We start from the raw sequence: 57,671 nt of genomic DNA, 5'->3' as shown, positions 1-57,671 counted from the left end.
AATATGGAGTGAAACGAAAAAAACAAGTATTTTTATCACCCATCAAATCGACGAAGCTGTTTTTTTAGCTGATCGCGTTTTTGTGTTTGGTGCAAGACCTGGCCATTTAGTAGAAGATATTTCGATTGATTTAGTAAGACCAAGAGAATTGAAGATAAAAAGAGAACCACATTTTCTACAATATGTTGACCGTATTTGGCAGTTAATAGAAAATGAGTCAGCAAAACAAGGATTCGCCTAAGGAGGAGACATTGAGTGAGTAAAACCGAAATGACATCCACCATTCCAGTGAAAAATAAATCGCTAAAAATAAAAACAAAAAAAAGCACCGTCTGGATTAGTGTAACTTCCGTTATTCTATTTTTAATTTCTTGGGAATTGATTTCTTATTATAAGCTTATTAACCCCCTATTTATAAGCTCACCTATTAAAATTGTTGAAGCGGCCACGACACTTTTTGCAGATCCTAGGTATTGGCAGCATCTAGGTGTTAGTGCATATGAATTTTCATTTGGGTTTATACTGGCGATGGCGATAGGGATTCCGATTGGCATATTTGCCGGGTGGAATCGTATTTTCAACAGTATTATTAGTCCATTTGTATCCGCTCTATACGTTACGCCAAAAGTTGCATTATTACCCATAATCATCATTGCTTTTGGGATTGGTGTGGCATCTAAAATCGTCGTCGTATTTTTAATGGCATTTTTTCCTATTGTCATGAGTGCACAAAAGGCCATGTCCACTCTAGATCAAAACTTAATTAAAGCAGCTCGTAGTTTTACCGCATCTGAATTCCAAATATTCAAAACAATTGCTCTCCCCTCCACGGTTCCTTTTCTTCTAAACGGTATTCGCTTAGGGCTAGGACAGGGATTAATCGCAATTGTCGTTGGAGAAATGTATGCATCTACAGCTGGGATTGGTTATCATCTCACACATGCAGGCCAAAATTTAAAAACTGCGGAAATGTTTGTTGGTGTCGTTGTAATCGCTGTTTCTGGTGTCATTCTCACCGGCATTATCGGTTTAATTGAAAAAAGATTTAGCTCATGGAAACCTGAATAATTATCATTAAGCAGCATAAAAAGGTTGAACTTATAGTAATGATAAGATCAACCTTTTGCTATTTATTTTATATGTTTTTCATTTTTGCATGTCAGTTGGGATTTGATATCTTTGATGAGTGGATGATAATTTCATAGCTGGCCTGGCAACGATAAATAATGGTTTATACCATTTTTCCATCTTAGTCATGCGGTATTTTTAAAACCATTTTCCCAAATACCTTTCCTTTATCCATTTTCTCATGGACATTTTCAATATCTTGTAGATCATATACTCCATCAATTACTGGCTTTAACTTATGAGCCTCGTAGAAATCAATCACTGATTTAAATTCAGAAGCACTACCCATTGTTGTCCCTAGAATATGTAATTGCTTAAAAAAGATTCTTGGCATCACAACTTGCTCTACCGGTCCTAATGTCGCACCAAAGGAGACGATTTTACTACCAGGTTTAGCCAAGTAGATGAGATCATTAAAGGTAGATCCACCAATACTATCAATACTTAAATCGGCACCACCTGACAGTGCTTTTAATTCCTTCACCCAATCCTCATTGTGATAGTTTACTCCATCAGTAGCCCCTAGTTCCTTAGCATAAGCAATTTTCTCATCACTGCTTGAGGTAACAAAGACCGTCGCTCCTTTTGCAACAGCAATTTGTAATGCAAAAGTCGCAACACCTCCCCCAATACCCGGAATAATAACGGTATCAGATGGTTTGACCTCTCCTTTTGTGACAACGGCTCGGTATGCTGTAAGTGCGCCTAAAGGAATGGCAGCTGCTTCTTCTAATGTTAAATGGGAAGGTTTTTGTAGCACATTCTCAGCAGGTACTGTCACATACTGTGCATAAGTCCCGTTTGAGGGAACACCAAGTACTGTATGTTTAGCTTGAGGATAGTCAATGTTATCTCCCCAATCAAGCCCTGGATTGATGACAACTTCACTACCTACAGCGATACCTGAAACCCCCTCACCTAATGCTGCAATGACACCTGCCCCATCAGAACCTAAAACAGAAGGTACCGCAATCCCAGGATAAGCACCATATCGGATAAATACATCCCGACGATTAACAGCAGCATAATGTAATCTCACAAGCACTTCACCTTTTTTGGGCTGTGGTGTCTCTACTTCTTCATAATATAATGGAGCAATCATATCTCCTTTTTTCATTTTGTCTTTTAATACAACCGCTTTCATTTTTTCTACCCCTTTCCAAACCTCTCCTGTATGTATAGCAATTATTTTACTTAATTAAACATAATACAAGTATAACAAACCCATCGATTAATTCAAAAATTCTGATTTATTAGAACATCTATAGATTGACTTTATATGCTTGAAACGACAAATGCGAACATATCCAATGAAGATTATCCTCTGATATGTTCGCAGAAAATCACATACATAAACAAACATAATAGCTAAAATCATTGACTTGTTAAGCTTCTATTAGGCTATTATTTTACTTACTTCCAGCATACAACCATTAGTTATTGTTACATTTTAAGCATATTTACGAATGAGCTCTGTAAGTTTCGCTTCCATTTGAGGGATATCATTTACAGACAAATAGACTCTTAATTTCGTCTCATCTGTTTCCATAAGTTCTGAAAGAAAGGAGCCAAAATCTCTTGCTCGACGGTCGACTTCAATGAGTAATTCCACATTACTTTCGTTTTGCTTCATGAAGATTAATTCTATTTCATCCAACCGGCCTCGAAACTCTCCACTAGTAGGAACAAATTCCCACTCTTGAGCAAACGGATATTTATCTCTTAATCTTCTAGGTACTTCCTCGCATACTACTTCTCTTAACCTAAATCCAATATCCTCCATGCTATGTAAAATGGAAGAAGATAATTGATTAGGCTCAACCTTTATAAAGTCTGTGTCGTTAGGATCCATTGCGTTCTTAATATCTCCTGAAGTCTGTAACCAAACTTTTGTTTTTCCGTAAGTCATCGGTGTATCATAAGGTAATTGAAAAGAAAAAGGCACTTCTTTTTCTTCACCTTCTAAAACGGTTATATTTTGTGTAATCAATTGACGACATAGAACTGCTGTTTGTGTGCTTACCCCATTATCATCATTTTCGACATCATATTTACAGCATACTTCTATATATAAATGTTCAATCTGTTGATCTATTTTCCCTCCGGTGATTGCAATGACACCGTCGATTTGTTCGCCTTGCACAAAAGATGCTTTTGCAAGTTTTGTATCCACTTTACAGCCACCTATACCCACACTAGCTAAAACTTTAGAAAAGAAACTCATTCATTTCTTCCTCCTCATCATATTCATCCTCATCTATATTTTACCATGTAGTGATGGATATCAACACATATTTTACTTAGCTTTTACTACTTCCGGCACATATCCTGCTTCACATTTGCCAGGTAATTTGGTAAGGAATGATGAGAAAAAACAGGAGTTTCTCCTCCATTTAAAATAAAATATCTAATGAAGTATCTTTCTGGAACCAACACATCGGTAAAAAGGTGTTATATTATTCAAATGAAAATTGGTAGATGAGCTATTCAATCATACAAATGTTTTAAAATATAGATCTTTCTCATATAACCCCTTGTTTTTTTAATGCTGCTATCTCCCCCTCACCCAAACCTAATTCTTCTTGTAAGAACAAATTTGTATGCTCTCCGAGGATTGGTGGTGGCAGAACCCATCTGATGTTTAATCCAGAAAACCGTAAAGGACTTTTCGTTAATTTCACCTCTCCCATCACTGGATGTGACATTGTTCCAACCGTTTCTCTTGCAATTACTTGCGGATCATTGAAGGCTTGCGTAATACGATTAACTTTTCCAGCAGGAATACCGTATTGGGAAAACTTCTCCAACCAATTGTCTGCTGTATTTGCTAACATTTGTTCAGCTATCCATGGGACTAAGATATCTTTATACTCTAAGCGTTTTTCGTTGGTTTGAAACCTATGATCATTTACCCATTCTGATTTATCTAATAGTGTGCATAATTGACTAAACAAATGGTTATTTCCTACACAAATCATTAGAGGTTGGTCTTTACAATCAAAAACTTGATAGGGAACAACATTATTATGTTGGTTGCCTAATCTTTTAGATTCCATACCAGTATTTAGGTAGCCACTCGCAATATTGGCCATTGAGCTGATTTGCACATCTAGTAAAGATAAGTCGATATGCTGACCCACACCATTATTATCCCTCATCCTTAAAGCGGCTAAGATACCTATAGCGACATATTTAGAGGTAAGAATATCCGCAATTGGAATCCCCACTTTTGTTGGCTCACCATCAGGGTGACCTGTCACATCCATTAATCCACTCATCGCTTGAATAACTGGATCAAAACCTGGTTCTGTTCGCATTGGACCTGTTTGTCCAAAGCCTGTTACAGAACAAAGTATAATCCTATTATTGATTTTTTTTAATTCATCAAAGTCAATACCAAGCTTTTTCAATGTCCCTGTTTTAAAGTTTTCAAGGACGATATCAGCTTTCGCTACTAACTGCTTAAAAATAGTTAATCCTTCATGAGATTTTAAATTAAGAGTAATAGAACGTTTATTCCGATTGGCTGTAAAATAATAGCTGCTGTGACCATTCATAAATGGTCCCCAATCTCGCATGCTATCAGTACCCATAGGTGATTCTATTCTAATTACATCGGCACCTAAATCAGCTAATATCATTGAACCAGCCGGTGCAGCGTAAACTCTTGATAAATCCAATACTCTAATTCCATCCAAGGCTCTATCCACGACTACCTCCCCCCTTCACATCTATTCATTGAAATTTCGGTTTTCTCTTCTCTGTTACCGCTTTTACTCCTTCACGATGATCTTCTAATTCGGTTGTGATTGCCATAAACGAAGAAATCATATCTAATGATGACCTTAGGCTCATTGTTTGATTTTGATAGACAGCTCTTTTAATGAAGCGAATGGCCGTTTGTGGTCCATTTGCTAATTTTTTGGCATAGTTCTCTGTAAAACCTTCCAGCTCATCATCAGCAATTACAAATGTGACCAATCCCATTTCTTTCGCCTCACTAGCCGTCAATACTTTCGCTGTCCAAAGCATATCTAAAGCTTTGTCTATACCAACTATTCTCGGAAGAAAATAAGCAGCACCATCCCCAGGAACTAAGCCGACTTTTGTATAACTTTCAGATAGCTTCGCACCTTCTGCGGCAATGCGGATATCACACATTAATGCCATATCAAGACCTGCCCCAAATGCCGCTCCATTAATTTGTGCAATAACAGGTTGATCAATCTCTTCCAATAATAAAGGAATTCGTTGTACCTTTTTCCATAGAGAATTTTTTCTTGCAAGACCAGTGGTTACACGATCTTCATCAGAGCGATAAAATCCCCTGCCTGCACTCATTTCTTTCATATCCCCACCAGCACAAAAGCCTTTTCCATTTCCTTTAACAATCACAACACGTATATCATTAGAATCTCGCACAGTCTGTAGTGCGTCAATCCATAAATCAAGCATTTCCTCACTAAACGCATTCATTGCATCTGGGCGGTTTAATATAATTTGTGCAATTCCGTCTCTTACCTCAAAATGTAAATCAGACATTCTCTTTACCTCCTTATAAAATGGATTTAACTTCGTGATTATCCACTAATAGTGACCAAATAGTGGCTGGACTGTGTGCTATATATGTGCTTAATTCCCCTTGCCAATAGCGTTCATTTCCAGCTTCATCACGCCACGACCATAACCGTTTTGTTAAATGATGCAGCGTATGTTCATATGTCATCCCAATGGCTCCATGGAGCTGATGAGCGGTCATCGCAATATCCCCTGCAACGGAACTCACCTTTATCTTCGTCAACATGATAAACAACGAATCATTACTACCCTGAAGCATTTCCACTGCATTATTAACAGCAGCTAAGCAAGCAGCGGTTTCTCCTACTAGAAGTGAGATATGTTGCTGCACCGCTTGAAAGCGATATAAATTCCTGCCAAACTGTTTACGCTCACTTGCATAAGACAGGCACTCCTGTACTACTCGTTCACTAATGCCAGCAAGCATCGCCGCTTTAGCCAATGCATACAGTTGCTCTACTATTTTCTTACTCTCACAATCTTCTATTATTTTGATGGCTGAACCTCCAATATGAATGTCATGAAAAATCAAGGAATCACGTGGTTCACCGGCTAAATTCACCTCTTCATGTATCTTGGACTCGTTTACTGGTACGAGGACCATCATCCACTCGTTTTGACATTTGGCGAGGGCAACGATTTCTTTTGCTACCCTTCCCCAAGGTACGTTCAAAGCCTCTCCGCTTATAATATAGTTGCCGTTATGTTTCCTAACTTCCAAAGGGTTTTGTTCATTAAAATAGAAAGATAACGGTTGATCATGATGGATCTTTATCCCGTACTGTGACAGAATCCATTTACTAATTAAAGTTTCAGGTAAAGGTAGAGGAATTGGGTATTGACCAACTAATCTAATAACTGTAAAACCATCTTCATAATCTCCGCCAACTCCCCCATATGCTTCCGGTATATTTACTCCTGTTAGACCCATGTCATTTAGGGATGCCCATAACTCATCATCAAATAACCCCTTTTGTCCCTTTTCAAGTAAGTCCTGTGTAGATTGTTTCTTCAAAAATTTACTGGCCGAATCATAAATATACTCTTTTATTTCACTCATTCTGATACAACCCCTTTGGCAATAATTCCTCGTAAGATTTCCGTTGTTCCCCCTCTTAGAGTGAAACCTGGGCCATGCAAAATAGATTGTGTATACAGCTCACCGATAGGCTTACTATTTAATAAATCAGGGTGTTTAGACAATACTAGCCTCACCGTCTCTGCCACTTTTGTTTCAAAAGTTGTTCCTCTATCTTTAACAAGTGAGGCAATAAATGAAACATCCTTCCCCTCGTCAAGATACTTTGCCACACCAATAGATAAATTTCTAATGCTCCATAGCTCTGGAAGGAGCGAGAGCATTTCTTTTAATCCTTCTCGATCATTTATCCTTTTTAGTTCATCAATTACGCCTGAAAATAATGGGTATGTACTGAGGATTCTCTCTGGTCCGCTTCTTTCATAAGCAAGTTCTGCCATTCCTTGTTTCCAACCATTCCCGACTTGACCGACCACTTGTTCATCTGGAACGAAAACGTTTTCAAAAAATACCTCATTAAAATGATGCTCACCTGTTAAAAAAGTGATTGGGCGAATGGTCACATCATTAACATGTAAATCAACAATTAACTGACTCATACCATCATGGCGATTTTCTTCATCTTCTGGTGATGTACGACATAGCACGACCATATAGTGAGCGATATGAGCACCACTTGACCATATCTTTGAACCAGTGAGTAGCCAGCCACCATCCGTTCGTACTGCTCGGGTTTTGATAGCAGCTAAATCAGAGCCAGCATTCGGTTCACTTAAACCTATAGCAAAGAAGCATTCACCTTTTGTGATTTGCGGTAAAAAAGTCTTTTTTTGATTTTCCGTCCCATATTTAAGAAGCAATGGCCCCGTTTGTCTATCAGCAAACCAATGAGCAGCAACGGGTGCACCTGCTACAAGCAATTCCTCTGTTAAAATATACCTTTCAATGGCGCTCTTTTCACTTCCTCCATATGCCTGCGGCCATGTCAATCCAATCCAACCTTTATCACCTAGCTTTTTCGAAAAAGTAGATGATTCTCCACTTAGCCATGAATCACATGCAGGTGTAAAATGCCCGGATTGTATTTCTTCTCTTAAAAATGCACGGACTTCATTTCTAAATGACTGCTGATCAGATGTCAATTGAACAGTTGGCACTTCTAATTTAACCAATACTTTTCATCCTCTCATTTTATCGGTATTCGATACTATATATCTATATATAATATTTTATTTAAAATATTATAATTTGTCAATTTTAAATATTTAGAATATTTATCGGGTAATTCAGTGTTTTTAACCTAAAAAAGAGCATCTAGGAACTGTCTCCCAAATGCTCTTTTAAATCTAGTTACTATAATGCCGTCTTTGCACCCAAATATTTCGGTTTCCAATAACTTGAAGACATATCTGCAATTGTTACACCTGTGCTTGTTCCAGCATGAATAAATTGATTGTTGCCTAAATAAATACCGGCATGTGATGGTCCTTTTTTATACGTTTCAAAGAAAACAATATCACCTGGTTGTGGCGATGAAACAGATGTAGTCGCTTGCCAAATCGTTTCCACTGTTCGTGGAATGGAAACACCAATTTGATTAAAAACATATTTTAGAAATCCACTACAGTCAAACCCTGAAGATGGTGAATTCCCTCCCCAAGTATAAGGAACACCGATATGTTTTTTCGCTTCTTTTATTAATTGATTTACCTGTGACTGTTGGTTATTACTAGTTTGATTTCCACCAGCCGAGGAGTTAGATGAACTCACTTTTAAAACCTGACCTGGACGGATCACATCCGTTGTTAAGTTATTTATATTTTTTAACTGCGCTACTGATAACTGATGTTTTGAGGCAATTAACCAGAGGCTATCACCTGATTGCACTGTATAAGTTGATTGGTTTGTATTAGGGGTTGAAGGTGCTTCCCCTGAACTCACCTTTAGCTTTAATTTCTGACCTGGATATATCCTATCGGAACTCAGCCCATTGATGTTTTTTAAATCAATGACAGAGATGCCATGTTGTTGTGCAATTTTCCAAAGTGAGTCTCCACTTTTGACAGTATAGGTACTTGTTTGTTCTGTCCCATTAACCTTCAGCTTTTGACCAACAACAATTGTAGAACTCTTTAACTGATTCCATTCCAGCAATTGATTGATGGAAAGATTATATGTATTAGACAATTTCCATAAAGTATCACCTGATTGCACTGTATGTGTTTGCGCCGCTCCAACTTCTGCATATGTTGCCGCAAAAAGAGTAGTAGCCGCTGCTATTGACACGAGTTGTTTTTTCATCACTTTGTACACTCCTAATCTATCATTATCTCATTCATGATAGTGGTCATACGATGAAAAACAAACCGTGAAAAACATGGTTTATATGTAATATAATGACAGTTTAAAAGAAAATACATACTAAACTTCCAATAGCATCCACAATAAACAGTTCTTTATCACTAAAATAAAATGTAACACAAAAGAAAATAGTTGCATTTTATTTGTCCATTTTGTGACACCTATAGAAAAATGGGCCGATGTAATCAACTAATTGTTTTTCTTTCCTCTAGAGGGTCTTTCCTCCTATTCTTAAATGGGAGATACATAAGTACAAATAACAATACTGCTACAGCTTCAAGAACAAAAATGTAATAAGGATAGGGTCCAAAAAAGTCGAGCACAGAACCCGTCGCTGGTTTTCGGGAAAGAAACATATAATTTCCACCCGTAACATAGTTAATAACAGCCGCTATAATTGCAAATATATTAAGTGAAATAAACGCATTTACAACCCCTTTACTTGATGGAGAGTACTTGAAGGTAAATATATAAAGTAGAGCTGTCCATACGATGATCATATGGATAAAGAAAAATTGAAAATAACGAAAATGAGGGTATCCGAAAAACAATTCTGGCGTCAAGATAGCCATGGTCGCTCCCGCAATACCAATATAATAAGTTAATTGAAAGAACAAACGTTTTTGTAAAATAAGTAATAGCAAACAAAGCAGCACACTAATCGAGCATAAGTGAAGAGGCAAAGCAAATGATACATCCCACTTTCCACCTATCCATAACCAATAGTGATAACTTCCTTCTAAAACGAGTAAGAGGAATGAAAATATTACTCTTAACATCGTTTTATGTCCGGCTAACCTTTTTCTCTTGAAATATAAGAAGAAGGATCCTAATAAAAAAAGGACCACCATTACAAGGTGTGAAGTAGAAAATATCTCAAAGGAGTAGTTGCTATGATTTGGCTCAAATAGTTGCATAACATTCCTCCAATCTATGTATCTAATTGTCCCTTATTGTTCTATTACAAAGATTGTAGCAGCAGCAACCATTCACAATGATATGGAGAAGAACAAATCATGCTATAGACAGGTTATTTATTCTTCTCCAATATCATGTCCTTATAGTTAGGTCATGTTAATCTTCACTCACTTTAACCAGTTGTTTACCTAAATTATCCCCCTTAAATAAGCCAATAAATGCATGAGGAGCATTTTCTAAACCTTCCACAATATTTTCCCGATATTGAAGCTTTCCTGAATTAACCCATTCTCCAAGTTGCTTCAATCCTTCTTCGTGATTATCTGCATAATCACCAACAATGAATCCCTTCATTAATGCACTTTTTTGTACCAATAGCCCTTGTATTCTCGGGCCGTGCTCTACTTCTGTCGCATTATAGGAGGAGATTTGTCCACAAAGAATAATCCTTGCTTTGTAATTAATTCTTTTTATTACTTCATCGGAAATTTCTCCACCTACATTATCAAAGTAAATATCGACGCCATCGGGTGTATATTCTTTAACCTTATCCTTTATATTATCAGTTTTATAATTGATGACTTCATCAAAATGTAGCTCATCTTTTAAATATTGGCATTTTTCTTCCGTTCCAGCGATTCCAATCACTTTACAGCCTTTTAATTTTGCTATTTGCCCAACCGTTGAACCAACGGCACCTGCTGCTCCAGAGACCACAACCGTCTCTCCCTCTTTAGGCTCACCTATATCTAATAATCCAAAATAAGCTGTTAACCCTGGCATTCCCACAATACCTAATGCAGTTGATATAGGAGCTATAGAAGGATCTAATTTACGTATTTGATGACTTTTAGCTACATTATAATCAGACCAGCCAAGCCGCCCTTCCACATAGTCACCCTCTTTAAAATTACCATCCTTTGATTCCATTACTTGACCTACAATTCCACCAGATAACACTTCATTTAATGCAAATGGCTCAATATATGATTTTCGCCCACTCATCCTGCCTCTCATATATGGATCAACAGAAAGGTAAATGGTTTGTATTAATACCTCCCCTGCATTTAAACGAGGAACTTCTCCACTCTCTACTAATTCAAAATTTTTATCACTTGGCATTCCGTTTGGTCTTTCGACTAATAGAATACTTCGATTATCCATTTTATCCCTCCATTTTATACTTTCTACTTCTCTATACCCTTATCAATTAAGGTAAAACAAAAGATAGGACGTCTGTGAATTTTCTTCACTCACAGACGTCCACCTTTTATTCTACATCTACTTCTTCAAACTCACCGTCTTTAATTACACCCATTCTGATAAAGTTTTCGATTGCCCCATTTTCTTCAATATGTTTCAAATCATATACTTTTTTATCATCTGGTAAATTAGTTAATCCATCTTCTATATGTTCCCGTATAAGCTTAGCATCATCAACAGATCCCGCTGCTTTCATTGCCTCTACAAATACATACATTGCTAAATAGTGATACCCTGCTTCAGAACCTGGGTCTTTGTCATGCTTTTCACGATACTTATCAATAAAAGCCTTTGTTCCAGAATATTCTGTATATATAAGCGGAACAACACCTATTGCTCCTTCTAATACATCATATGAACCTGTCACATTTTTCATTTCATCCAATTTCGCTTGGTCCATCACGATAAAACCTCCGTCATATCCAAGCTGTCTTGCCTGTGATACGATTTTAGCAGTAGGTTCTGAAGGTCCACCAATGAAGAGGACATCTGGCTCTTCTTTTAATGCATTCGTTAAAAGAGTAAAAAAGTCGGTATCTTTTGAGTAATCAACTGAAGCTTTATGAACCACTTCTCCTCCTGCACTTTCCCAGTATGGAATAATCGCTTCAGCCCAATCTTTTCCATATTGCGTAACAGGTGGAATAGCTGCTAATTTTTTTCCGAAATTATCCATCGCATAATCGGAGAATGGCTCAATATATCCTTCATAGCTCGGCGGTATTCTAACAGTTAATGTATTCCCACGCTCAACAATATCTGGTTCACTCGAATAGGCTGATACGATGAAATTATCCACTTCGTTAAATACTTGTAACGCTGAGATGCCACCGCTATGTGGCGAGAATATAATTGGTGTTTGGTTTTCTTGAACTAAGCGCTTTCCATTTGATGCTGTTTCATTAGGTAAATATTTATCATCCAAGGCAACAACATTCAGTTTGTATTTATCACCATTTACTTCAAAACCTTCTTTATTAATATCCTCTACTGCCATCTTTAAACCATTTAATGTATTTTCACCATAATAAGCAGCAGCACCACTCAATGGACCACTATAACCAATATTGACGACTTTCTCACCATTGCCACCACTTGATTGTGCACAAGCTGAAAGAAAAAAGATAGTGAATACGACTAAAACACTTAACCATTTCCGCTTTTTCATAAAACTCTCCCCCTTAATGATTATTACTTATGCACCAATATAAGCCTTTCTTACCTCTTGGTTTGATAAAAGCTCATCCGCAGTCCCTTGCAATGCAATCTGCCCATTTTCAAACACATAACCTTTCTTCGCAATACTTAACGCTGCAAATGCATTTTGTTCTGCTAAAAGAATGGTTGTTCCTTCTTGATTAATATTTTTAATGCTTTCAAACATTTGTTCAACAATAAGTGGTGCTAGCCCAATGGAAGGTTCATCAAGTAACATTAACTTCGGTTTAGCCATATAAGCTCTGCCGATTGCAAGCATTTGCTGTTGTCCACCACTTAGTAAACCTGCTGCTTCATTTCTTTTCTCGTAAAGAATCGGAAAAAGCTCGAACACATCATTTAATGATTGTTTCAATTGCGCTTTACGCTTACGATGAATATAACCACCCATCATTAGATTTTGTTCTACGTTCATATAAGGAAACAATTTACGGTCTTCGGCACATTGGACAATCCCCATTTGTACAATCTTTTCAGGTGCCGTTTGATGAATAGGTACATCGTTAAAAAGTATCTTGCCTGAAGTTGCTTTTAATAGACCACTAATTGTTTTGAAAGTCGTGCTTTTCCCTGCTCCATTCGCCCCTAATAAAACAACAATCTCGCCTTCCACCACATCAATATTAATATCTTTAATACTTAAATATTTTCCATATTTAGCAGAAACTCCATCTATTTTAAGCACTCACCGTCCCTCCTAAATAGGCTTTGATGACCTCTTCATTTTTTTGAATCTCTGCTGGTGTTCCTTCCGCAATCTTTTCTCCATAGTTTAACACCATAATATGATGCGCCAACCGCATAATCATCGGCATCTTATGCTCAATAAGACAAATCGTTAAGCCTTTATCCGCCATTTTTTGGATTAATTTTGCCATTTCATCTGTTTCATCAGGATTGACCCCAGCTGTTGGTTCATCGAGAAAAACGATCTCAGGATCAGTAGCAAGTGCTAATGCGAAAGCAACACGTTTCTTCTCTTCTTGAGAAATATTTGTTACTAGTTGATCACTTACATGTGATAAGCCAACGAAATCTAAAGATTCCTCTGCTTTGGCGATACATTGTTGTTCTTCTTCTTTTAGTCTTCTCGTCCGAAAGATACTATCAAACAGATTCGATTTCGTTCGCAAGCGATGGCCGACGATTACATTGTCTTTCACCGTCGACATTTCAAATAAGTGTGTACTTTGAAATGTCCTTGCCACACCTAGCTTTGCTATCACATTCGCTGGTTGTCTAGTAATCTCTTCATTTTTATAGATAATCGTTCCTTCGGTCGGTTCGTGCACACCTGTAATCAAGTTAAAGAATGTACTCTTCCCCGCACCATTAGGGCCAATGATGGCGTTGATCTTCCCTTGTTGTACGGAATAATCCACTGACTTCACTGCTACATTTCCACCAAAACGCTTCGTTAAGCCTTTAACCTCCAGCATTTGTCTCCTCCTCCCTGTTTTTGTAAGCAAGAGATTCTTGTTTTTTCCGTTTTCTTTGATACAACTGCATTTGAATAAACCCAACAATTCCTCTAGGAGAAAAGATGATGAGTAATGTCAGTAATGGACCAAATATGAGCATCCGATAATCTTGTAAGAATTGTAGATTTTGCGAAATGATCACGATAAGAAATGTCCCTACAATCGGACCAGCAAATGTACCAATTCCACCAACAATCATATAAGTAAGCAAATCAAATGTGATCGTTGTATAAGCTATTTCTGGACCGATGAAACGGATAAAACCTGCATACATCGCTCCTGCCAAACCAGCAAAAAAAGTTGAAAGTACAAAGGCAAGAAGTTTATTACGTTTAGTTGAAATACCAAGTGATAACGCTAAATCTTCACTATTACGAATAGCGATAAATGTTCTCCCAGTTAGGGAATGCACGATACGATAAATGACAGCCACAACGAGAAGAAAAATGAAAAACGCTAAATAATATTGAGCTGTTGGCGATTGAAAAGTGATTGGACCGATTGCCTCTGGCAAAGGGATACCAATTAGACCTCTTACGCCACCAGTTAGACCTTCCCACTTATCAATCACTAGGTAAATAATATAGCCTACACAAAGGGTGTATATAGCAAAGAAGTGTTCTTTCGTTCTTAAGGCAAACAGCCCGATGATTAACCCAATGAACATCGTTACCAATGGAGCTAACAAAAAGCTTAACCAAAAACCCATCTCAAGTTTAACGGTAAGAATGCCGATAACATACGCCCCAATTGCAAAGAAACCACCATGAGCTAAAGATAAGTAACCTGTATAACCCGCAAGTAAATTCAAGCCATAAACTGCGATGGTCCAAATAAAAGCCAAAGTCATAATATGAAGATAATAAAGATTCGGGATAATGAAAGGGAAAACGATTCCGAGAACGATGAGCAAAGATATAATTACTTTCTTGTTTGTTAGAACATTCATTCTATACGCCTCCTTTAGAGAAAATTCCTTGAGGCTTAATCGATAGAATAAGAATTAATAATACAAAAGCGATGATGTCTTTATAATCTGCAGAAAGATAGGTTGCACCTAAACTTTCCGTGAACCCTAGAATATATCCACCTAATATGGCTCCTGGAATACTGCCCATTCCACCGATGATGATAATGACAAAAGCTTTTAGGATTACCAGATGTCCCATTCCAGGAAAGACGAGGTTAATTGGTGACGTAAGTGAAGCACCAATTGCCGCCAGAGCACCAGCAATAAAAAAAGTGAGGATCGCTACTTTATGTGTGTTGATACCTACTAATTGCGCCCCTTCTCTATTTTGGGCCATTGCAATGATTGTCCTACCCGTAAATGTTTTCTTTAAGAACCAGTAAAGCAAAATCATCACGGCAATTGCTGCGAATACAATGAGTATTCTTTGCAATGTCAGTGTGAGACCAAACACTTCCACCACCTGCCCAAAAGGTGTTGACATTTGGCGATAGTCCGCTCCCCATATAAACTGTGCTAATGCTTCAAGAAAAAGTAAAATACCGATGGCAGCCACTTTATCTTGAATAGGAGGAGAGTGTCTTAAAGGATAGAACACAAGTCTCTCCATTAAGACACTTAATAGTCCGACTACACAAATGGAAACAACCATTGCGAGAATATAGTGTAAACCTGCTTCAGTCATCATAATTAAAGTGATATATCCACCTACCATGTACAGAGCACCGTGAGCGAAATTTGGAATATGGAGAATGCCGTATACTAAAGTGAGCCCTAAAGCTACTAGGGCATAGACACTCCCAATTGTTAATCCATTAAACAATTGTTGCATTAAAAGTTCCATCATTTTCCCCCTTTTTCACGTCAGTAGAAGATTAGACTTTTTGTTGATTCAATTTCGATTCTTCTTCTTCTTTCAGTTTACGCCATAATATTTTCCCGCTAGATGTCATTGGGAAAGACTCTCTAAACTCAACCACTTTCGGAACTTTATAGGCAGCCATATGCTCTTTAGCCCATTGAATAATCTCTTCAGCAGATGTCTTTCCTTTACTGTCTTCATTTAATATCACGAAGGCTTTTGCTGCTTCTCCTCGTCTCGGATCAGGAATCCCCACGACACAAGCCTGTTGAATCGCAGAGTGACGATATAGAATCGACTCCACCTCTGTCGGCCAAATCTTATAACCTGAAGAATTAATCATTCTTTTAACACGATCAACAATAAAGAAATAACCCTCTTCATCTACTTTTCCTAAATCACCTGTTCTAAAAAATTGTTTTCCTTCTATAGTAATAAAAGCGCTTTCATTTTCCTCCGGACGATTATAGTAACCTTTCATTACTTGATGACCATGAATGATGATTTCACCAACCTCATCGATACCCAATTCTTCATTTGTAATAGGATCTATGATTCTAGCATCCACATCGAAGAAGGGAATGCCTAAACATTGCATTTTCGGATGATCTGTTGGATTTGAATGGGTTTGTGCAATTGTTTCGGTCAAGCCATACCCTTCTAAAAAAGTTAATCCAGTTAATTTCTCTAATTTCTGACCAACTGCTTCCGGCAAAGTAGCGCCACCACCGGAAATGCCAATAAGTGAAGCTATACGATCAGCTGTTAATTTAGGATTAGAAATAAAATCAATTAACATCGTACTTATAGCTGTCCAATTACTACACTGCTTTCTCTCAATAAGTTGTAATGCCGTATCTTTATTCCATCTAGTCATAATGACCATAGTACTTCCAGCATAAATGGGTACATGCATACTTTGCACCATTCCGGTCACATGGAAAAATGGCAAAGAAGATAAAATGACATTGCTACTTGAAATCCTCCCCCATAAAGCACCACCAACGGTATTGGCTTGAACAGAATAATTCGTATGCATACAGCCTTTTGGTACACCGGTTGTTCCTGAAGTGTAAGGAAGGACGATTAAATCATCCTGTTTGCTCGTATAATAAGGAACGATTTCTCTCATCTTTATAGCGTCATCCCACCGGAAATGATCTTGCTCTTCTGTCCATTCTTTTCGTGGTTCTGCAACTACATCTGGTCTATCTATGTTATCTTGTGGGTCAATATAATCTGAATAGGAGGCAATAAGTAGGTGTTTCAAAGAAGTCTGTTCAATAAGTGGTTTTACAATAGGTTGTAATTCTTGACCGATAACTGCTGTTTCAATTTGACAATCATTAATATAAAAAGCTAACTCACTCGTAACAAGCATTGGGTTAATCGGAACGACGACTGCGCCGATTCTCATAATGCTATAGAAGCTAATGACAAACTGTGGAGAATTCTGCATAAAGAGCAGGACTTTATCTCCTTTTTTTACGTGTAATTCCGTTTGAAGATAACTAGAAACACTCTTCACTTCGTCTAATAATTGCTTAAAGCTTATTTCATTTCCATAATAATGGATAGCCTCTCGCGAAGGATATTGAAGTGCTGAGAATTCCAAGTTTTGGTAAACTGAAGTTTCTGGAACAATCAATTTTTTTGGAAGCTTTGGCCAGTGATTAAAATGTCTTGTTTGCATTAATTTAATCTCCTCCTTAACTTTTTAGAATAGCTCATAGAGGTGTCATATTTAATTTAAGAACGTTTGAAGTCAGGTTGTCTTTTTTCTTTAAAAGCAGTAATTCCTTCATGATGGTCCTCTGTTGTTACCATCGTCCCTTGTGTAATCCTTTCCTGTTCTAATACTTGTTTTAATGATAACTGATAAGATTCGTTAGTAAGTTTTTTAATAAATCCATACGCAATATTTGGCCCAGCACTTAATTTTTCCGCATATTGTTTTACTTCATCTTCAAAGTGACCTTTTTTGTAAATATGGTTTACGATGCCAAATTCGTATGCTTTTTCAACTGTTAATGGCTCTGCGCTAAATAATAGTTCCTTCGCACGTTGCAATCCAACTAATCGAGGTAGAAAATAAGAGCCGCCGCCATCCGAAATTAAGCCTACTTTAGAAAAGCTTAAAATAAATTTAGTTTCTTCTTCAGCTAAGATTAAATCACATGCTAGTGCTAGATTAAACCCAGCTCCTGCCGCATATCCATGTACGGCTGCAATGATTGGTTTCTCTACAGATTGTATTAAAAGAATAAGCTCATTCAAATTACCAATATGTTCATAAGTAGCTAGAGGCGACCTTGAACCCATCCTTTTTACATCTCCACCAGAACTGAAGGCTCTTCCTGCACCCTTCAATACAATAACACGAATATCTTTATCCGCTTTCGCTTGTTGTAGTGCTGACTTTAACCCTTGAATTAGCTCAGGGCTAAATGAATTTAATGCCTCAGGTCGATTTAATGTTAATTCCATTACACCATTCTCAATTTTCATTAGTAAATGACTCATTGTTTTCGATGTCATATCTTCACCTCATTTTTTTATTAAACGCCGATTACGCCTTCATCCGTTACAATAGGTGCAACGGCAAAAATATCTTTTTGAGCTGCGAACGCTACTTCCGTCTTCATACCGTGATTTGCAATCATTTTACCTACACGTGAAGCCATTAATAATTCTGTTCCTTTTTCTTTTGCACCCAAATAAAACTGATGGGCACATAGTGCTGTATCTGACATTTCCCAAGCTTTATGACTGCTAGTTATTAAACAATCGATGTAATAACCGACTCCATAAAAGTCCTCGACATTAAATGCACCAGAAGATCCCGAACAAACAAGTACTACCGTCTCATCAAGATGTTCGTTACAAACTGCCTTAGCAGAATGTTTGGCATTTAAAAGGGATGCTATATACACTTTCTTTGCATTAAGTGCATGTTTGATGGCCACTGTTCCATTGGTGGTTGTTAAGATGATATCCTTACCTAAAACAGTTTTAGATAACCTTTCTGGATGGGGCGATTCAAAACCGTCTATCGTTAGCCCGTTATATTCTCCAACTAACACATATGTTCCTTTTTCACGAATGCTTGCTTCATATAATGCATCCTCTTGATTCGCTACTGGTATAACCGCCTTTGCCCCGTGTTGAATCGCAGTTGTTATAACTGATGTGGCCATCAAAATATCAAAAACAACGACCACCTTCTGCCCATTTAATTTCTCTTTATCGATTTCTTCTTTTTTCATGACTACATGAAGTTTCACCATATCAATAACCTCACAATTTTCTTCTAGATGTCTTTACAGCATGTTGTATTAAGTTATTTACATATAAGTTTAGATTAGAAAAGCGCTCGTCTTTTGTTTGTCCGCGCTTCCAACGATAATAAATTTGCTGACATATAACGGCGAGTTTGAAGTAAGCAAATGTTAAATAATAATGAATTTGACTGACATCTGTCCCACTTTTTAGAGCATATGCTTGAATAAACTCTTCTCTTGTGAAGAAGCCAGGCTTTGTCGTCACCGACTCGTCTCCTAGACCTCTCTTCAATAGATCGGAATCACCTTTTTCATGCCAGTAGCTTAAGGCAACACCTAGATCCGCTAATGGGTCACCAACAGTTGACATTTCCCAATCAAAGACACCGATTAATCTTGTTAACTGTTGATTGAACATACTGTTATTTAACTTGAAATCATAATGGATAATCGTTGTTTTTTCGGAATGTGGGAGATGTGACTCTAACCAATTTGTAAGTTCATCAATCCCAAGAATTTCATCTGTTTTACTACGATGATATCGGCTTATCCATCCATCTACTTGCCTTTGCATGAACCCAGCTGGTCTCGTCATATCTTTTAGTTTGGTCTTCTGATAATTGATATCATGTAATTGTACAAGAGCGTTTACCATCAATTGTGATATCCTTTGACCGACATCATAAGCACTGTCACCATCAGGAATAGTGAGGGAATCGTCTATCACCACCCCTTTTTTTCTTTCCATAATAAAGAACGGTGCACCTAAAAGTTCTTTATCACTGTAAATAAAAGGCTTTGGTGCTTGATTGAAAAAAGGGTGGATCTCCTGTAGTACTTTATATTCCCTCTCCATATCATGCGCTTTAGGTGCTACTGGTCCCATAGGCGGTCTTCTTAACACAGCCTCCCAGTTGCCAACTTTTAATTGATAGGTTAGATTTGATTTACCTGCACTAAATTGGGAGATTTCTAATGGTTTGTTAGGTATTTCATCTATGTTTGCTTTTAAATATTGTTCTAAGCGATGAACATCCAGCCCTTCACCTTCTCGAATGGGAATTGTATCAGAAGTCATTGAACACCCTCCTCTGTTGTACTTAGTAATGCGAGAGGCTGATATTTTTCTAAGTTATTCCTTAAATGTTCTGGAATCAAAATAGAATGATCATCTATGAAGTTATAACACACAGTGACACAACTTGCTTTAGCCACCAATTTCCCATCCATCTTTCTTGTCAACAAATGCTGTAATTCAAAGCTTTTACGGCCAATATTGCTAACCTCAGTTGTCACAACTAGTTCCTCACCTGCGAAAGCTGGGGCAACATAATCACAATGAATAGAAGCCAAAATCATGCTACTTTGTTTATTTCTATTAGGTAGGATCTCATAAAATAATTTCGTTCTTGCCTCTTCAAAATAAAGAAAATAACTTGTATTATTGACATGGCCAACAGCATCGGTTTCACTAAACCGTACATACACCTCTATTTGATGTTTTTTATACATCATCAAATCCCCTCTTTAACAGGCACTTCTTCAATACCCTTTAAAATGATTTCTGTATAAAATCGTGCTAATTCCTTATCCGTTAGTTCACCATCTGTTCGAAACCAATAATAGCTATAATTCGTCATTCCTAAAAATCCGAATGCAAGAATATCCGTACGAATATGATTACTAAATTCTTTTGTCTTTTTACCTTCATCAATAATCTTTTCAAAATTTAATCGATATTCTTTTCTCTTTAATTTAATTTGTTTGACATGATCTTCATGTAAATGCCTTAACTCCCGGTGCACAATTCGTGCTTCTTTGCCCTGGGTGTCAATCTTACTTAATGTTAAATAAATGTTTTCGTAGAGCTTTTCTTTATTACTTAATGTTTGATTTTGTAAGATTTCCTCTTGTTCTTGTAATAAACCTTCGATGTATTCTAAATGGATATCCCTTAATACTTCCTGCTTACTGTTGAAATAATAATAAAAAGTACCTTTTGTCACATCGAGTTGATCCACAATATCTTGAATGGTCGTTTCCTTAAAGCCTTTATCATCAAACAAATCGATGCTTTTCTTTAAAATTTGATTTTTCACTAAAAGCCCTCCTGACTATGACTATGCCTATTCTTAGACTAGTTCTCTTTCAATGAGAAGGGCAATCCCTTGACCTCCACCAATACAAGCGGTAATTAAAGCCGTCTGGCTCAGTGACCGTTGCAATTCATACACTGCTTTCGTAACAAGTATGGCACCTGTTGCGCCTAATGGATGACCATGAGCAATCGCTCCGCCATTCACATTCAACTTTTCAGGATTGAATGATAACTCCCTGTCACAAGCAATGACTTGTGCAGCAAATGCTTCATTTAATTCAATTAAATCAATATCTTCTAGTGTTTTGCCAGTTTTCTTTAATAGTTTTCTAACAGCAGGTACAGGACCTATTCCCATAATATTAGGGTCAACACCAGCGACAGTTGATTCTTTTATGACGGCTAATGGACGTAAACCGAGTGAATTCGCTTTTTCTCTCGACATGATAACAAGCGCCGAAGCGGCATCATTTAAGCCTGAACTGTTACCGGCTGTCACACTGCCAGCTTGCTTAAATGCAGGTTTAAGTTTAGCTAACCCCTCTATATTCGTTTGTGGTCTTGGGTGTTCATCCTCATTAAAAGTAATCGGCTCACCTTTTCTGATAGGAATCTTTATCGGAACAATTTGTTCATTAAAACGGCCTTCTGCCATCGCCTTAGCCATTCTTGCTTGACTACGATTGGCATATTCATCTTGCTCTTGACGAGAAATATCATATTTTTCTACTAAATTTTCTGCTGTTATCCCCATAGGTGGATCTCCAACTTCATCAGGTGAAAGTCGTGATTTTCTAAATTGAGGGGGTCTTGGACTATACGGCTGATCAGCCCTATCCATCAAGTAAGGTGCCCTCGACATACTTTCTACTCCACCTGCAATATAGACATCTCCCTCACCCGCTTTAATCATTGCTGCAGCAAGTGCAACAGCATTCATACCTGATCCGCATTGGCGGTCTATTGTTAAGCCAGGTAGATTAAGAGAAAGACCTGATTGAAGACTTGATAATCTAGCAATATTTCCTCCACCACTTAGCACATTACCAAAAATCACATCATCAATCTCTCCCACATTCACTTGCGCCCGCTCTACTGCTGCCTTAATAACTTCGCCACCAAATACGTGAGCTGGAACGGAGGCAAGAGCACCCCCCTGCCTACCAATCGCTGTGCGTACAGCTGAAACGATTACTGCTTCTCTATTACCCATTTCATCCATCCCCTTCTCTTTACATTGCCGTTGTTCCACCATCTACAGCAATTGTTTCACCAGTAATGAAATTGGACGCACCACTGGCTAAAAATAAAGCCACTCCTTTTAAATCCGAGTCGGAACCAAATTTCCTAAGTGGTGTCCTTTGCAAGAAGCGATCGCTGTTTCTTTCAATAAGAACCTTGGACATTTTTGTTGGGAAAAACCCAGGTGCAATCGCATTGACATGAATGCCTCTCGGTCCCCATTTCACAGCCAAATCTTTTGTAAAAGAAATGACACCACCTTTACTTGAGTTATATCCAATTGCGTCCATTAACTCTGGATTTGACCCCTTAAGTCCAGCAACAGAAGCTATATTAATGATTTTCCCTTGTTTTTCAACCAGCATTGCTTTACCAACAGCTTGTGACATTAGAAATGTGCCTACAACATTTACATTGACCACTTTTTGAAAGGCTTCTAGAGGCATTTCTTCTACTGGAGCCCCCCATGTTGCCCCACTATTATTGACAAGAATATCAATCTTTCCAAAACGCTGAATCGTTTCGTCGACGACTGTTTGCACTTCTTCTGGATTAGTAATATCACATTTAAAAGTCAGTACTTCAACACCAAGTTCTTTTAAACGATCGGCCACTTCATCACAATTCTCTTTTTTCCTGGAACATAACACGATGTTTGCTCCAGCTTCTGCAAACCCTTCAGCAATTTGTTCACCTAATCCTCTTCCGCCCCCAGTGACAATAGCTGTTTTCCCAGATAGATCGAACAGTTCTTTTACATGCATTATTGGACCCCCTGTACTACTTTTTTATATTTTTTTAACTCTTGTCTTGCAATCGCTCTTTTATGGACTTCATCTGGACCGTCTGCTAACCGTAATGTTCGAATATTCGCCCAACTTGCAGCAAGCGGTGTATCTTGACTTACTCCTTTTGCACCTAGTGCTTGAATGGCGTGATCAATCACTTGAAGTGCCACATTTGGTGCGACTACCTTAATCATGGCAATCTCTGTTTTGGCAGCTTTATTTCCAACAGTGTCCATCATATAAGCAGCTTTCAACGTAAGTAAACGAGATTGTTCTATATTCATTCTAGCTTCGGCAATCCATTCTTGAATAACACCTTGTTCTGCTAATGTTTTGCCAAAGGCAATGCGCTCTTGGACACGCTCACAAAGAATGGATAATGCTCTTTCCGCTGCCCCAATCGTTCTCATGCAATGATGAATGCGCCCTGGTCCTAATCTGCCTTGTGCAATTTCAAAGCCTCTTCCTTCACCTAGTAGCATATTACTAGCAGGGACTCTTACATTGTTATATTCAATTTCTGCATGACCATGAGGAGCATGATCGTAACCAAACACATTTAATGTACGTTTGATTTTTACACCTGGTGTATCAAGTGGGACTAATATCATCGATTGTTGTTTATGTTTTTCTGCGTTTGGATCGTTTTTACCCATGACAATGGCAATTTTACATCTAGGATCACCTGCCCCTGATGACCACCACTTTGTTCCATTAATGACATACTCATCTCCATCACGAATAATGCTGGATTCGATATTGGTCGCATCAGATGAGGCCACATTCGGTTCAGTCATGGAAAAACAAGAGCGTATTTCACCGTTAAGTAATGGTTTTAGCCACTTTTCCTTCTGTTCATCCGTTCCGTAGCGTACTAATACTTCCATATTACCTGTATCTGGCGCTGCACAGTTAAATACTTCAGGTCCTATAGATGACCTCCCCATTAACTCACATAATGGAGCGTATTCGATATTGCTTAAACCTGCACCATCTTCGCTATCCGGTAAGAATAAATTCCATAATCCTTCTGCTTTTGCTTTTGCTTTTAGTTCCTCCATAATGGATGGATGGGTACTAAATCGATTCTCCTTACTTATTTGCTCCATATAGGTTTTCTCATTTGGAAAAACATATTGGTCCATAAAATCACTAATTTTTTCTTGTAAACGCTTTACTTTATCCGAATATTCAAAATTCATTACACACACCTCCTCTTATCCATTTGTTTTAACAAACGTGACATCACCTTTTAAGACTGCTTTCCCTGCTTGATTGACTGCTTTCACCTCAAATGCGATTTCCTTCTCCTCTTCAGTAGTCACTGTAGCAACCAGTGTAATCACATCATCAATAAAGACCATACCTGAAAAACGAATGCGATAATCCTTTATAAATCCTTCTTCATAATATGGTGTGAATAATTTGGCCAAATTACCCATTGTCCACATGCCATGAGCGATAATTCCAGGAAGTCCCGTTTTCTTTGCTTCCTCATCAACTGTATGAATGGGGTTAAAATCTCCAGATGCACCTGAATACTTTATTAAGTCCATTCTCGATACAGGCGCTAAGGTTTCTGACAATGTTTTTCCTTTTTCTAAAGTCAAGATATTACTCATACACTCATCGCCTTTCTCACAGCTTCTGTAATGATGGTAATGGCTTCTTCTTTAAAAATGAGCTTCCCATCCTTATCTTCTCCATACTTCACTACGGAAAGAAAACCCATTAAACCATTGTTCCCTTTCTTTTCATAATAATCCTTTACTTCGGTCCAAACATAAACATCTTCTCCAACGAGGAGAGGTCTTTCATAATGGAACCTTTGCTCACCATGAATCAAACCTTTCTTAGGAAGCTGTAACTCTTCAATTGTGCCTGATTCAAACACACGTGGAAAAGTAGGTGGCGCAATATTTGTGCCATACTTACTTCTCTTTCCATATTCTTCGTCAATAAAAATGGGATGGGGGTCGCCAATCGATTGCGCGAACCGTTTGACTAACCCACGTTCAACAGTATTCTTCACCTTACCTGATACTTTGCCAATCACATCCGTGTACATCCTGTGTATCAACTCCTTTTTTAATTTTTTGGACCGCCCGCAACATAGATAACTTGACCGTTCACAAATGATGATTTCTCATCTGCAAAGAAAGCAACTGCATTGGCGATATCCTCAGGTTTTCCGCTTCTCGCAACCGGTATAGCCGCAATCGCTCCTTTTATAAAGTCTGCAAAAGGTACCCCTACTCTTTCTGCTGTAGCCTTTGTCATCTCTGTTTCAATGAAACCAGGTGCGACACTATTTGCTGTGATACCATAGCGTCCAAGTTCAATAGCTAAAGTTTTTGTTAACCCTTGTAAACCAGCTTTTGCTGTTGCATAGTTAGCCTGACCTCTATTACCGAGAGCAGACGTAGAAGAAATACTAATGATTCTGCCATAGTTTTGCTTGACCATATATTTTTGTGCGGCACGCGATGCATTAAAGGATCCCTTCAGATGTACATCCATTACTAATTGCCAATCATCGTCCGTCATTTTAAACAGTAAATTATCGCGGATGATACCAGCGTTATTAACTAAAATATCAAGTGTACCAAACTGTTGCACAACTTCCTCCATTGCTGTTTCTACTTCGCCTGCTTCCACAACATTCGCTTTTTTCACGAAGATATGATAGCCCTTTTCCTTGAATTCTGCGGCTGTTTCTGCTAAAGCCTCCTCATTGATATCAATAATAGCAATATTTGCCCCCTCTTGTGCGAAGAGCTCAGCGACGCCTTTACCAATTCCTCGGCTTCCACCAGTAATAAATGCAGTTTTCCCTGTGAATCTTGTCATTTTCATATGCCCCCTGTATCATTCCTTTATATTTGTTGTCCGATTTTCACATGCCCCTTCAGTAAGTTTCTTGAGATAATCATACGTTGGATTTCATCTGTGCCATCATATATTCTCCAAAGTCTTGCCTCGCGGTACCATCTCTCAATCGGAAGCTCTCTTGTATACCCCATGCCCCCATGAATTTGTAATACGCGGTCAACGACTCTGTTCCCCATATTAGACCCATAAAGTTTTGCCATTGATGCATAGTGTCGATTATCTTCCCCTTGATCCAAAGTAAATGCAGCATTTAAAGCTAGCCACTTAGCTGCCTCAATTTCAACGGCTGAATCGGCAATTTGCCATTGAATTGCCTGTCTCTCAGCAATTGGTTTGCCAAAAGTTTCTCGTTCTTTTGCATAATCTAATGCCATTTGCAATAGTCTCTCTGCTGCTCCAACTGCTCTTGCTCCTACTATCCAACGAGCAAATCCAATCCATTCAAGGCCAAGTTTATAACCACCATGCAATTCACCTAGTATATTCTTCTCTGGCACTCGTACATTATCAAATACAAGTCCAGCTGGTCCCCATTCACCCATCGTATGGATAAATTCTGATTTCCAGCCCATTTCGCGGTCAGCGATAAAACAAGTGACACCATCTCTACCCTTTGTTTTCTTATGTAGCTCCTTATCCGTTATCGCGATGACCATAACAAAATCTGCTTCATTACCACCAGTAATGAAAGTTTTCTCACCATTTAGAACCCACTCATCTCCATCTTTCACTGCTGTCATGCGAATATTTTGCGTATCAGATCCTGCTCCAGGTTCAGTCATAGCGAAACAAGATTTTTTCTCACCATTTATCGTCGGAATTAAATAATTTTGTTTTTGTTCTTCATTAGCATAATAAAGAATGTTGTCAGCAGATCCACCAAAACTAAATGGCACAAACGTTTTAGCTACTTCAATACAAACAATGGCTTGCATCATTTGTCCCAAATCAGCTCCACCGTATTCCTCAGGTGTGTTAATTCCCCAAAAACCTGCTTCCTTTGCTTTTAACTGTAGTTTCTTCTGCACTTCTTTAGAAAGACTTGGTTTTCCTTCTCGTTCATTCTTTAACACTTCATTTTCTAACGGAATTAATTCTTTCTCCACAAACTTTCTAATGGTTTGTTGTACCATTTTTTGTTCTTCTGTTAACCGTAAATCCATTCTTTTCACCTCTATCTATTTATTTATACTAACTAGTTAGTATGTTAGAACTTTTTTACATACTAACCGGTTAGTTTTTTCACATTATTAATAACAACATGATCAATTTTGTTTTACTCTTGCCTGTTGCAAAGCATAGAGTAGCCACCTCTAAATGACATTATGAATGTATTCATTTTACAACTTGCTTAGAACAATGATGTTAAATTTCTTTGAACGTAATAGTTAGAAAACGCTTTCATTTCTTTGATAAAAACGTTTGGCAGAGGTAGTAATGGAACTAAAAACATAGAAGTGTCTACAGCCAAACCACGCAGTAATTTTGCAAAGTTCTTAGTAGTTGAATGGAAATGTATCATGGAGTAATAAAAACATCAAATATTATCTGACTAGTCAGTATGTTTTTAATATTCATTATAATATCAGAGATTGTTTCTCTTGCCAAGACTAAACCGATGATTTTTTGATTTTTTCTTGATTGCCATTAATGATAGAAGTAACAATATGAAGGGTATCCCATTCACCATTTGATAACGCAATCATTTGATAGTGCTTTGGAAAAAGTAATTGTTGAATCTCTAAAACACTTTTTCCTTCAAGATACAATTGCATGATTTCACCACTGAGATTCTCTAAATAATTCAATTTCGCTTGCAATTGTTCTTTACCATGAGGAAAATACCCTGAATGAGAACAAAACATTGCCTCAAAATCATAAGTTAACAATTTTTTTATTGATTGTATAATTTCCGGAATGGATTCTGTATCCATCGCAATCTTTGTATGAGGCTGAACATATAAATCACCTGTAAACATTATCCCTTTATTGCGGCAAAATAGAGCCACATGGTCATCCGCATGACCGGGTGTCTCTATTACCTCCCAATCAAGCTGTCTTGACGAAACTTTTTGCGATAACGGATAGGCAGGAAACGCTTTTCTTGCTCCCCATGTTTTTTGCCTATACAAGGGGTACGGCGCCTCTTCAGAACAAATCTCTACCCCTAACCGATGACAAAAAATAGGAATTTGTTGTTTGGCAAACCACGAGGCATTGCCAGAATGATCTTCATGACTATGTGTTAAAACGACCTGATCAACAAAATAGGATTGATAAAATTGAGTGAAGGCAGATGACATCGAATACGGCCCAGTATCAATCACCAAACCGTCGATAATAAAAGAGAATATTTTTCTTGAAATTTTACTATTCTTCAATAAATTTCCTTCGGCGCAAATCACACCTTCATGTTTATAAGGTTTCAGCATATCCGTAGTCCTTTCTTTTTTCTTTTTCGTCCCAAAATTTCAAAATACTATATAAAAACATAATCGTTGGCACTTCTATTTTTGTTTCATGGGCAAGTTTAAGAACATACCCACACATCGATTCGTATTCCATGGCCTTACCATTTAACCGGTCTTGTAGCATAGATGTCTGATGTTCTTTGGCATAGGTCGCTTTTTTAAAAATAGACTGAATCACTTTTTCTTTATCAAATGGATAACCTTGTCTTGCTGCCACAGAAACGGCTTCTGCCGCCACGTTTTTCGCCAAAGCACTTAATTCCACACTTTCTAATATTTCGCCAATTGTTGCTTTTGTAATAGCCGACAACGGATTAAAGGTAATATTCCACAGAAGCTTTTTCCACTTATGGTTAAGGATTTCTTCTGTGAATTTTGCACTTATTCCTGCTCTTTGAAATAAATCAACTATTTTTCTCGCTTGATTGCTATCTTCTTTTTGTAATGCACCTATTAATAATTGATGTGATCCCGATTCTTTCACAATGCCTGGTTCAGTTATACTTGCTTGCACATAAGTCGCACAAGAAAAAATTTTATTATTCGTTAGACTTCGTGCCAATACTTCTTCATTATCCACCCCATTTTGCATCGTTACGATCATTGTCTCATCTTTAATAACACCCTTAAGGCTATCAGCTAACTTTTTCGTATCAGTAGACTTTACACAAAATAGAAGGATGTCTACTGAAGCTAACGCATGTATGTCATTAGTGAAAATCGTATGTTCATTATTTAAGTTAAGGATAGGATATTGCTCACTAACTACTTTTATGCCCCTCTCTTGCAATCTAGTTAAATGCTTACCTCTGGCTAGAAAGGTCACTTCATGATGAGCATTTGCAAGTAATGCCCCAAACAAACTTCCAACTGCTCCTGCCCCGGCCACACCTATTTTCATACTTCTACCTCCCCATCATGAATTAAATGGTAATCAACCTTCTTAGATCCTTCCCATAACACTGTTTCCTTAGTAAGGAGTGAAACCGCTTTAGAAAAAATCGGTCCATCATAAACAAAGCTATGATATTCTCCTGCTTCTCCCATCGGACAGACTTCTTCTAACTTAATCTTCTGAAAAAACTCATCATCTATCTCTCTGCCTAGCCAACTATCAGATAAACAATCCGGACGGACTCTTATCACTTTAGCTCTATAACCACGCTGAATAAACGATTTTAGAAGTGCATCTACTTCTTCTTTTTTTCTCCATAATGGATAAATAGCCTGTAACCCGACTGTTGAAGCAAGCTTCTCTCCCCAATCTTTATGGGGCGTAAAATAAATGTCCCCAAATGCAATTGCCTCTAAATCATATTTTATCTTCATTTGCTTTAATTCTTCTACAAATCTATCTGTATAGTTATCTATGTCTGTGTCAATAAAATGGATAGGTATACCTAATGATTCACTTTGTTTTACTAACAGATTTGTTTTTTCTCCATGACCGTATGTCCTTTTTGCAGATGGTTGTTTTGTTGTAATCAATACTTCAACACTTATTCCATTAGCCAATAAGTAGTCTAATGCCAAACAAGCGTCCTTCCCCCCACTCCATGATAAAGCCGTTTTTCCCATATAATCCCCCTTTCAATAAACTGAATATTCTTATAACACATCATACTCCTTTCACTCTTAGGTAGCAAATAAAACTGTTTGCAGAAAAGTCGTATGCAAACATGGCAATTTGCTGTTATTCATCAGAAGACATCTCCTCCCCTTTTTCTGTAAAATAACGTTGAAAAGAATAGCGAAAAATAACTACAACATAAAGACAAGTGAATGCAAAAAGGAGCAGACTCAATGTAATGATAATATTTTTTAATGGAATGAGATGAGTCATTAGTATAATGATACTTAAATAACCTACTTGAAGCATACTTTGCAGCAATTGAAAGATACTTGTTACTCTGCCCATCATTTCTACCGGGATATTATTTTGGTAAAAAGTTAAGGCTCCAGCATTTAAGAAACTATTAAAAAAACCTAATAGAATAAAACTGCTCATCACAGCCGTAAATGATGAGGATAATGAGTAGATAACATATCCGATAGCCATCATGAACATTCCACAAGTAATCATTGATCGGATTGTTAGTCTATTTGCCATTATGGTTAATACTAAAGCGCCACCAACCGATCCTATACCTGTAATACTCAAAAGAAAGCTATAATCAGTCTCAGAAAGGCCGACTACTGTTTAATAAAAGCGACCTCTTGCGCATCCATAACATAGGCAATGATTACCAGAAATAAATAACCTAAGTAGACAAAGCTGACATATTTCTCTTTTTTTAAGAAGGTAAAAACAATGGTAAAATCTCCTTTTACTCTGTTAACTGTTAATCGAGGGACCTCCATCTTCTTCTTATCAACATCAGGTAGAAAGCAAATAAAGAGGGCTGCAATGACAAAAAACAAACTAGTTAATAAAAGAGTCACCTCAACGGTTGTCAACAAGATAAATACACCAGCTATCGCTGGCCCAATTATAAAAGCACTAGATGATGTGACCGAACGGAATGTATTGAACTTTTTTCTTTTCTCAAAGGGGACTATCATCGTTGTATAGGTTACTGACGCAGGGACAAAAAATGATTGCGCCACACTTAAAGCAATTAAAATAAGATACAAGTAGGTTATATTCGTTGCGAAGAACATGGTTACAATTAATAAAGCACGTAAAACATAAGTAATCATCACGATTTTCTTTTTACTACGATAATCTATAAAACTACCTGTCCACAACTTTGTCATCATGTTGATTATTGGTGAAATCATCCACATACCAGCGACAGCCGCTGCTGAACCATCTGTTATTTTGTACACCAATACATTAATGGCTGCTAAATATACAAAACTACCAATATGGGCACTAGAAAGTGAGATAAATAAAATGATGGGGTTTTTCCATTCTTTCAAATTATGTAATGATATCAATTGTCGCGCAAATCTCCTTTTTCACTAGAATTTAGGATCTTTGTTATTTACAAATGATACCATAAATATCCTCAACAAAATAAAAAGGTTAATAATTATCTAAATTTTTTTACATTTCATTTTGACATTTTAAATAATACTGTAAAAATACACATGTATGAAAAGAGGGAAAGGAATTGCTCAAGGATTCCATATCTGTTGTGTAGCGAAAAAAGTGGACAGAACTACAATTGACTGAGGATGTGGGTGTGAACCGACAAACGATTGGCGCTCCTAAAAAGATACACCCCTTCCTTAATTAGTGTGTTAAGAAGTCGCAATTGCTTACAGGAGATCACAGAAACTTTTCATTATAAGGGGGGAAATTATTCAGTATCACATCGTTTTCTACCACAAAGAATGTTTATTTTATGTAATTGTCATATTTTTATTGTATGTATAGCTTCCCTCGCACTAGTAAAGAGAAGATAGCAAACAATTGAAAGGGGGGTTGCTGTTCCATCTTTCTATTTTTTCACGTTTACATATCTCCTTCTGTAACCGTTTTGAATATACCTATCATACGCTTGAAAAATAACCCAAAAAGGTTATGCTCTTTATGAAATATTGCATGTCCTACTAGCTTTCATTTAAGATAGTAGAGAATGTACATATATTGCAAAAAGAAAGGGTTTTCCAATTGAGTTCAACATTCTTTATTTTCTTACCAGCTCTAATCTTTTTTATTCTCTATATTGTGATGGTGTTTGTTCTTAATAAATACTCTAGTAGTAAAATAGCAACTATTGCCTTTACAATTATCGGCTTATTAATCTTCATTTACATTTTATTTTTCATTTTCACCTTTGTCCTTTAAAAAAATATTTCCATTTTGCGAAGAAAAACAGGTGCAAATCACATTCGATTTGCACCCTTTTTTATTGCAGCTGTTCTTAACTAGCATCACCTAACAAGAATATTTTTCTTATTCTAAATTGTTCGTGTCATAAACACACTATTGGGATCTTCCTTATAGTGTTCAAATGGTTGGCAATATTGAAACCCTCTACTTTCGTACAATTTTCTAGCTGGTTCGAAAGATTCCATCGAACCTGTTTCTAAACTTAAACGTAAGTACCCCCGCTCCTTTGCTTCATGAAGCAAATGATCTAATAGTTTTCCTGCTACCCCTTTTCGTAAAGCGTTTTTTGCTGTTCTCATCGATTTGATCTCACCATGTTGGTTGTCTAGCTCTTTTAATGCCGCACAACCAACGAGCAAACCAGATTCCCAGCAGCTCCAAACGGTCACAGAAGGATGTTTTAAACCATTTAAATTTAGAGCATGTGTACTTTCAGGAGGTGATTGACTGCTCATATCCGCTAAATGTTCCATTATCAATTGTTGAATATCTGTACCTGATAAATCATCGATCATCAATTCCATCATCTATTGTCCCCTTGAATTCTTTTTCTATTATTATATTGTTTTGAACTATTAAGTTTCAATATCTACTTTCCGAAAGATGATTTGATAGCTAAAAGCGAGTACGAGTATACATGCAAGCATAAAGTAGACGCGTTCATACTGAATATATAGTGGCAATTCCTCCTGAAGATTCATTAATAATCCACATATTGTCACTCCAATTCCTCCACCAATAAATTGAAGTAGTTGTAACAGACCCATACCTGCACTGTTCAATTCTGCTGATAATAGATAGGCTGTTTCATTGGCAACGCTGCTATTTAGCATAGAAAACCCGATACTTGCAAAAATGTAAGCACCCATAATAAAGTACGAATTGTACGCTTGTAAAAAAGCAAACAGTAAGGAGGCGATCAGTAATGTTAATTGGCCAAGAGAAATAAAACGCTTGCTTCCATATAAATCTATCAACTTACCAATATAGGGTCCAGCAAACATAGCGATGATGGCACCGGGAAATATCAATAGGCCCATAATAATCGGGTCTCTATGATGCAAATTCCCTAAAATAAGTGGCATCATAAATAAATTTGAAAAATGGAAAATAAAACCTGATAAACCAATGACTAATAATCGTATATAGTGTTTATTGAATAGTAATTGCGGAAATATAAATGGGTGATTCTGCTTCATCAAATAGAACATTGTAAGGATTGCTAAACCTACAAATACTGCGCCGAATAAATATGATGTTTGCGAGATAGTTAAAAGGGCGGCAATAGTTGTACAACTAGTAAGTAAGCAACCAAATATATCAAAGCTCCCTTCCCTTCTTTCATTTTCCGGAGACAGTTGCATTAGTATAGGCAAAAAGACAAGAACCATTAGCGGTATTAGAAATAAGTAATTCCAACCAAAGAATTGTGTTGCCACCCCACCTACTACTGGACCTAAACCAAAACCTAATGCTGCACCTGAACCAATCATGGCAATTGATTTTGCTCTTTCTGATATCGGCACATATCTACTAGCAATGATCATAGATAATCCTGGAACAGCCCCAGCACCCACCGCTTGTAAGATTCGTGAACATAAAAGGATAATAAAATTTTCAGCAAAAAATCCAACCAACGAAGAACTTATAAATATACTTAGTCCAATAAGGAGCAATTTTTTTATAGAAATATAATCGGATAATCGACTAAATGTGAGTGTGAAAATGGCAAAAGCGATGGAGTATCCAGAAACCATCCACGAACCGATAATCGGGGTAATATGTAAGTTTGTTATTATATTGGGCAAGGCTATATTAAACATTGTTGTGTTCATAACGACAAACCAGCTACAAAAACAGAGTGCTAAAATTAACTTTTTATATTGTGGGTTTTCTTGCTTATGAGCGCTCGTTCGAGTGAAGGATGCAACGGCCATGCCTTTTCACCTCCTTTTAATTATTTTCTGATTATTAATAATTATACAATAATTAAACTTTGATTCCTATTATTCCGCTTTTCGAAAGAAAACATTAAACAATATTTGCTGGGGTCTTGTTAGGAGTTTTTGAACCTAATTCACTCAGGCTAGCCTTGTTTGTTTGCACGGCTTTCATTTCTATCTTTCGTTCGGAGTATAGGTCAAACATCATATGCTCCCCTTTTTCACCTTTTGTGCTTCTGAGTGAAGCACTTACCTTTTTACTCTGCTCTTATCTGTCTGTTGCTTTCGCACAAGTATTTTCTTTTTGTGAAAAAGTGACTATAGACAAACACTTCTATTCGCCCGAAAATTCCTAATAATAGTGAATAATCGCTCGAAAAAAATCATTCGAAACGAAGTGATGTCGTTTCTACATAATCCAAACCTTTTTTGTTACGTAAAAAGGACTCCCTTATCAATGAAGAGAGTCCAAAATTACTTAGGCTGTAAAAATAAACTTGGTTGTACTGCCCCCTTTAGATGACTCTACCTCTAGGCGTGCATCCATTCTTTCTTTTAACTCGGGCACGTGGGAAATAATGCCCACTAATCTTCCGCTACTCTGTATTTCGATGAGTGATTCAATGGCTTGTTCTAATGATTCAGGATCAAGTGTACCGAAACCTTCATCTATGAACATGGTTTCCATCGAAACGCCACCTGCATGTGATTGAACCACATCAGCAAGACCTAATGCAAGGGCAAGAGAAGCCTTGAAACTCTCCCCACCTGATAATGTTTTAACATGTCTTTCCTGTCCTGTGTACTGGTCAAATACAAGTAGTTCTAATCCACTTTGTACATTTCCTTTGGAACGATCTGTTTTTCTCGTTAATTCATATCTTCCGTTCGTCATTTTATATAAACGTACATTGGCTTGAATAAGGATATCATCTAAGAAAGCCGCTAAAACAAACCGTTCGAACGTCAATCTATACGTATTTTGCCCTTTCGAAATATCGGATAAATGACCAATGAGGCGATAACGTTCTTCTAAATCGGCAATTTCTTCATGAAGACTTTCTAAACGTGTATATGCCTTTTCATTATCTCTTTTCTTATACATAAGTTGATTGTATTGCTCATTTTCAAATTGCATCTTATTAGCGAGTTCATTTATTTTCAATTCAATTTGCTCTAGATCTGGTTTCATTATATCTCTTAATTGTTTCGTCAACTCATTTAAGCGGTCATTAACAGAACGAAATTCTTCACGATACGAACGTATCTCTTGAGCGATTTGTTCCCTAAGCTCTTCTGAAATTTGCGCATTGGCATATTCACTATAACTTTGAAAGCCTTGCTCCTGCATTCGATTAACAAAGTCCGTTCTTTCCTGATGTAATTGTCCTTGTAAATGGTCATGTTGTTGGGTGAATGTTTCATAACGCGATTTCAAAATGGTTAATTGTTTAGCCACTTTATCTTTCTGTTCTTCTGCCAACTTTAATTGGTCTTTTAATGTCTGCAATTTGTCCTGTTTATTTTGCAAAGCCATTTTGTATTGCGGTAAAGAACGTAAATCCTCTGGAATAATCTTAATCAATCTTTGCAGCGAGGTATGATGCTTTATATATTCATTGTTTAAATCAACAACAGATTGCTTAAGCGTATCTGTTTTTTCTGCATACTGACTTACCTCTTCTTCTAACAAAATGATTTTTTCTTGACATTGCTTTAGCTTTGATTTTTCTTTTTCTAGTTGATTTTTCTGTTGCCTTTTTTTTCTTTCGTTTTCTTCCACTTCTGCTAAAACTTCTTTTGCATTATCTAATGTTAAATGATGTAGATGCTCTGATTGTATTTCTGTTAATAGTTTCGCAATTGATTTTTCGATATGTTGTAATTTAGATTGTACTAGGTAGAAAGCTTGCTCTGCCGCTATTTTTTCCTTTTCAACGACTAATACTTGATGTTTAGCTGCGTTTAAATCCTCCTCAGTTGGAATGGTTTCATGACCATTAGCAATTGATGGATGATGAATTGAACCACAAACAAGACATGGTTCACCTTGTTGAAGCTGCCTTGCTAGAATACTTGCTTGTCCTTCTATCCACTTCTTCTCGAGTTCGTGCTGAAGTGATTTACTATCATTCAAGCGCGCAATTGCATTCTGCAGATATTTATCTTTCTCTTCATAAGATTGCTTTTCAATAACTAATTCTTGCTCTGAGTGTATAAGTGATTGTAATTGTTTGATTTCATATTTGTGTTGATGAAGTTGTTGTTCTATTGATAGCATATGTTCTTGATTTTTCTCAAGCTCTTGCTTTTCTTCTTTTACTTTTTTTAATTCTTGCTGTAAATGATGAAGTTTTTGTTGGCTTTTATCAATCTCTTTCTTTTTACTAGTCATTGCATGATCTAATAATGAAACCTTTTTCTCTGTGTCAGCAAAGATGTGGATATCATCGTGTAAATTTTTTAATGACAACCACTCTGATTCTACTAATTCTCTTTCTTTCTCCCGAAGCAATTCCATCTCTAATGCTTTATTTGCATGTAATAGCCGTTCCTTTTGGATTTTTTCTTCACTTTGGACTGATTGCATTTGCTCGGAAATATGATTCATTTCTTTTTTTAAACGGTGGCAATTTTGTTCCTGTTCGAATAAGACAGCTGCTTTGTACGCCGATGATAAATCTTTCTCTTTCTTCGCTATTATTTCCTCAGTATCTTTTAGCTGTTCATACCTTTCAGTTAATCTTTCCTTTAATGTGAATTGTTCAATAATCCGGTTTCCTTCTATTTTCTTTTGCTGAAATTCTAAACTTCTCTTTTCAAGCTCTTTTATTTTTTTTGACCAGTCAATTATTTTTTCTTCCATTTGTGCTAATTCTTCTGATAAAAGTTTTACAAACTGATGATGATTGATAGACTCAAGCTTATCCTCTTCTAGTACGCTCTGTAACTCCTGATTCATAACAGCATGAATTTGCTGCGCGATTCTCTGCTTTTGCTCAAATTTCACTTCCACATTTTTGCGCAGTTCAGCTGCTTCATCTTTTAATCTTTCTTCTATTCTTTTATATACCTCTGTATGAAATAGTTTTTGCAGTATGACTTCCTTTTCTTTACTATCTGAAGTGAGTAATTTACGAAACTCTCCTTGTGGAATCATCAGTATTTGCCTGAATTGGTTGCTATCAATAAGCATGATTTCTTTAATCTTTTCATCTACATCTCGAACATTCGCAGCTAATTGTTGCTTTGTACCATCATTAGAAATCGAATATAATTCGGCCTTTGCACCAAGGGTTGTGAAGCCGTCCCCTCTCGTTTTTTTCTTCAATTGCTGAGGAGAGCGAACAATATAGAATCGTTTCTCTTTAATTGTGAATGTGAGCGATACTTCCGTTATTAACTCTTCTTCTGCAAACTGACTACGTAAGTCTGCACCCATTCGATCTTCCCCACTCGCCTTCCCATAAATGGCAAATGTTATCCCGTCAAAAATAGTTGTTTTTCCCGCTCCTGTTTTTCCGGATATAACAAACATTGAACGACCACCTAATTGAGTAAAATCAATCATTTCTTTACCGGCATATGGTCCAAACGCTTGCATTGTTAATAACAGTGGTTTCATTGGCCAACTCCCTCCCTTCTCATTTTTTCTATTACATCAACAATAATATTTTGCTTATCATCAGTGAATTCAGCTGTTGTTACTTCTTGATAAAAATGCGAAAATAGTTCAAGTTCACTTTTTCTCTCATCAGTTAAAACATTTAATTTCGTCTTCTTTTTCATATCTTGCAAAGTACGCTTTCGTTCTAAATGAAGAATATTAGGGTAAATTTGTCTTAATTTATTGATGGGGTCAATCAACGCGCCTTCATCCAATAGGGTTACTTTTATATAATCATCCTTCTTCTGCTCGCTATAAAAACGCTCGTCTAATAACTCGTCTAAATAGCCCTCAATTTCCCTCATATCTCGGAGCGGCATTAAACTTTTTCTCTCTAATTGAAAAGTACCATTATCATTCATCTCAATAATTGAAACCGATTTTTGTTGTTTTGCCTCTGAGAAAGAATACTTCATCAAAGATCCCGCATATTTAATTTTGTTATGAGATATCGCATCTGGACTATGTAAATGACCAAGAGCTGTATAATCAAATAAATCGAAGTTACGGGCACTTACACAGCCCGAACCACCTACAGATAATATTCGCTCTGAATCTGTCGTTTCTCCCCCAAGTACAAATGCATGACCGACGAGCACATTTGGCTCATTATGGTTCATCTTCTTTTCTATTTTTTCGATAATCGCTTTCATTGCCTCTTCATGTGAGATAATCCGATCATCATTGAAAGCATATTTTACTAGACCTGGTTCAGCAAAGGGAACAAGATGGAAATTCACTCCCTTAATATTTACACTGTCAACCGTGTCTTTCAGCTTTCCCGCTAAGTAAAAATCACTTTGTTGATACCACGAACTGCCAAATGATAATCGTTCTGCACTATCATGGTTTCCACCAATTGCCACAATGGGGACACCTAATTTTACATTGATTGTGAATAATACTTCATTTAATAATTCTACCGCAGCAACGGGCGGGACAGATCGGTCATAAAGGTCACCTGCTATAACTAAACAATCTGGTTGTTCCTCCTCAACAAGCTTAACTAATTGCTTTAGCATATATGATTGATCCTCTGTCATATAAACCCCATGAACAAGCTTTCCTAAATGCCAATCAGCTGTATGAATAAATTTCACTTATTTTCCCTCTCTTCTATGTATCTTTGTTTGCCTACTTTAACCTTTTATAAAAATGAGGCAAATCTGCCTTCATATTGCTTTTCTTCCACATTGTGAAAACATCTACTGATGTTATCTTATCTTCAATAACCATATATCTTAATAAAGTCGTACTTTCATAGCAAGCGAATGCTGCGGCACATAGGTAATCCTTACATCCCATATCTGCAATCAATCATACAGTATCGATTCGTAAGGTCTTATTGTTAGTAATGACGAAGCCTTCCTTTTCCCATAATCGAACCATTAACTCTGTAACCAATTTTCTCACCATATTATCACAAATAATCTACTATAATTACAAGCTATATCTTAATAACATTTTCTTCATACAAAGATTAATATATTCCATTTCATTTTTTGAATATTTTTAAATAAAAACAAATAAAGGAGTGAGCATAATAATTTATTAAGGAAAAAGATGGGCTAGAACGGACAATAACGCAATGATTGGAAGGATCATCAGATTATCATATAAAAGGTGTACTGCTTGTTAGGGAGTGAACGGGGATGATTATTGGTTCATCATAGTGATTGAGTAATCATCTCGATGATTACTCCTACCGAGTGCAAAAAATGAACCGTGTACGTCAAAATCAACCAATTGTTATACATATGAAAGATTCCAAAAATGAAGAAGCAATGATGATATGAGGGCAAAACCTTGCAAGCATGTGACTCAAGAGATTATTAATGAAAGTGGGCAAGTACGAAGTCAGCAGGTAATACTTTACAAATGTTTTTTAAAATATATTGAAGCATCATTCCTCCTATTCCTTTAAAATGACTGATTTTGATGAGATGTTTCGTAAGTGGGTTCAGCATCTCATTAAGTGAAAAGATCAACTATTATTTATATATATAAAAACAGCCTAACAAATGTTAGACTGTTTATCATCGAATTATATTTTATTAACGTTAGCCGCTTGAGGTCCACGAGCACCTTCAACAACTTCGAAAGAAACTTCTTGACCTTCATCTAGTGATTTGAATCCTTCAGATTGGATTGCAGAATAATGTACGAATACATCATTTCCGTCTTCGCCTTCGATAAATCCAAAACCTTTTTCTGCGTTAAACCATTTTACTTTACCGTTTTTCATAACAAAAAATCCTCCTTATGGTTAAAAAAACAACCATATAAAAATTCACCTTTAATCATTGTACTTACAAAGACCTATCCAATCAAAGGAAAAGCTTTCTTCATATACCACTAATGAGTAACGGTTAAGTTAAATTTAGCATCTATCCCCATCACTGTCAACAAATTACGCTTTTAATCTTTTAGCTTCTCAGGCAAGCTTTGAATCGATTGAACAACGACATCTAACTTCGCCTCAATGCGGTAAAGTAAATACAATGTCACAATGATAGGAAAGCCGACTTCACTGATCATTTTAACAAGCTCACTCACATTCGTTCCCTCCTAAATTTAGCGTAATAAGAATATAGAAGATAAATAAAAAGATGAACCTCTTTCCTTGCAAAAGATTGAGGTTCACCTAAAATTACAACTTGGTAACAATAACCTTATATTACACTATCTCATAATCAGTAACGGTTCTTTCTACAAGTCTTGCACCTTTAACATTTGCAAGCTTTCCTTTTGTTGATTGAACCGCTTCTGAAGCAATCATTTCTTCCATTACAGTAATGACTTCAGCGATGTCAATAGGTTCTTTAGGCTCATCAACTGAAATGGTCGAAACACTTCCATCTGCCGTTCCAAAAGTTAACTCTAATTTTTTCGTCATTCTTTATTCTCCCCCTTCAAATAGTATTATTGTAAAATATCATGGTTGTCATTTCTTTGGATAGAAACGAGTGGTGATTGTGCTAAAGATCCATACGCCTCAGCAAATCGATATAATTGGTCAGCCGTAGTTTCTGATCTCACATGGCTAAAAGTTTTCACCTTATACTCCGCTTCTCCCTTTTCATTTACACCTGTTTCAAAACTTAATCGTAGCTTTGAATCAACTAAAATTGTTTGTGCCATATTCTCTCCCCCCTTTCACTTCTTATATAAAAGTTAAAATGCAAAAGAGACAGGCTACTATCAGATAAATTAATTCTGAGCTACTCACAAGGTGCTTTCATTTATTAGAACTTTTGAGATTGTTCCACTCCTATTACACACAGCAGATCACCTAAAAATAAGCATTTATTTATTACTATTTCTAGTATTTTTCAAAAATAATACCTTTCTGCTTCTAAACTTAGTGCAAGCGAACAAGCAATCTTATGCGGTTTTCATACTATATTTAATAGCCGGAATAAGGAGGTGGTGACATGAACCTTGTGCAATTTTTGAACCAAAATTATTTTGTATTAATACCGGCGCTTTGGCTCATTGGACATGCACTCAAACAGACCCCTATTATCCCTGATTGGACAATCATTTGGATTTTGTTTATTTGTTCTATCGGTATTGGGAGCATCGGATATGGTTTTTCATTAGAGGCGATTGTTAACGGTATTATTGCAGCAGGTATCGCTGTTTTTGGTCATCAGGTTTTGAAACAAACAAAGGAAGGGATAGTGATAAATAAAAAAACAGATAACGAGGGCTGATATTTGAGGAGGTATGGTGTTCGTGAGAGTAAAGGCTACCGGCATGTTTGGTAGCTTTTATTTTGTTTCTAATTGGACATAAAAAAGACCACAAGTTTAAATGGCTTGTGGCCAAAGTAGATCAAAAGATCTAATAGGGAGGAGATCTTACACAATTATAGTATGTCCACATCTTTATTTTGTTTGGACAAACATCCCCGGCGAATTCATTATTTTATATAAAAATTGGTTCTCTATATGCATTTCTAGTGACACCAGTAGAAATGGCTGCTTCACTAACTGCTTTCGCCACATTATGTGCTACATTGGTATCAAATGGATCTGGGATAATATAGTCTCTAGTAAGTTTTTCTTCGTTAATCATACCTGCTATTGCATAAGCAGCCGCAATCTTCATTTCCTCATTAATCACTTTGGCTCCTACATCTAATGCACCTCTAAAAATCCCTGGAAAAGCTAATACATTGTTCACTTGATTAGGAAAATCAGACCGGCCGGTACCAATGATGGCTGCTCCAGCATCTTTGGCTTCCTTTGGCATAATTTCTGGACTAGGATTAGCCATCGCAAAAATTATCGCATCACGATTCATTGTTTGTACCATTTCTTTAGATAATACACCTGCTGCAGAGACTCCAATAAACACGTCTGCCCCATTAATTGCCTCTTTTAACGTACCCGATAGAGACTTACTGTTTGTTATTTTGGCTACCTCTTCTTTAATCGCGTTCATCCCTTCCTCTCTTCCGCTATAAATCATTCCTTTTGTATCACAAAGAATCATTTCGCCAACATTTAATTTTCTTAATAATTTAATAATTGAAATCCCTGCTGCACCTGCACCATTAACGACTACTTTTATTTCATCAAGCTTTTTCCCCACAACCTTCAAGCTGTTGATTAAACCAGCTACTGTTACAATTGCCGTACCGTGTTGATCGTCATGGAAGACAGGAATTCCGCATTCTTCAATTAATCTTTGTTCAATTTCAAAACATCTAGGTGCAGAAATATCTTCAAGGTTCACCCCTCCAAATGAGGGCTCTAATAATTTGACCGTACGGACAATCTCATCTACATCATTGGTCTGAAGACAGATTGGCACAGCATCGACATTGGCAAACTCTTTAAAAAGAATCGCCTTTCCCTCCATTACAGGTAAAGATGCCTGTGCACCTATGTTTCCAAGGCCTAAAACGGCACTACCGTCTGAAACGACTGCGACCATATTGCCTTTACTCGTATATTCATAGGCTGACTCTTCATGCTCAGCAATCTTTAAGCAAGGTTCAGCTACACCTGGAGAATACGCCAAACTTAAATCTTCTTTCGTTTTTACTGGCACCTTTGTGCTAATACTAAGTTTTCCCTTATGCAAACGATGAAGCGCTAGTGCTTTCTCCTTTAATTCCATCATATAACCCTCGCTTATTTTTTATTTGAAAATTCAGATAATAAAAACATCAACTATTGTTATGCAATCACCTGATAAGTATTTCCTTAAAAAATTGAGAGAAGCAACCTTGTATACCTCTTCATTTACAAAGCGCTTCCCAATATTGTTTAATATTTTTCTAACAACTCAATGATGACTTTAAAAGTTGAAGTTGTGTCCATATAAGCATATCTGCCTTTTCCGTTATAAAAATTACCTCTTTGAATAACAGGATAGCCCATTTCTTCTAGAAGTGTAATCTTTTCATCCATATCTTTTACAACAAAGGATATATGGTGAACACCTTCTCCAAATGATTCTAAATGTGTCTTCCATGTGCTTGGCGCTTTTCCAGGCTCTATTAACTCAATTTCTAATAATGGTGTTCGAATGAACATATAGCGACTATCCGCTTCCGTTGCTTCACCGTTATAAACAACTTTTGTTTTGTCACTATGACCTGATTGAATCACTTCTGGTTTTTTCACACCTAGCAATTGACAAAACTTATCTGCTGCTCTATCTAAATCTTTAACCACGATAGCAAGTTGTTCCACAACATTTGTACCTAAAAGTGGCTTTTCTTCTCCCGCTTTGTATGTAGTATCCCTAGGTTCGGCACTCTCTAATAATTCAATCAAAGTTTTCGTTTCATTCGCTGTATCAACATAAATGTACCTTCCATCACTTGATGTAAACTCACCTGATTGAAGAAGTGAATAACCATTTTTTTCTAGGTTTGGCAAATGATTTTGAATCATATCAACATCAACCGCAATATGATGGATTCCTTCTCCTGTCTCATTGAGAAATTCGCGCATTGTTCCCGGCTCCATATTAGGTTCTATAAGTTCAAATTGAACAGTCGGTGTATTTAGGAATGCTAGTTTACTTTGTGAAGCGGTCGGCTTTCCTTTATAAATTACTTTAGAGACTTCCTCATCACCTGTTAAGAACCAGCCAGGATTAGCGATACCTAACAGTTTTGAAAAATCAGCCGAGGCTTTTTCAATATCATTAACAACAAAGGCTAATTGATTGACCTCTGTACTACCAAGAAGTGGCTGTATTTTCGTATTCGATGCCATAATCATTTATCCCCTTTCTTAACTAAGCCCTCTGATGGCTAGGCCTCCATCACTCGAAATGACTTCACCAGTAATGGCGCGTGATTTACTCGAAGCTAATAATAAATATGGACCAACATGATCATCAGCAGTCATTGCGATTCTTAATGGATTTCTCGTTTTTATGCTTTTCGCTTTCGTATCATTGTCGATTTCCTTCACAAATGGTTTTAAAGGTGGGATGACATTAAGTGCTGTTAATGTCCCACCAGGGGCAACTGCATTCACTCTTACGTCTGGGGCAACCTCAAAAGCTAATTGTCTCATTAAACCAATTTGCGCATGTTTACTAGCGGTGTACCATACCCCACCACCATCAGGGTAAAATCCTGCACCTGAAACGGTGAAAATGATATTACCTTTTGTCTTTTGCAATTCGTGAAGGGAAGCTTTCGCACCGTTGAAATACCCTTTAACATTAATGTTCATTAATAAATCATAAGCATCATTCATTGCTTCAGCGGTCACATTTTCGAATTTTGCAAATCCATCGAATACCCCTGCATTAGCTATAAAGACATCTAGTCCCCCAAATTTTTCAACCGCTTGATATACCGCTTTTTCGTGGTCTTCAAAAATAGTCACATCTCCTTCTATACAAATCACCTGCTCACCATATTGTGCCTTGATAGCAGCTAATCCGTCTTTTGAGCGATCAAGAATCGTCACATTTGCTCCTTCATTCAGAAATGAATCCACCACAGCTCTCCCAATACCTGATGCCCCACCAGTTACATAAAGCGAGCGACCACTAAACTCTGCCATTCTAGTTGTCCTCCTCTCTTCCTTGTGAATAAATTAAATAAAGATTGCTAGATTTCGAGTATTGATTGTTGTTTGATCCACGATAAATACCCGTTTCGATAACTTCCATTTGCCGTTCTCGAACTTGAATTCATCACGACGCTCTCCTGAAATAATATCGTGATGGATATCTGTACTTCTACTTCTATAAAGAAGTAAATAACTATTCACTGACGCAAATTCTCCCTCTTTATAATCATCCAGTTTTACATTACTGACAAAACGTCGAGTTCGAGAAGGTGGAATTTCCGCCCAAGCATAATCTGTTTTTAATCGATCCACTCTGAGTTTTAGCAAGTCAATATCATCATCGAAACAAAACATATCTGTCGTATAATCAGGTCGCTCTGTTCCTTCCTTATTTATACGGACTGGCATTTGATACTTCAAATCTTGATGCATCAAACTGAACCAGCCATCAAAATCGATATCATCCAATAATTGTGCTTCTTTATATAGCCATTGTTCAAATTCATAGTTTGCAAGCATTTTTTCCATACTCATTTCATCTATCTCCTTTCTTCAAGAATATTTAGCTATTCATTAGCTCCAACCAGTATTTATAAAAATTTCTTTGGTTCGCTTCAGAGAATTTATCATCATAAGCAACTCCAGGACCAATAAAGTCTACTGGTTTTCTATGCAGTCCCATTGTGTAGTTATAAGTTAAATTTTTCATTACTGGCATAGGACCTTTTGCTGCGGCAGTAATGTCAGTAAATACTTCCGTATCGTCTTGTTCAAAAATGCCTGATGGGCTGAATGTAAGGACAAAGGATTCACGTGAACGTCTCTTCCAATCTTCCGGTGCATTTTTTTCAACTAAAAACCAAGCAATCACTTCCATTTTGTCGTGATCGATTGGTCGCCATAACCTAACAGTGGTATTGGAAATTAATTGCCCTTTTACTTTCGTATGAGAAATTAAGAAAGATAGATGTGGAAAGATGTTCCCGATCATATTCTTCAAGTTACTTAACACTTCGAACTGTTCTGACGATAAATTCGATTTATATTCTTCTATTAATTCTTCTGGGAAAGCAAAATCAGGGTTTGGTGTCCCAAGATTTAGACCATGGCCATTTTCACTGTGAATTTGATAACCCATTTTGGAATACGTTGCAGAGGGTACCATTCCTAATTTAGCAATTGAGCCATGTGTCACCATTGTATGATAGGAGTCACCAACAAAATTATCAGCACCAATTTTCCAATTCGAATGAATCACGAAACGTTGTGGAGCACCGAGCACTTCCATTTCAGCTCGACCTACTAATATATCAAGATACCATTTAAAGTCTCCTAAAAAATCATCTAATGATTCTGCCTCATCATTCCAAGTACCAAATAACAATCCTTTATAGGATTCAATTCGCACTTCTGTTAAACCCATAGTAGATTTATCTAGCTCTTCGCCATAAATGTTTTTTTGTAATGGAACACCAATTAAATCACCATTGTTTTTAAAGTTAAATCCATGATATGGACAAACAAAAGCAGATTTATTCCCTTTGTCTGCACGACACAACTTCATCCCACGATGCGTACACATATTGTAAAATGCCTTGATGCTGCTATCTGCATTTCTAGATACAATAATTGAATATCCGGCTAAGTCTCTCAGCATATAATCATTTTTATTAGGTATTTCTGATTCATGACCAATAAATATCCATGTTTTCATAAAGACTTTTTTATGTTCTAGATCATAAACTTTCGGATCGGCCAATACGTATGCAGGTATTTCTCCTACTTCCGGTTTGACCGTATCATTCAAATGTTCCAATAGTTCCGATTTTGTCATATCCTCTATGTCTTTTACCGTTTTAATCATAATAATCCCCCTTCTTACCAATTGATTCATCGATGTCACAAAGATTATTGTACTAATTCTTACCCCACTTTGATAGATTGATCCTTATGTTTCAATGTTGAGAGAACACTTAAAGCTGCTAAGTAACTTGTCTTTGGGTTGTTTGGCATCGGGTCATTCTCAACCACTAGTTTCACTTTTCCAAACGCCCCTTTAGCTGTAATCTCATGGCTATTTTTCGTTGCTTTTGGATCAGCAATAATCTTCACTTTTGTCTCTTTTGAACCAAGTCCAGCTAACGATAGAATAATTGATACGTTAATATTCTTAGGAAACTGTTTAATCGCTTCATAGGCATTACCTTCAAATAAGACTGTTTTATTCTCGAGAGTAACACCGTTTAAGGCATGCGGTGGCTTTGTTGTTGTTAACGATACTTCTTGTAAAGCACCAATAGCTTTAGCTGCTTTTAATATATCCAAGCCTCCTACCGCACCTGAAGGTAAATGAATCGTTGTCCCTTGCTCTTTACAAATTGTTTCTAATTGGAGAAAATAGTCGTTATCAGAAAATGCGCCAACACTGCTCACAACGAGATCTTTACCATGTGTGAGAACCGATGTGGCATGAGCTCGAACAACTTCTACAGTAGCTGCTTCAACTATCACATCTATATCTGAAGCAATCAACTCATCGATGGATTGGTAGCTTCGCAAATCATACTCTTCTGCCAGCTCATTTGCTTTCTCTTGATTTCTTGTATACAATCCAACGAATTGTGCGCCATCTACCAATTTATCGCTATTGATAGATTGTAGCAAAAATTTTCCGATATTTCCTCCACCTATTAATCCCAGCTTCATTTTTTAACCCTACTTTCTAATTCGCGAATCCATAAGTGTCTGCAAAAAATTCCAAGCTACAGTGTCTCGTTTCGCGTGAAATACCACTTTCTTTTAAACCAGGAAAATCTAAATGAAGGTCCTGGAATACGGTATGGTTATTGATAAATACAGCACCGGCTTCTAATTGATCAGCAAAAGCGATCGCTTTCTTTTCATTTTCTGTCCAAACAGACGCACGCAAACCAAAATGGCTATCATTTGCAAGCTTTAAAGCTTCTTCATTTGTTTGAAATGAGAGAATCGGAATTACTGGTCCAAATTGTTCCGCTTGAACAATTTCGCTATTTTGATTAACACCAGTAATAATGGTAGGTTCAATAAAGTATCCATCATTCCAACCTTCTGGATCAATTTTGATTCCACCTGTAAGGACTTCTGCCCCTCCATCTTTCGCTCTCGAAATTAACCCTTTCACATATTCATATTGTGATTGATTATTTAACGGCCCCATCTCTACATCTGGTTGAATCCCACTACCAACACGAATATATTGGAACTTTTTCCTTAATTTTTCTACAAGCTCTTCATAACGAGATTCATGCACATATACCCTTTTAACTGCTGAGCATACTTGACCAGCTGCTCGTAAGATACCAAATCTTAACTTAGTTATTAATTCATCATCGAGTTTCGCATCTTCCAAGATAATGGCTGCATCATTCCCGCCTAATTCCATGAAAATGTTTTTCACATTGCTAGCTGACGCTTTCATAATTTCTTTACCCGTTTCCGTACTACCAACAAAGGCAACTGTGCGTACTCTAGAATCTTTGCAAAGTGCATCTCCTATTATTGAACCTGATCCTGTTACAACATTCAATACACCATTTGGAAAGTATGAAGCCACTTTTTCTAGAAATGTCATAATGGTTAGCGGACAACTTGTAGCCGGTTTAACGATAACTGTATTACCTGTTAAGATAGCAGGAATAACACGCTTAAAGGTTAAAATCATCGGTGAATTCCATGGTGAGATTACCGCAGTTACCCCTCTCGGCCTTCTCCGAATTTGCACTTTCTGTTTTCCATCTAATGACTCTGGTTGCCACCAAGTTAATAATTCATCGGACGCTTCTCTCATAATGTCGACACATCGAAGTAAATCTTTCTTTGCTTCAATTAATATTTTACCATTTTCCCTTACGAGTAAATTCACATTCTCTTCAACGATTTTTTCAATCGCTCCTGCTGCTAGCTTCATTTTTTCTGCGCGTTCGTGAATATCTGATTGTGACCAAGATTCGAATGCCGTCACTGCTGATGTTATCGCTTTATCAACATGCTCCTTTGTACAAAGGGCAACTTCTCCAACTACTTCTTGCGTATTTGCTGGATTAATGACTTCTTTTTTATTTTCCGCTTCCAACCATTTACCATCAATTAAAAATTTTCCTGAAACTTTAGGATATGTTGAAATCATTTTGCTTCCTCCTATACTCAGATGTTTACTTATAACTTCTTCGGTTTAAACGCATCAGCAGCACCAGGAGGTCCCTCAAAAGGTTTAGCCATTGGTCCTACAGCTTCCATATCTACAACGATGATTGTCGGATTAACACTTTTTGCCGCTTTATTAATTTCTACCGCAAATTCATCACTTGAATGAATTCGTACCGCATCAAATCCCATAGACTCTCCCAATTGCACAAAATCAGGACTTAGTAGATCAACAGCTACTTGACGACCATATGCATTTTGTTGAATATTACGAAGAACGCCATAACCACCATCATCAAATAAGATAACAATAAGTGGGAGTGCTTCCTCGGCAGCAGTCGGCATTTCACCAACATTGACCATAAAGCCCCCATCACCAGCCATTAAAACTACTTTGCGATCCTTTGCAGCCATTTGAGCGCCAATCGCTGTCGGTAACCCTTGACCTATTCCACCACCGGAAGCATGAATAGATGTTCTCGGTTCAAGAATCTCGAATAATCTGCTGCCCCATACATTGGCTTGTACTGTAACATCTCGTACGAGCACTGTATCTTTCGGTAATGCTGCTCTCATTTCGTCCATTATTTGCTCATATGGACCTAAAGTTGCACGTAAATTAGCTCGTAATTTTTCTCTTAGTTGCTTTACTTCAGCCTTATACGATGGTTTATCTTGAACGTCTTTTGTCTGTAATTGCGTGACAAAGTTATTTAAAATATCCTTCGCGTCTCCAACCAGTCCATAACTACAAGGATAATTTCGATTCATTCCTTGCCAATCGGCATCAATTGCAATATGATTATTCGGCACTTCAACCTTCCAATTGGACGTTTCATTTCCTCTAAATCTCACACCGACACTAATTAACAAATCCGCATTCTTGAGCATTTCTTTCGTATCTGGATAGGCAGCAAAATGACCAATACATTGAGGATGATCTTCAGGGATGCTTCCTTTTCCAGATTGGCTCGTAATAACAGCAGCTCCTAGCTGATTGGCCAATCTTGTTAACTCTTGGGATGCATTTGCTGAAATGACACCTCCACCAGCCCAAATCACAGGACGTTTTGCTTTAGCAACCAATGAGAGAATATCTTCAGGAATATATGTATTTGAGTTAACTTCCGGAGTTTTTACCGACCAGTCTTGTAAATGCAGGTCAGGAATAATCGCAGATTGATAATCAATGGGGATTTCTAACGAAACAGGTCCTGCCGGCGCAGTTTGAGCAGTTACAACCGCCTGCCTTACCACTGCTTTTGCTTGATGTGGTACTCTTAAGCGCATCGCTTGTTTAGAACATCCTTCTAACATTGATAATTGATCTTTACATTCATGAATATAGCCACGGCCAGTACCTAAATAGGGGGATGCTACTTCACCAGTTAGATGCAGAAGTGGTACACCTGCTGCCCAAGCCTCAACAAGTGCGCCAGCTGCATTACCTGCGCCTGTTCCTGTACTTGTAATGACAACACCTAACTCTCCTGTAACACGTGCGTAGCCATCGGCCATATTTACCGCGCCACTTTCGCCACGTGCACAAACAAGATGGATGCTTCCTTCTCGTAGAATGGCATCATAAATCGGCATATTATGTATACTTACAATTCCAAATGCTGTCGTAACGCCCGCTTTAACAAGCTCTTGAACAATCGCATCAGCAACCGTATAGTTCATCTCCGAGTTATCTGTTACCCCCGCTGTCTCCATTTGCTTTGTTTCTGTCATAGTATCTTCCTACCTTTTTTGTGTATTTATAACGCCTTTCCTAATGCACCTGCTGTTTCAATAGTTGAGCCAGCGACATAACTTGCATGCTTGGATGCTAAAAATAAAATCACACTAGCTACTTCTTCTGCTTCTCCAACACGACCAAGTGGGATATTTCTTTTCTTCGCTAAGTCTGCATAATAACTTTCTGGATCCATCTCGGGTGCATTTTTCTTCCTTCTTCTCTCCCATTGATCCGTTCTAATTAAGCCAAGACTTACAGAATTCACAAGAATATTATCACTCGCCAGTTCTTGCGATAATGTTTTACTTAAATTAAGTAATCCTGCTCTTGTCGCAGCTGTTGCAATCATATGCCTCTCCGGTTCTTTCGCGAGCGTAGCATTTATATTTATTATTCGACCGCCGCCACGCTTAACTAAGTAGGGATGAACAGCTTTTACAGCGTGGATGATAGCAAAATACTTTAATTGAATCTGTTGTTCCCATTGATCATCAGTAACGTCAAAGAAATGTCCCATTACACTTTGCCCTGCTGCATTAACTAAAATATCAATACCTGAAAATTTTTCTGCCGCACCTTTGACAAAACGCTGTACATCTTCTTTATTCGTTACATCACATGTTTCGGCAAAAATGCGATCAGCAGATGCTAAATCAGTTAAATACTTCTCTGCCGTATTTTTTCTTGTTTCATCTCTACCACAAATAGCAACTTTAGCACCTTCAGCTAGGAACATCTCAGCCGTTTTCAATCCAACGCCTGAAGTCCCTCCCATAATAATTGCTACTTTATTATTTAATCCTAAATCCATTACACTCTTCCTTTCTTAAGTTAGGCATTAAATCAAAGATTGTAATTTTGCCCAGCCTGGATCTGGTTCTCCCCCCATTGCTGCACGTGCTTCTTTGGATGGTGGCCCAGCAATCCCCCACTGATCCATTAAGTGTGGTACACGTTTCCATACTCTTGCTTTCCATTCTGCTTCATCCTCAATCGTTTCAAGATAACAAGTGTATTCCATAACAAAATTACCTGGGTCTTTGAAATAGCAAAAGATATTATCTCCTGGTCCGTGTCTACCTGGTCCCCATAGTTCACTCAATCCAGCTTTCCGCACATTAGCAATGCCACGCATTACCTCATCAACTGTGTCAACTTCGTAAGCAATATGATTGACAGATGCATGACCCTCTTGATTAAAAGCAATGGAGTGATGTTTTCGATTACAACGTAAGAACACCATTTTATCTTCGCTCCAGTCTGTCACTTTAAAGCCAAGAATATCTGTATAAAATTCTGTAATCATTTGTAAATCAGCGGTATTCATGACTACATGATTAAGCTTGACTGGATCTACATTTTTTTGATTCCAAATAGATGTATGAATTTCAACCCACGTCGATAATTCTATTACACGATTTTCTGGATCAGCAAAGCGGAGACCATAACCTTTACCTTCCTCATCTAAATAGCCCGGTGCTTGCACAATCGGTACGCCTTTTTCTTGTAAATATTCTGCAGCACGGTCAACAGCATGCTTATCCACCATGCCAAATGCGATATGATGAAGAGCACTTCTGTCTCCACTGTGCAAACTAAGAATATGGTTCTCAGGTCCTGCTCCTCTGAAATAAACCGTTTGTTCATCCTCAGCCGTTTTGTCTAATCCCCAAACTTTCTCATAAAAGGCTGCTTGTTCTTCAATGTTCGGAGTAATAAGACTGATATGTCTTAAATGGGTAATACCAATCATTTTGAAAACCTCCTCTATAAATAAAGCGAAAGTTCGTGGTAAATGTTTCGCTCGTTACAAATTATTGGTAAATATAGAATGTTAATAAAAATCGGTAAGGATAGACCATATGAGATTGGTCTTCCTTACCTCACTTAATTATTTATCTGCAATAATTGCTTCTCTTTCTTTCGCTCTTTGAAGACGAAGTTCTTCTAATTCGCTCCCTTTAACGTAAGTTGGCAAATTCGGTTTAACTGCACCAAGCATAACCAACATTAATGCTTCTTCGTCACCATCATTATGAATCCCACGATATACGCCAGGTGGGGAGCTGATACAATCACGCTCGTTTAAACGAATTTCATGAACCTCATCACTATCTACTTCTTGAATCAACGCTTTTACACTTCCTTTAATAATGAAGAAAACTTCTTCAACATCATCATGTAAATGCAATGGTCCAATACAACCTGCAGGTAATACCATTGTGCTTAATGTAAAGTGCTCAGCTGCAATAACATTAGAATCAGCATTTGCAGTGGCTCCACGACCAATATATCTCATTTGTGCTCTTTTAAATCTTGGGTCAATTTCTTCTTGGAATTTAAGAACATTCCAATCTAATGAACGATCCTGTAATCTTGCTACATGCTTCTTTTCAAATTCTTTAACATCAATTGCCATTTTAAAAACACTCCTTTATGTTTTATATTAGAAACACTGTTTCTCCTATAAATCAATTTTAAAATCTGTTAACAAAAAAGTCAACAAATTTTGAGAAAATTTTAAAAAGATAAATAGTTGAAATAAAACGATTAACCCACTATTGACTGGTTATTATGAACAACCCTTAACTCAGTTGATTCACGCTTAAGAGTAAATAAATATGCAACAAAACCTAACGTGGAGGCAAAAATTAACACAATAATTGATGTCCCAAAGTCTCCGTTTGATAGATCTCGTAAATATCCCATAATATAACTGGCGAAACCACCCATAATATTAGTAAACCCCATCATACCTGCTGCTCTACCAGCGGTTTCAGGTGTAGAGAATTTCACAATAAATAAATTACTTAGATGGAAGACTCCACCTTGTGTACCCATAGCTAACCCCATGCAAATACCAGCAACTATCGCGTTAGGTGACATAATACCACCACATAAAAAGATTGTTGTTAGTACAAATAAAATGGTCGCCATCAGGCTTGGACGGTTTGTCTTATCTGATAAGTAACCACAAATAAGGACAAATCCTAAGGCAAATAACCAAGATAAGGATGTAATACTACTCATTGCTTCCCTAGAAAAACTCTTCGCTTCGATTAAATAAGTAGGTAACCATATACTAATACCAAAAAATAAGAAGGAAGACATCAGCATTCCAAACCATACAATCCAGTACCGATAGTCTTGGGCAAAATTTTTCGATCCATCTTTTTTATCAACCGGGTTTTTCTCACGTATATAGGAAAGCTCATCATGTGTAATCCCTTTGTGCTCTTCTGGTATATCTCTTGTAAGAAAATAAAAAAGTGGCAGTACAAGCAATAAATTAAAAGCAGCGAGTAAGAAAAATGCAGCTTGCCAATGGAGACTAGCAATGATAGCGGTTAACATTAATGCACCAACAGCCGGGCCTAAATAGTTACCAGATAACCATGAAGCTTGTGCTTTTCCTAATTCTTTATAATGGAACCAGTTAGCAATGAATTTTCCACATACAGGAATCATCATTCCCTCACCAAATCCAAGAACGATTCTTGATAAGATAAACATTTCATATGTAGTCGATAAGCCAGCAGTAATCATAGTAATGGTCCAAACAACCAAACCTAACATTGCTGTTTTTCTGGCACCTAGTTTATCAATAATTACACCCCAAAATAGGTTTGAAACCGCATAAGCAATTGTGAATATAAAAGTGATGAAACCAATCTTGGCATTTTCACCAGCAATCCCTAAGTCACTAAGAAAATCAGCATCTGTTTGAATAATAGAAATACCGAGCTTGTCAATTTGGCCAAAAAACCAAAAGAAAAATATCGGTACAGCAATATATAACCATCTTTTCTTTCCTGTTAACATCCTTTACCCTCCTATCATATGTGGAAAAAATCACTAATTAACAAAAATCACCTCCATTCAAATGTCTATTCATCCAAAACTTTGTTTTTTATACAAAACAAAGTTTATATAATCTTAAAATTTTTAAAAAATTTTGTCAATACAGATTGTTATAAATTAAAACTATTTTCACTATACTTATAATTGAACATCTCAAGTGAGTTCGCTTATTCTAATAGTGAATGAGTATTATTTTAAAGAATCCCATAAAGTTTCGAAAATTAAGAGATAAATGTCACTTTATCAGGTGATTTCATTTATTTTTTTTAGAATCTATTCAATTTATTGACGTTTTTTATCGTGAACGATTTATAAAAAGAGAGTCAAAGGAAAGACAAATGAAGAGTTGAAATAGTAATGGTTAATCTAGTAGATTAGATTGTAGAGTTATAACTATGAGTGCAACACCAGGGGAAAGATTGTACATAAATGAACCAAACAATTACTCTTTCATAACTAAAGAAATGATCAACTGGAAAGAACTAAGTTTCATGGTAAAGAAAAAGGTAAATCCAATACAAAAACCCGAATCAATAAGATTCGGGTACAACAATTGATAGTGAGTAGTTCGTGTCTTCTAGTGAATCAATTTCCAACAAGTCCGGATAATTGTTTGGATATATCAAGGATTTTCGGTAAAGCTACTTTTTCGATAAAATCATTCTGATATGTGACATCAGTGGCGACAATATTTATGGCTGCTACCACTTTTCCACTACGATCATAGATTGGCGCAGCCACAGATTGAATCCCTTGATGGAATTCACCTAAAGATATCGCATAACCGTTTTTCCTGATTGTTTCTAATTCTTCAAAGAACCCAGGTAAATCAGTTTGCGTTTTTTCTGTATACGGTTTTAAGTTAGATCCATACACTGTCTCACGTAGCTTCCCTTCTGGTTGCATAGCTAATAGAAGCTTGCCATTAGCTGTTGCATGTGCAGGCAATCTTAAACCGATATTTACATTTATGGCAGATACCCCGCGAACAGGTGCACTACCTATGTATACGACTTCATAATCATCTAATATCGATAAATGACATGACGCTCCAGTTGTATCACGGAGTGTATCCAAATAAGGCTGAATGATTTCAGGTAAGTTTAAACTATTCAAATAAGCAAACCCAAGCTCAAGCACTTTTGGTGTTAAGCTATAGCGCTTTGTATGTTCATCTTGATGTAAGTAACCTAACGTTTGCAATGTATAAAGTAAACGGTATGGTACTGTACGACTTACATTTAGTTCCTTCGCAATTTCAGCTAGAGACATCGTTGGACGTCCACCGTTGAATAATTTCAAAATTTCTAATCCTCTGACTAATGAATTGGCATTATATCTCTCTTTTTCACCGTTAGCCACTCCATCACCCCACTTTCCCAGTAAATGCTATATTACTATTTTAACAAAAAATCGATGAAAAAGATATTAAGAATCATTTTCATTTATATATTTACAGGATTTTGCAGAAATGTCCGAACGGCTTCATTAAAAGATGCTGGATCCTCTTGATAGCATAGATGGCCTGTCTTAGGAATGATCACCAACTGTGATTCGGCAATCGCATGATGAAATATTTCTGCTTCTTCAACAGGAGTTGCCTTATCAAATTCACCACATAATATTAAAGTTGGCGTTGTTATACTCCCATAAATGTCCGTGTGATCCAAGGAATATAATGAGTTAGCAACCGAGATATACCCTTTCGGTCGAACTTGTGCCATAATTCTTTCTGCTTCTTTCACAACCTCCAGATTCGCCTCTGGCGCCAACAATTCTCTTACTCTTTGTTTTGCTAGTTCTTCTCCTGTCAGGTTTGTCACATTATAAACTCTTCTAGTTAACTTTTTCCTGTTCTCTTCTTCACTGTTCCCAGCAGCCCCTCGTGTTGGATCAGCAATAATAAGTAATTCAACTCTATCTTTGTAACGGTAGGTAAAATCTATAGCTATGGCAGAACCCATTGAATGACCAAGTAAGTAAAATTTTTGTAATTCTAGTGCATCGACAAATTGCTTTAGTACATCAGCAAATTGCCGAAAACTTGTAAACTCTTCCTCCGGATCACTACTTTGACCATAACCTGGTGCATCCCAAACGAATACTTGAAAGTCTTTTGATAAATCATCCAATTGTTTTGTCCACGACTGAGAATTATTACCTAACCCGTGTAAAATAATAAGCGGCTTTCCCTCACCTTTCACTCTGTAATGAATCTTCATTTCTTTACTTACTCTTATGGTAGGCATTTTACTCCTCCTCTTCATTATGTTTCTATAACAAAACATTGTTTTAATTTTAAATAGATACCCATCATTTGTCAATCATTATTCTAAATTTTTAGATATTTCACTATTGTTATGTACTACTCTTACTTTTATTTTTATGAGTAATCTTTATCAAACTAGGGTATGCATTTAATAATAAACTAGGAGGTGGAGAACATGCCCTGGCATACGACAGATTATCCCGATTCATTCAAAAACTTAGAAACAGCGATGAAGAAAAAAGCCATTGAAATAGCTAACAGTCTTATTCGTGATGGCTATAATGAAAGTCGTGCTATCCCAATTGCCATTGAACAAAGTAAAAAATGGTATAGCAATGCAACAACGAAAGAACGAAACCAAATGATTCAAGCAACTGACAGTGAGTTACAACCCAAAGGAAAAGGGGATAAAGAAAAGAGTAAACGCGTTCAAGAAGGACAACATGTACTACCACACGATGATGGTTGGGCAATTACAACTGATCAAGGAAAAAAACCATCTGAGATCCTTCCTACGAAGGC

The 57,671-nt window shown here is 37.1% G+C and carries 58 protein-coding genes (2 of these 58 only partly in view); 4 read left to right on the top strand and 54 right to left on the bottom strand.

Annotation, left to right across the window (positions count from 1 at the left end; all coding sequences use genetic code 11):
* A protein-coding gene (locus LG276_RS11150) for an ABC transporter ATP-binding protein (RefSeq protein WP_224936328.1) crosses the window boundary here: on the top strand, nt 1-241 show its 3' end. Its footprint begins 560 nt before the window's first position; 241 of the gene's 801 nt are visible here — the last part of the coding sequence; the start codon falls outside the window, past its left edge; it ends in the stop codon at nt 239-241.
* Between the two features lie 14 nt (nt 242-255).
* Nucleotides 256-1,068 (top strand): ABC transporter permease, encoded by an 813-nt coding sequence (locus LG276_RS11145; RefSeq protein WP_251161524.1) that lies wholly within the window; start codon nt 256-258, stop codon nt 1,066-1,068.
* Nucleotides 1,069-1,249: 181 nt separating this feature from the next.
* Here LG276_RS11145 and LG276_RS11140 read toward each other — a convergent pair whose 3' ends face one another.
* From LG276_RS11140 to LG276_RS10945, 40 genes are all read right to left on the bottom strand, one after another.
* Nucleotides 1,250-2,272 (bottom strand): zinc-binding dehydrogenase, encoded by a 1,023-nt coding sequence (locus LG276_RS11140; RefSeq protein WP_251161523.1) that lies wholly within the window; start codon nt 2,270-2,272, stop codon nt 1,250-1,252.
* Between the two features lie 306 nt (nt 2,273-2,578).
* On the bottom strand, nt 2,579-3,352 hold the full coding sequence (locus LG276_RS11135) for a sporulation protein (protein ID WP_251161522.1): 774 nt from the start codon (nt 3,350-3,352) through the stop codon (nt 2,579-2,581).
* A gap of 298 nt (nt 3,353-3,650) precedes the next feature.
* On the bottom strand, nt 3,651-4,838 hold the full coding sequence (locus tag LG276_RS11130) for a CaiB/BaiF CoA-transferase family protein (RefSeq protein ID WP_251161521.1): 1,188 nt from the start codon (nt 4,836-4,838) through the stop codon (nt 3,651-3,653).
* A gap of 25 nt (nt 4,839-4,863) precedes the next feature.
* Complete coding sequence (locus LG276_RS11125) at nt 4,864-5,670, bottom strand: enoyl-CoA hydratase/isomerase family protein (protein ID WP_224936319.1); 807 nt, start codon at nt 5,668-5,670, stop codon at nt 4,864-4,866.
* Nucleotides 5,671-5,683: 13 nt separating this feature from the next.
* On the bottom strand, nt 5,684-6,766 hold the full coding sequence (locus tag LG276_RS11120) for an acyl-CoA dehydrogenase family protein (protein ID WP_251161520.1): 1,083 nt from the start codon (nt 6,764-6,766) through the stop codon (nt 5,684-5,686).
* Nucleotides 6,763-7,917 carry an acyl-CoA dehydrogenase family protein gene (locus LG276_RS11115; RefSeq protein ID WP_251161519.1) on the bottom strand — a complete coding sequence of 385 codons (1,155 nt, stop codon included), beginning with the start codon at nt 7,915-7,917 and terminating at the stop codon, nt 6,763-6,765. Before LG276_RS11115 ends, LG276_RS11120 begins: the two co-directional genes overlap by 4 nt.
* 181 nt (nt 7,918-8,098) lie before the next feature.
* Nucleotides 8,099-9,046 carry a C40 family peptidase gene (locus LG276_RS11110; protein ID WP_251162007.1) on the bottom strand — a complete coding sequence of 316 codons (948 nt, stop codon included), beginning with the start codon at nt 9,044-9,046 and terminating at the stop codon, nt 8,099-8,101.
* Nucleotides 9,047-9,291: 245 nt separating this feature from the next.
* Nucleotides 9,292-10,023 (bottom strand): TIGR02206 family membrane protein, encoded by a 732-nt coding sequence (locus tag LG276_RS11105; RefSeq protein ID WP_251161518.1) that lies wholly within the window; start codon nt 10,021-10,023, stop codon nt 9,292-9,294.
* Nucleotides 10,024-10,180: 157 nt separating this feature from the next.
* Nucleotides 10,181-11,188, bottom strand: a complete 1,008-nt coding sequence (locus tag LG276_RS11100) for an NADP-dependent oxidoreductase (protein ID WP_251161517.1) — start codon at nt 11,186-11,188, stop codon at nt 10,181-10,183.
* Between the two features lie 106 nt (nt 11,189-11,294).
* On the bottom strand, nt 11,295-12,455 hold the full coding sequence (locus LG276_RS11095; protein WP_224936314.1) for an ABC transporter substrate-binding protein: 1,161 nt from the start codon (nt 12,453-12,455) through the stop codon (nt 11,295-11,297).
* 27 nt (nt 12,456-12,482) lie between these two features.
* Nucleotides 12,483-13,190: an ABC transporter ATP-binding protein gene (locus LG276_RS11090; RefSeq protein WP_224936313.1), complete on the bottom strand. Its 708-nt coding sequence runs from the start codon at nt 13,188-13,190 to the stop codon at nt 12,483-12,485.
* Nucleotides 13,183-13,944, bottom strand: a complete 762-nt coding sequence (locus LG276_RS11085; RefSeq protein ID WP_251161515.1) for an ABC transporter ATP-binding protein — start codon at nt 13,942-13,944, stop codon at nt 13,183-13,185. The genes LG276_RS11090 and LG276_RS11085 overlap by 8 nt, the downstream gene beginning before the upstream one ends.
* A complete protein-coding gene (locus LG276_RS11080; RefSeq protein ID WP_224936311.1) occupies nt 13,931-14,935 on the bottom strand; it encodes a branched-chain amino acid ABC transporter permease in 1,005 nt (334 codons plus the stop codon). Before LG276_RS11080 ends, LG276_RS11085 begins: the two co-directional genes overlap by 14 nt.
* 1 nt (nt 14,936) lies before the next feature.
* Nucleotides 14,937-15,800 (bottom strand): branched-chain amino acid ABC transporter permease, encoded by an 864-nt coding sequence (locus tag LG276_RS11075; RefSeq protein WP_095373424.1) that lies wholly within the window; start codon nt 15,798-15,800, stop codon nt 14,937-14,939.
* A 31-nt stretch (nt 15,801-15,831) separates the two neighbouring features.
* On the bottom strand, nt 15,832-17,511 hold the full coding sequence (locus LG276_RS11070; RefSeq protein ID WP_251161514.1) for a long-chain-fatty-acid--CoA ligase: 1,680 nt from the start codon (nt 17,509-17,511) through the stop codon (nt 15,832-15,834).
* Nucleotides 17,512-17,567: 56 nt separating this feature from the next.
* Complete coding sequence (locus LG276_RS11065; RefSeq protein ID WP_224936309.1) at nt 17,568-18,356, bottom strand: enoyl-CoA hydratase/isomerase family protein; 789 nt, start codon at nt 18,354-18,356, stop codon at nt 17,568-17,570.
* A gap of 20 nt (nt 18,357-18,376) precedes the next feature.
* Nucleotides 18,377-19,105 carry a 2-phosphosulfolactate phosphatase gene (locus LG276_RS11060; protein WP_224936308.1) on the bottom strand — a complete coding sequence of 243 codons (729 nt, stop codon included), beginning with the start codon at nt 19,103-19,105 and terminating at the stop codon, nt 18,377-18,379.
* Nucleotides 19,106-19,115: 10 nt separating this feature from the next.
* On the bottom strand, nt 19,116-20,177 hold the full coding sequence (locus LG276_RS11055; RefSeq protein ID WP_251161513.1) for a phosphotransferase family protein: 1,062 nt from the start codon (nt 20,175-20,177) through the stop codon (nt 19,116-19,118).
* On the bottom strand, nt 20,174-20,611 hold the full coding sequence (locus LG276_RS11050; RefSeq protein WP_251161512.1) for a thioesterase family protein: 438 nt from the start codon (nt 20,609-20,611) through the stop codon (nt 20,174-20,176). Before LG276_RS11050 ends, LG276_RS11055 begins: the two co-directional genes overlap by 4 nt.
* Before the next feature lie 2 nt (nt 20,612-20,613).
* Entirely contained in the window at nt 20,614-21,198 is a 585-nt protein-coding gene (locus LG276_RS11045) for a TetR/AcrR family transcriptional regulator (RefSeq protein ID WP_224936305.1), read from the bottom strand.
* Nucleotides 21,199-21,231: 33 nt separating this feature from the next.
* Complete coding sequence (locus LG276_RS11040) at nt 21,232-22,410, bottom strand: thiolase family protein (protein WP_224936304.1); 1,179 nt, start codon at nt 22,408-22,410, stop codon at nt 21,232-21,234.
* Between the two features lie 19 nt (nt 22,411-22,429).
* Entirely contained in the window at nt 22,430-23,203 is a 774-nt protein-coding gene (locus LG276_RS11035; protein ID WP_224936303.1) for an SDR family oxidoreductase, read from the bottom strand.
* The gene (locus LG276_RS11030) at nt 23,203-24,429 is read right to left on the bottom strand and encodes an acyl-CoA dehydrogenase (RefSeq protein ID WP_251161511.1); all 1,227 of its coding nucleotides are present in this window, start codon (nt 24,427-24,429) and stop codon (nt 23,203-23,205) included. The genes LG276_RS11035 and LG276_RS11030 overlap by 1 nt, the downstream gene beginning before the upstream one ends.
* 15 nt (nt 24,430-24,444) lie before the next feature.
* On the bottom strand, nt 24,445-24,849 hold the full coding sequence (locus LG276_RS11025) for a MaoC/PaaZ C-terminal domain-containing protein (protein WP_404294289.1): 405 nt from the start codon (nt 24,847-24,849) through the stop codon (nt 24,445-24,447).
* Complete coding sequence (locus tag LG276_RS11020; RefSeq protein WP_224936300.1) at nt 24,846-25,295, bottom strand: MaoC family dehydratase N-terminal domain-containing protein; 450 nt, start codon at nt 25,293-25,295, stop codon at nt 24,846-24,848. Before LG276_RS11020 ends, LG276_RS11025 begins: the two co-directional genes overlap by 4 nt.
* A 20-nt stretch (nt 25,296-25,315) precedes the next feature.
* Nucleotides 25,316-26,077, bottom strand: coding sequence for a 3-oxoacyl-ACP reductase FabG (gene fabG, locus LG276_RS11015; RefSeq protein ID WP_251161510.1), 762 nt, complete (start codon nt 26,075-26,077; stop codon nt 25,316-25,318).
* 26 nt (nt 26,078-26,103) lie between these two features.
* The gene (locus LG276_RS11010) at nt 26,104-27,282 is read right to left on the bottom strand and encodes an acyl-CoA dehydrogenase family protein (RefSeq protein ID WP_095373436.1); all 1,179 of its coding nucleotides are present in this window, start codon (nt 27,280-27,282) and stop codon (nt 26,104-26,106) included.
* Between the two features lie 447 nt (nt 27,283-27,729).
* Nucleotides 27,730-28,551 carry an MBL fold metallo-hydrolase gene (locus LG276_RS11005; RefSeq protein WP_224936298.1) on the bottom strand — a complete coding sequence of 274 codons (822 nt, stop codon included), beginning with the start codon at nt 28,549-28,551 and terminating at the stop codon, nt 27,730-27,732.
* Nucleotides 28,535-29,491: a ketopantoate reductase family protein gene (locus tag LG276_RS11000; RefSeq protein ID WP_224936297.1), complete on the bottom strand. Its 957-nt coding sequence runs from the start codon at nt 29,489-29,491 to the stop codon at nt 28,535-28,537. The genes LG276_RS11005 and LG276_RS11000 overlap by 17 nt, the downstream gene beginning before the upstream one ends.
* Nucleotides 29,488-30,168 (bottom strand): diphthine--ammonia ligase, encoded by a 681-nt coding sequence (locus tag LG276_RS10995; RefSeq protein ID WP_224936296.1) that lies wholly within the window; start codon nt 30,166-30,168, stop codon nt 29,488-29,490. The genes LG276_RS11000 and LG276_RS10995 overlap by 4 nt, the downstream gene beginning before the upstream one ends.
* A gap of 115 nt (nt 30,169-30,283) precedes the next feature.
* Nucleotides 30,284-30,751: a hypothetical protein gene (locus LG276_RS10990; protein WP_251166476.1), complete on the bottom strand. Its 468-nt coding sequence runs from the start codon at nt 30,749-30,751 to the stop codon at nt 30,284-30,286.
* 32 nt (nt 30,752-30,783) lie between these two features.
* Nucleotides 30,784-31,530 carry an MFS transporter gene (locus LG276_RS10985; RefSeq protein WP_251161508.1) on the bottom strand — a complete coding sequence of 249 codons (747 nt, stop codon included), beginning with the start codon at nt 31,528-31,530 and terminating at the stop codon, nt 30,784-30,786.
* Nucleotides 31,531-32,499: 969 nt separating this feature from the next.
* The gene (locus LG276_RS10980; protein WP_224936642.1) at nt 32,500-32,955 is read right to left on the bottom strand and encodes a GNAT family N-acetyltransferase; all 456 of its coding nucleotides are present in this window, start codon (nt 32,953-32,955) and stop codon (nt 32,500-32,502) included.
* Nucleotides 32,956-33,006: 51 nt separating this feature from the next.
* Entirely contained in the window at nt 33,007-34,368 is a 1,362-nt protein-coding gene (locus tag LG276_RS10975) for an MFS transporter (RefSeq protein WP_224936294.1), read from the bottom strand.
* 484 nt (nt 34,369-34,852) lie between these two features.
* Nucleotides 34,853-37,999, bottom strand: a complete 3,147-nt coding sequence (locus LG276_RS10970; RefSeq protein ID WP_224936293.1) for an AAA family ATPase — start codon at nt 37,997-37,999, stop codon at nt 34,853-34,855.
* A complete protein-coding gene (locus LG276_RS10965; RefSeq protein ID WP_224936292.1) occupies nt 37,996-39,141 on the bottom strand; it encodes an exonuclease SbcCD subunit D in 1,146 nt (381 codons plus the stop codon). The genes LG276_RS10970 and LG276_RS10965 overlap by 4 nt, the downstream gene beginning before the upstream one ends.
* 944 nt (nt 39,142-40,085) lie before the next feature.
* The gene (locus LG276_RS10960; RefSeq protein WP_095373442.1) at nt 40,086-40,286 is read right to left on the bottom strand and encodes a cold-shock protein; all 201 of its coding nucleotides are present in this window, start codon (nt 40,284-40,286) and stop codon (nt 40,086-40,088) included.
* Between the two features lie 173 nt (nt 40,287-40,459).
* Nucleotides 40,460-40,579, bottom strand: coding sequence for a YvrJ family protein (locus tag LG276_RS10955; RefSeq protein WP_263624176.1), 120 nt, complete (start codon nt 40,577-40,579; stop codon nt 40,460-40,462).
* 139 nt (nt 40,580-40,718) lie between these two features.
* Nucleotides 40,719-40,937, bottom strand: a complete 219-nt coding sequence (locus LG276_RS10950; protein WP_251161507.1) for a DUF2922 domain-containing protein — start codon at nt 40,935-40,937, stop codon at nt 40,719-40,721.
* A 26-nt stretch (nt 40,938-40,963) separates the two neighbouring features.
* Nucleotides 40,964-41,182, bottom strand: coding sequence for a DUF1659 domain-containing protein (locus LG276_RS10945; RefSeq protein WP_224936290.1), 219 nt, complete (start codon nt 41,180-41,182; stop codon nt 40,964-40,966).
* Between the two features lie 293 nt (nt 41,183-41,475).
* Between LG276_RS10945 and LG276_RS10940 the strand changes: the two genes are divergently transcribed.
* The gene (locus LG276_RS10940; protein ID WP_095373446.1) at nt 41,476-41,757 is read left to right on the top strand and encodes a phage holin family protein; all 282 of its coding nucleotides are present in this window, start codon (nt 41,476-41,478) and stop codon (nt 41,755-41,757) included.
* Between the two features lie 214 nt (nt 41,758-41,971).
* On the opposite strand, the gene LG276_RS10935 is transcribed toward LG276_RS10940, so the two are convergent.
* The 14 genes from LG276_RS10935 to LG276_RS10870 all read right to left on the bottom strand — a co-directional run bounded on the left by LG276_RS10935 (nt 41,972) and on the right by LG276_RS10870 (nt 57,129).
* Nucleotides 41,972-43,171, bottom strand: coding sequence for an NADP-dependent malic enzyme (locus tag LG276_RS10935; protein ID WP_251161506.1), 1,200 nt, complete (start codon nt 43,169-43,171; stop codon nt 41,972-41,974).
* Between the two features lie 149 nt (nt 43,172-43,320).
* The gene (locus LG276_RS10930) at nt 43,321-44,280 is read right to left on the bottom strand and encodes a VOC family protein (RefSeq protein WP_251161505.1); all 960 of its coding nucleotides are present in this window, start codon (nt 44,278-44,280) and stop codon (nt 43,321-43,323) included.
* Nucleotides 44,281-44,298: 18 nt separating this feature from the next.
* Nucleotides 44,299-45,084: an SDR family NAD(P)-dependent oxidoreductase gene (locus tag LG276_RS10925; RefSeq protein WP_251161504.1), complete on the bottom strand. Its 786-nt coding sequence runs from the start codon at nt 45,082-45,084 to the stop codon at nt 44,299-44,301.
* A 33-nt stretch (nt 45,085-45,117) separates the two neighbouring features.
* Nucleotides 45,118-45,627, bottom strand: a complete 510-nt coding sequence (locus tag LG276_RS10920; RefSeq protein WP_224936287.1) for an aromatic-ring-hydroxylating dioxygenase subunit beta — start codon at nt 45,625-45,627, stop codon at nt 45,118-45,120.
* A 28-nt stretch (nt 45,628-45,655) separates the two neighbouring features.
* On the bottom strand, nt 45,656-46,957 hold the full coding sequence (locus LG276_RS10915) for an aromatic ring-hydroxylating dioxygenase subunit alpha (RefSeq protein WP_251161503.1): 1,302 nt from the start codon (nt 46,955-46,957) through the stop codon (nt 45,656-45,658).
* Nucleotides 46,958-47,016: 59 nt separating this feature from the next.
* A complete protein-coding gene (locus LG276_RS10910; RefSeq protein ID WP_251161502.1) occupies nt 47,017-47,799 on the bottom strand; it encodes an aspartate dehydrogenase in 783 nt (260 codons plus the stop codon).
* A gap of 16 nt (nt 47,800-47,815) precedes the next feature.
* On the bottom strand, nt 47,816-49,261 hold the full coding sequence (locus LG276_RS10905) for an aldehyde dehydrogenase (protein WP_251161501.1): 1,446 nt from the start codon (nt 49,259-49,261) through the stop codon (nt 47,816-47,818).
* A 29-nt stretch (nt 49,262-49,290) separates the two neighbouring features.
* Nucleotides 49,291-51,012 (bottom strand): thiamine pyrophosphate-binding protein, encoded by a 1,722-nt coding sequence (locus LG276_RS10900; RefSeq protein WP_251161500.1) that lies wholly within the window; start codon nt 51,010-51,012, stop codon nt 49,291-49,293.
* A 26-nt stretch (nt 51,013-51,038) separates the two neighbouring features.
* Nucleotides 51,039-51,830, bottom strand: coding sequence for an SDR family oxidoreductase (locus LG276_RS10895; RefSeq protein WP_224936282.1), 792 nt, complete (start codon nt 51,828-51,830; stop codon nt 51,039-51,041).
* Between the two features lie 27 nt (nt 51,831-51,857).
* The gene (locus tag LG276_RS10890) at nt 51,858-52,772 is read right to left on the bottom strand and encodes a VOC family protein (RefSeq protein ID WP_251161499.1); all 915 of its coding nucleotides are present in this window, start codon (nt 52,770-52,772) and stop codon (nt 51,858-51,860) included.
* Between the two features lie 138 nt (nt 52,773-52,910).
* A complete protein-coding gene (locus tag LG276_RS10885; protein ID WP_224936280.1) occupies nt 52,911-53,438 on the bottom strand; it encodes a cupin domain-containing protein in 528 nt (175 codons plus the stop codon).
* 131 nt (nt 53,439-53,569) lie between these two features.
* Nucleotides 53,570-54,841: an MFS transporter gene (locus LG276_RS10880; RefSeq protein WP_224936279.1), complete on the bottom strand. Its 1,272-nt coding sequence runs from the start codon at nt 54,839-54,841 to the stop codon at nt 53,570-53,572.
* Nucleotides 54,842-55,465: 624 nt separating this feature from the next.
* Complete coding sequence (locus LG276_RS10875) at nt 55,466-56,242, bottom strand: IclR family transcriptional regulator (protein ID WP_224936278.1); 777 nt, start codon at nt 56,240-56,242, stop codon at nt 55,466-55,468.
* Between the two features lie 83 nt (nt 56,243-56,325).
* Entirely contained in the window at nt 56,326-57,129 is an 804-nt protein-coding gene (locus LG276_RS10870) for an alpha/beta fold hydrolase (RefSeq protein ID WP_224936277.1), read from the bottom strand.
* 195 nt (nt 57,130-57,324) lie between these two features.
* Between LG276_RS10870 and LG276_RS10865 the strand changes: the two genes are divergently transcribed.
* Nucleotides 57,325-57,671: the 5' portion of a DUF2188 domain-containing protein gene (locus LG276_RS10865; protein WP_224936276.1), read on the top strand. 112 nt of this gene lie beyond the right edge of the window; 347 of the gene's 459 nt are visible here — the first part of the coding sequence; its start codon is at nt 57,325-57,327; its stop codon lies beyond the right edge, outside the window.

The organism is Cytobacillus kochii (genome assembly GCF_044790165.1).
Lineage (GTDB): Bacteria > Bacillota > Bacilli > Bacillales > Cytobacillaceae > Cytobacillus > Cytobacillus kochii.
Note: the sequence above shows the minus strand (reverse complement) of the source record. Positions and strands in the feature narration are given on the sequence as shown.

Bases quoted from the DNA above. Each gene is read 5' to 3' on its own strand.
- LG276_RS11125 (WP_224936319.1), bottom strand. From the start codon at position 5,670: ATGTCTGATTTACATTTTGAGGTAAGAGACGGAATTGCACAAATTATA.
- LG276_RS11010 (WP_095373436.1), bottom strand. From the start codon at position 27,282: ATGGATTTACGGTTAACAGAAGAACAAAAAATGGTACAACAAACCATT.
- LG276_RS10975 (WP_224936294.1), bottom strand. From the start codon at position 34,368: ATGGCCGTTGCATCCTTCACTCGAACGAGCGCTCATAAGCAAGAAAAC.
- LG276_RS11020 (WP_224936300.1), bottom strand. From the start codon at position 25,295: ATGTACACGGATGTGATTGGCAAAGTATCAGGTAAGGTGAAGAATACT.
- LG276_RS11080 (WP_224936311.1), bottom strand. From the start codon at position 14,935: ATGAATGTTCTAACAAACAAGAAAGTAATTATATCTTTGCTCATCGTT.
- LG276_RS11040 (WP_224936304.1), bottom strand. From the start codon at position 22,410: ATGGGTAATAGAGAAGCAGTAATCGTTTCAGCTGTACGCACAGCGATT.
- LG276_RS11060 (WP_224936308.1), bottom strand. From the start codon at position 19,105: ATGGTGAAACTTCATGTAGTCATGAAAAAAGAAGAAATCGATAAAGAG.
- LG276_RS10980 (WP_224936642.1), bottom strand. From the start codon at position 32,955: ATGGAATTGATGATCGATGATTTATCAGGTACAGATATTCAACAATTG.
- LG276_RS11140 (WP_251161523.1), bottom strand. From the start codon at position 2,272: ATGAAAGCGGTTGTATTAAAAGACAAAATGAAAAAAGGAGATATGATT.
- LG276_RS11005 (WP_224936298.1), bottom strand. From the start codon at position 28,551: ATGCTGAAACCTTATAAACATGAAGGTGTGATTTGCGCCGAAGGAAAT.
- LG276_RS10940 (WP_095373446.1), top strand. From the start codon at position 41,476: ATGAACCTTGTGCAATTTTTGAACCAAAATTATTTTGTATTAATACCG.
- LG276_RS10930 (WP_251161505.1), bottom strand. From the start codon at position 44,280: ATGGCATCGAATACGAAAATACAGCCACTTCTTGGTAGTACAGAGGTC.
- LG276_RS11110 (WP_251162007.1), bottom strand. From the start codon at position 9,046: ATGAAAAAACAACTCGTGTCAATAGCAGCGGCTACTACTCTTTTTGCG.
- LG276_RS10905 (WP_251161501.1), bottom strand. From the start codon at position 49,261: ATGATTTCAACATATCCTAAAGTTTCAGGAAAATTTTTAATTGATGGT.
- LG276_RS10915 (WP_251161503.1), bottom strand. From the start codon at position 46,957: ATGATTAAAACGGTAAAAGACATAGAGGATATGACAAAATCGGAACTA.
- LG276_RS10920 (WP_224936287.1), bottom strand. From the start codon at position 45,627: ATGAGTATGGAAAAAATGCTTGCAAACTATGAATTTGAACAATGGCTA.
- LG276_RS11050 (WP_251161512.1), bottom strand. From the start codon at position 20,611: ATGTATAAAAAACATCAAATAGAGGTGTATGTACGGTTTAGTGAAACC.
- LG276_RS10890 (WP_251161499.1), bottom strand. From the start codon at position 52,772: ATGATTGGTATTACCCATTTAAGACATATCAGTCTTATTACTCCGAAC.
- LG276_RS10970 (WP_224936293.1), bottom strand. From the start codon at position 37,999: ATGAAACCACTGTTATTAACAATGCAAGCGTTTGGACCATATGCCGGT.
- LG276_RS10935 (WP_251161506.1), bottom strand. From the start codon at position 43,171: ATGGAATTAAAGGAGAAAGCACTAGCGCTTCATCGTTTGCATAAGGGA.
- LG276_RS11055 (WP_251161513.1), bottom strand. From the start codon at position 20,177: ATGACTTCTGATACAATTCCCATTCGAGAAGGTGAAGGGCTGGATGTT.
- fabG (WP_251161510.1), bottom strand. From the start codon at position 26,077: ATGACAAGATTCACAGGGAAAACTGCATTTATTACTGGTGGAAGCCGA.
- LG276_RS10900 (WP_251161500.1), bottom strand. From the start codon at position 51,012: ATGACAGAAACAAAGCAAATGGAGACAGCGGGGGTAACAGATAACTCG.
- LG276_RS11025 (WP_404294289.1), bottom strand. From the start codon at position 24,849: ATGAGTAATATCTTGACTTTAGAAAAAGGAAAAACATTGTCAGAAACC.
- LG276_RS10870 (WP_224936277.1), bottom strand. From the start codon at position 57,129: ATGCCTACCATAAGAGTAAGTAAAGAAATGAAGATTCATTACAGAGTG.
- LG276_RS10885 (WP_224936280.1), bottom strand. From the start codon at position 53,438: ATGGCAATTGATGTTAAAGAATTTGAAAAGAAGCATGTAGCAAGATTA.
- LG276_RS10955 (WP_263624176.1), bottom strand. From the start codon at position 40,579: ATGATCAGTGAAGTCGGCTTTCCTATCATTGTGACATTGTATTTACTT.
- LG276_RS11075 (WP_095373424.1), bottom strand. From the start codon at position 15,800: ATGGAACTTTTAATGCAACAATTGTTTAATGGATTAACAATTGGGAGT.
- LG276_RS11135 (WP_251161522.1), bottom strand. From the start codon at position 3,352: ATGAGTTTCTTTTCTAAAGTTTTAGCTAGTGTGGGTATAGGTGGCTGT.
- LG276_RS10910 (WP_251161502.1), bottom strand. From the start codon at position 47,799: ATGAAGCTGGGATTAATAGGTGGAGGAAATATCGGAAAATTTTTGCTA.
- LG276_RS11085 (WP_251161515.1), bottom strand. From the start codon at position 13,944: ATGCTGGAGGTTAAAGGCTTAACGAAGCGTTTTGGTGGAAATGTAGCA.
- LG276_RS10925 (WP_251161504.1), bottom strand. From the start codon at position 45,084: ATGGCAGAGTTTAGTGGTCGCTCGCTTTATGTAACTGGTGGGGCATCA.
- LG276_RS11095 (WP_224936314.1), bottom strand. From the start codon at position 12,455: ATGAAAAAGCGGAAATGGTTAAGTGTTTTAGTCGTATTCACTATCTTT.
- LG276_RS11065 (WP_224936309.1), bottom strand. From the start codon at position 18,356: ATGACATCGAAAACAATGAGTCATTTACTAATGAAAATTGAGAATGGT.
- LG276_RS11105 (WP_251161518.1), bottom strand. From the start codon at position 10,023: ATGCAACTATTTGAGCCAAATCATAGCAACTACTCCTTTGAGATATTT.
- LG276_RS10880 (WP_224936279.1), bottom strand. From the start codon at position 54,841: ATGTTAACAGGAAAGAAAAGATGGTTATATATTGCTGTACCGATATTT.
- LG276_RS11035 (WP_224936303.1), bottom strand. From the start codon at position 23,203: ATGCATGTAAAAGAACTGTTCGATCTATCTGGGAAAACAGCTATTGTC.
- LG276_RS11120 (WP_251161520.1), bottom strand. From the start codon at position 6,766: ATGAGTGAAATAAAAGAGTATATTTATGATTCGGCCAGTAAATTTTTG.
- LG276_RS10945 (WP_224936290.1), bottom strand. From the start codon at position 41,182: ATGGCACAAACAATTTTAGTTGATTCAAAGCTACGATTAAGTTTTGAA.
- LG276_RS10995 (WP_224936296.1), bottom strand. From the start codon at position 30,168: ATGGGAAAAACGGCTTTATCATGGAGTGGGGGGAAGGACGCTTGTTTG.
- LG276_RS11030 (WP_251161511.1), bottom strand. From the start codon at position 24,429: ATGAATTTTGAATATTCGGATAAAGTAAAGCGTTTACAAGAAAAAATT.
- LG276_RS11100 (WP_251161517.1), bottom strand. From the start codon at position 11,188: ATGGATAATCGAAGTATTCTATTAGTCGAAAGACCAAACGGAATGCCA.
- LG276_RS11070 (WP_251161514.1), bottom strand. From the start codon at position 17,511: ATGCAAACAAGACATTTTAATCACTGGCCAAAGCTTCCAAAAAAATTG.
- LG276_RS11000 (WP_224936297.1), bottom strand. From the start codon at position 29,491: ATGAAAATAGGTGTGGCCGGGGCAGGAGCAGTTGGAAGTTTGTTTGGG.
- LG276_RS10950 (WP_251161507.1), bottom strand. From the start codon at position 40,937: ATGACGAAAAAATTAGAGTTAACTTTTGGAACGGCAGATGGAAGTGTT.
- LG276_RS10960 (WP_095373442.1), bottom strand. From the start codon at position 40,286: ATGAAAAACGGTAAAGTAAAATGGTTTAACGCAGAAAAAGGTTTTGGA.
- LG276_RS10895 (WP_224936282.1), bottom strand. From the start codon at position 51,830: ATGGATTTAGGATTAAATAATAAAGTAGCAATTATTATGGGAGGGACT.